The 54738-nt window shown below is 72.1% G+C and carries 56 protein-coding genes, 3 tRNA genes and 1 pseudogene (1 of these 60 only partly in view); 21 read left to right on the top strand and 39 right to left on the bottom strand.

All coding sequences use genetic code 11. The features are described from left to right. The 6 genes from ACLWS4_RS34105 to ACLWS4_RS34080 form a co-directional block, all read right to left on the bottom strand. Positions 1-477, bottom strand: the beginning of a protein-coding gene (locus tag ACLWS4_RS34105; protein ID WP_181970626.1) for a sensor histidine kinase. 753 nt of this gene lie to the left of the window's left edge; 477 of the gene's 1230 nt are visible here — the first part of the coding sequence; its start codon is at positions 475-477; its stop codon lies beyond the left edge, outside the window. A gap of 97 nt (positions 478-574) precedes the next feature. Then, positions 575-1411 (bottom strand): ABC transporter permease, encoded by an 837-nt coding sequence (locus tag ACLWS4_RS34100; RefSeq protein ID WP_380743517.1) that lies wholly within the window; start codon positions 1409-1411, stop codon positions 575-577. Further along, the gene (locus tag ACLWS4_RS34095; RefSeq protein ID WP_416876146.1) at positions 1408-2415 is read right to left on the bottom strand and encodes an ABC transporter ATP-binding protein; all 1008 of its coding nucleotides are present in this window, start codon (positions 2413-2415) and stop codon (positions 1408-1410) included. Before ACLWS4_RS34095 ends, ACLWS4_RS34100 begins: the two co-directional genes overlap by 4 nt. 188 nt (positions 2416-2603) lie before the next feature. Continuing rightward, positions 2604-2676, bottom strand: a tRNA-Gly gene (locus ACLWS4_RS34090). A 39-nt stretch (positions 2677-2715) separates the two neighbouring features. Further along, positions 2716-2788 (bottom strand) — tRNA-Gly (locus ACLWS4_RS34085). Between the two features lie 143 nt (positions 2789-2931). Beyond that, positions 2932-3249 (bottom strand): histone-like nucleoid-structuring protein Lsr2, encoded by a 318-nt coding sequence (locus tag ACLWS4_RS34080; RefSeq protein WP_030056585.1) that lies wholly within the window; start codon positions 3247-3249, stop codon positions 2932-2934. A gap of 465 nt (positions 3250-3714) precedes the next feature. Here ACLWS4_RS34080 and purS point away from each other — a divergent pair, with 465 nt between their 5' ends. The 4 genes from purS to ACLWS4_RS34060 all read left to right on the top strand — a co-directional run bounded on the left by purS (position 3715) and on the right by ACLWS4_RS34060 (position 7830). Beyond that, complete coding sequence (gene purS / locus ACLWS4_RS34075) at positions 3715-3969, top strand: phosphoribosylformylglycinamidine synthase subunit PurS (RefSeq protein ID WP_049654013.1); 255 nt, start codon at positions 3715-3717, stop codon at positions 3967-3969. After that, positions 3966-4643, top strand: a complete 678-nt coding sequence (purQ, locus tag ACLWS4_RS34070) for a phosphoribosylformylglycinamidine synthase subunit PurQ (protein WP_380667109.1) — start codon at positions 3966-3968, stop codon at positions 4641-4643. Before purS ends, purQ begins: the two co-directional genes overlap by 4 nt. Then, positions 4643-6898, top strand: coding sequence for a phosphoribosylformylglycinamidine synthase subunit PurL (gene purL / locus ACLWS4_RS34065; protein ID WP_074001867.1), 2256 nt, complete (start codon positions 4643-4645; stop codon positions 6896-6898). Before purQ ends, purL begins: the two co-directional genes overlap by 1 nt. 65 nt (positions 6899-6963) lie before the next feature. Next, a complete protein-coding gene (locus tag ACLWS4_RS34060; protein WP_416876145.1) occupies positions 6964-7830 on the top strand; it encodes a sterol carrier family protein in 867 nt (288 codons plus the stop codon). A gap of 32 nt (positions 7831-7862) precedes the next feature. Here ACLWS4_RS34060 and ACLWS4_RS34055 read toward each other — a convergent pair whose 3' ends face one another. Further along, positions 7863-8660: a DUF3152 domain-containing protein gene (locus tag ACLWS4_RS34055; RefSeq protein WP_416876144.1), complete on the bottom strand. Its 798-nt coding sequence runs from the start codon at positions 8658-8660 to the stop codon at positions 7863-7865. A 218-nt stretch (positions 8661-8878) separates the two neighbouring features. Between ACLWS4_RS34055 and ACLWS4_RS34050 the strand changes: the two genes are divergently transcribed. Beyond that, positions 8879-9298 carry a DUF3151 domain-containing protein gene (locus ACLWS4_RS34050; RefSeq protein ID WP_049659647.1) on the top strand — a complete coding sequence of 140 codons (420 nt, stop codon included), beginning with the start codon at positions 8879-8881 and terminating at the stop codon, positions 9296-9298. A 159-nt stretch (positions 9299-9457) separates the two neighbouring features. On the opposite strand, the gene fbaA is transcribed toward ACLWS4_RS34050, so the two are convergent. Continuing rightward, positions 9458-10480, bottom strand: coding sequence for a class II fructose-bisphosphate aldolase (gene fbaA, locus ACLWS4_RS34045; protein ID WP_049659648.1), 1023 nt, complete (start codon positions 10478-10480; stop codon positions 9458-9460). A gap of 362 nt (positions 10481-10842) precedes the next feature. On the opposite strand from fbaA, the gene ACLWS4_RS34040 reads away from it, so the two are divergent. Then, the gene (locus ACLWS4_RS34040) at positions 10843-11565 is read left to right on the top strand and encodes a DedA family protein (RefSeq protein WP_049659650.1); all 723 of its coding nucleotides are present in this window, start codon (positions 10843-10845) and stop codon (positions 11563-11565) included. A gap of 105 nt (positions 11566-11670) precedes the next feature. Here the strand turns inward: ACLWS4_RS34040 and pyrE are convergent, their stop codons facing one another. The 6 genes from pyrE to ACLWS4_RS34010 form a co-directional block, all read right to left on the bottom strand. Next, complete coding sequence (pyrE, locus tag ACLWS4_RS34035; protein WP_049659651.1) at positions 11671-12207, bottom strand: orotate phosphoribosyltransferase; 537 nt, start codon at positions 12205-12207, stop codon at positions 11671-11673. Between the two features lie 65 nt (positions 12208-12272). Beyond that, positions 12273-13304 (bottom strand): hypothetical protein, encoded by a 1032-nt coding sequence (locus tag ACLWS4_RS34030; RefSeq protein ID WP_416876143.1) that lies wholly within the window; start codon positions 13302-13304, stop codon positions 12273-12275. Between the two features lie 901 nt (positions 13305-14205). Continuing rightward, on the bottom strand, positions 14206-15852 hold the full coding sequence (locus ACLWS4_RS34025) for a polyamine aminopropyltransferase (protein ID WP_234348276.1): 1647 nt from the start codon (positions 15850-15852) through the stop codon (positions 14206-14208). A gap of 155 nt (positions 15853-16007) precedes the next feature. Next, positions 16008-16538: a DUF2617 family protein gene (locus ACLWS4_RS34020; RefSeq protein ID WP_049650409.1), complete on the bottom strand. Its 531-nt coding sequence runs from the start codon at positions 16536-16538 to the stop codon at positions 16008-16010. A gap of 513 nt (positions 16539-17051) precedes the next feature. After that, on the bottom strand, positions 17052-18212 hold the full coding sequence (locus ACLWS4_RS34015) for a pyridoxal phosphate-dependent aminotransferase (RefSeq protein WP_416876142.1): 1161 nt from the start codon (positions 18210-18212) through the stop codon (positions 17052-17054). A 129-nt stretch (positions 18213-18341) separates the two neighbouring features. Next, positions 18342-18899 carry a YbjN domain-containing protein gene (locus ACLWS4_RS34010; RefSeq protein ID WP_049650411.1) on the bottom strand — a complete coding sequence of 186 codons (558 nt, stop codon included), beginning with the start codon at positions 18897-18899 and terminating at the stop codon, positions 18342-18344. Positions 18900-19338: 439 nt separating this feature from the next. Between ACLWS4_RS34010 and ACLWS4_RS34005 the strand changes: the two genes are divergently transcribed. Further along, positions 19339-19620 carry a helix-turn-helix domain-containing protein gene (locus tag ACLWS4_RS34005; RefSeq protein WP_074001862.1) on the top strand — a complete coding sequence of 94 codons (282 nt, stop codon included), beginning with the start codon at positions 19339-19341 and terminating at the stop codon, positions 19618-19620. A gap of 120 nt (positions 19621-19740) precedes the next feature. On the opposite strand, the gene clpB is transcribed toward ACLWS4_RS34005, so the two are convergent. Continuing rightward, complete coding sequence (clpB, locus tag ACLWS4_RS34000) at positions 19741-22347, bottom strand: ATP-dependent chaperone ClpB (RefSeq protein ID WP_416876141.1); 2607 nt, start codon at positions 22345-22347, stop codon at positions 19741-19743. A gap of 97 nt (positions 22348-22444) precedes the next feature. Further along, entirely contained in the window at positions 22445-23386 is a 942-nt protein-coding gene (locus ACLWS4_RS33995; protein WP_074001861.1) for a LysR family transcriptional regulator, read from the bottom strand. Positions 23387-23457: 71 nt separating this feature from the next. Between ACLWS4_RS33995 and ACLWS4_RS33990 the strand changes: the two genes are divergently transcribed. The 6 genes from ACLWS4_RS33990 to ACLWS4_RS33965 all read left to right on the top strand — a co-directional run bounded on the left by ACLWS4_RS33990 (position 23458) and on the right by ACLWS4_RS33965 (position 30138). After that, positions 23458-24567, top strand: coding sequence for a TDT family transporter (locus ACLWS4_RS33990; protein ID WP_049650415.1), 1110 nt, complete (start codon positions 23458-23460; stop codon positions 24565-24567). A gap of 721 nt (positions 24568-25288) precedes the next feature. Next, complete coding sequence (locus ACLWS4_RS33985; RefSeq protein WP_049650416.1) at positions 25289-26278, top strand: LuxR C-terminal-related transcriptional regulator; 990 nt, start codon at positions 25289-25291, stop codon at positions 26276-26278. Further along, the gene (locus ACLWS4_RS33980; protein WP_416876140.1) at positions 26268-27242 is read left to right on the top strand and encodes a LuxR C-terminal-related transcriptional regulator; all 975 of its coding nucleotides are present in this window, start codon (positions 26268-26270) and stop codon (positions 27240-27242) included. Before ACLWS4_RS33985 ends, ACLWS4_RS33980 begins: the two co-directional genes overlap by 11 nt. Then, positions 27235-28212 (top strand): helix-turn-helix domain-containing protein, encoded by a 978-nt coding sequence (locus tag ACLWS4_RS33975; RefSeq protein ID WP_416876139.1) that lies wholly within the window; start codon positions 27235-27237, stop codon positions 28210-28212. The genes ACLWS4_RS33980 and ACLWS4_RS33975 overlap by 8 nt, the downstream gene beginning before the upstream one ends. Further along, on the top strand, positions 28209-29174 hold the full coding sequence (locus tag ACLWS4_RS33970) for a LuxR family transcriptional regulator (protein ID WP_416876138.1): 966 nt from the start codon (positions 28209-28211) through the stop codon (positions 29172-29174). Before ACLWS4_RS33975 ends, ACLWS4_RS33970 begins: the two co-directional genes overlap by 4 nt. After that, positions 29167-30138, top strand: a complete 972-nt coding sequence (locus ACLWS4_RS33965) for a LuxR C-terminal-related transcriptional regulator (RefSeq protein WP_416876137.1) — start codon at positions 29167-29169, stop codon at positions 30136-30138. The genes ACLWS4_RS33970 and ACLWS4_RS33965 overlap by 8 nt, the downstream gene beginning before the upstream one ends. Positions 30139-30145: 7 nt before the next feature. Here the strand turns inward: ACLWS4_RS33965 and ACLWS4_RS33960 are convergent, their stop codons facing one another. After that, a complete protein-coding gene (locus tag ACLWS4_RS33960) occupies positions 30146-30763 on the bottom strand; it encodes a hypothetical protein (RefSeq protein ID WP_143204511.1) in 618 nt (205 codons plus the stop codon). A gap of 331 nt (positions 30764-31094) precedes the next feature. On the opposite strand from ACLWS4_RS33960, the gene ACLWS4_RS33955 reads away from it, so the two are divergent. Further along, positions 31095-31265 (top strand): hypothetical protein, encoded by a 171-nt coding sequence (locus ACLWS4_RS33955; protein WP_181970623.1) that lies wholly within the window; start codon positions 31095-31097, stop codon positions 31263-31265. A gap of 91 nt (positions 31266-31356) precedes the next feature. Here ACLWS4_RS33955 and ACLWS4_RS33950 read toward each other — a convergent pair whose 3' ends face one another. The 5 genes from ACLWS4_RS33950 to dnaK all read right to left on the bottom strand — a co-directional run bounded on the left by ACLWS4_RS33950 (position 31357) and on the right by dnaK (position 36831). Next, positions 31357-32364, bottom strand: a complete 1008-nt coding sequence (locus ACLWS4_RS33950) for a helix-turn-helix transcriptional regulator (protein ID WP_117488668.1) — start codon at positions 32362-32364, stop codon at positions 31357-31359. Between the two features lie 163 nt (positions 32365-32527). After that, positions 32528-33058: a heat shock protein transcriptional repressor HspR gene (locus tag ACLWS4_RS33945; RefSeq protein WP_380741244.1), complete on the bottom strand. Its 531-nt coding sequence runs from the start codon at positions 33056-33058 to the stop codon at positions 32528-32530. Positions 33059-33065: 7 nt separating this feature from the next. Further along, the gene (gene dnaJ / locus ACLWS4_RS33940; RefSeq protein WP_049650429.1) at positions 33066-34229 is read right to left on the bottom strand and encodes a molecular chaperone DnaJ; all 1164 of its coding nucleotides are present in this window, start codon (positions 34227-34229) and stop codon (positions 33066-33068) included. A 146-nt stretch (positions 34230-34375) separates the two neighbouring features. Continuing rightward, the gene (gene grpE, locus ACLWS4_RS33935) at positions 34376-34993 is read right to left on the bottom strand and encodes a nucleotide exchange factor GrpE (protein WP_049650422.1); all 618 of its coding nucleotides are present in this window, start codon (positions 34991-34993) and stop codon (positions 34376-34378) included. Further along, the gene (dnaK, locus tag ACLWS4_RS33930) at positions 34990-36831 is read right to left on the bottom strand and encodes a molecular chaperone DnaK (RefSeq protein ID WP_074001854.1); all 1842 of its coding nucleotides are present in this window, start codon (positions 36829-36831) and stop codon (positions 34990-34992) included. Before dnaK ends, grpE begins: the two co-directional genes overlap by 4 nt. 308 nt (positions 36832-37139) lie before the next feature. On the opposite strand from dnaK, the gene ACLWS4_RS33925 reads away from it, so the two are divergent. The 4 genes and pseudogenes from ACLWS4_RS33925 to ACLWS4_RS33910 all read left to right on the top strand — a co-directional run bounded on the left by ACLWS4_RS33925 (position 37140) and on the right by ACLWS4_RS33910 (position 43047). Next, positions 37140-39365 carry a (Fe-S)-binding protein gene (locus ACLWS4_RS33925; RefSeq protein WP_375875070.1) on the top strand — a complete coding sequence of 742 codons (2226 nt, stop codon included), beginning with the start codon at positions 37140-37142 and terminating at the stop codon, positions 39363-39365. Between the two features lie 342 nt (positions 39366-39707). Next, positions 39708-40781: pseudogene (locus tag ACLWS4_RS33920) on the top strand (sugar phosphate nucleotidyltransferase); the annotation flags it as partial. A 186-nt stretch (positions 40782-40967) separates the two neighbouring features. Further along, positions 40968-42032, top strand: coding sequence for a Yip1 family protein (locus ACLWS4_RS33915; RefSeq protein WP_074001852.1), 1065 nt, complete (start codon positions 40968-40970; stop codon positions 42030-42032). 124 nt (positions 42033-42156) lie between these two features. Further along, entirely contained in the window at positions 42157-43047 is an 891-nt protein-coding gene (locus ACLWS4_RS33910) for a metal-dependent hydrolase (protein ID WP_416876136.1), read from the top strand. 95 nt (positions 43048-43142) lie between these two features. On the opposite strand, the gene dcd is transcribed toward ACLWS4_RS33910, so the two are convergent. Beyond that, entirely contained in the window at positions 43143-43718 is a 576-nt protein-coding gene (dcd, locus tag ACLWS4_RS33905; RefSeq protein ID WP_049651628.1) for a dCTP deaminase, read from the bottom strand. Between the two features lie 71 nt (positions 43719-43789). Beyond that, positions 43790-44011 carry a hypothetical protein gene (locus tag ACLWS4_RS33900; protein WP_074001850.1) on the bottom strand — a complete coding sequence of 74 codons (222 nt, stop codon included), beginning with the start codon at positions 44009-44011 and terminating at the stop codon, positions 43790-43792. A gap of 276 nt (positions 44012-44287) precedes the next feature. Here ACLWS4_RS33900 and ACLWS4_RS33895 point away from each other — a divergent pair. Next, positions 44288-44361: transfer RNA gene (locus ACLWS4_RS33895), tRNA-Gly, on the top strand. An 80-nt stretch (positions 44362-44441) separates the two neighbouring features. On the opposite strand, the gene ACLWS4_RS33890 is transcribed toward ACLWS4_RS33895, so the two are convergent. The 15 genes from ACLWS4_RS33890 to ACLWS4_RS33820 all read right to left on the bottom strand — a co-directional run bounded on the left by ACLWS4_RS33890 (position 44442) and on the right by ACLWS4_RS33820 (position 52488). Then, on the bottom strand, positions 44442-45569 hold the full coding sequence (locus ACLWS4_RS33890) for a tyrosine-type recombinase/integrase (RefSeq protein WP_416876135.1): 1128 nt from the start codon (positions 45567-45569) through the stop codon (positions 44442-44444). Beyond that, the gene (locus ACLWS4_RS33885; RefSeq protein ID WP_416876134.1) at positions 45570-45782 is read right to left on the bottom strand and encodes an excisionase family DNA-binding protein; all 213 of its coding nucleotides are present in this window, start codon (positions 45780-45782) and stop codon (positions 45570-45572) included. Further along, positions 45767-47182 (bottom strand): replication initiator protein RepSA, encoded by a 1416-nt coding sequence (gene repSA / locus ACLWS4_RS33880; RefSeq protein WP_416876133.1) that lies wholly within the window; start codon positions 47180-47182, stop codon positions 45767-45769. The genes ACLWS4_RS33885 and repSA overlap by 16 nt, the downstream gene beginning before the upstream one ends. Positions 47183-47246: 64 nt before the next feature. Continuing rightward, positions 47247-47414 (bottom strand): hypothetical protein, encoded by a 168-nt coding sequence (locus tag ACLWS4_RS33875; protein ID WP_416876132.1) that lies wholly within the window; start codon positions 47412-47414, stop codon positions 47247-47249. Positions 47415-47417: 3 nt separating this feature from the next. After that, entirely contained in the window at positions 47418-47603 is a 186-nt protein-coding gene (locus ACLWS4_RS33870) for a hypothetical protein (protein WP_416876131.1), read from the bottom strand. Positions 47604-47704: 101 nt separating this feature from the next. Further along, positions 47705-48253 carry a GGDEF domain-containing protein gene (locus ACLWS4_RS33865; RefSeq protein WP_416876130.1) on the bottom strand — a complete coding sequence of 183 codons (549 nt, stop codon included), beginning with the start codon at positions 48251-48253 and terminating at the stop codon, positions 47705-47707. A gap of 85 nt (positions 48254-48338) precedes the next feature. Next, positions 48339-48869 carry a hypothetical protein gene (locus tag ACLWS4_RS33860; protein ID WP_416876129.1) on the bottom strand — a complete coding sequence of 177 codons (531 nt, stop codon included), beginning with the start codon at positions 48867-48869 and terminating at the stop codon, positions 48339-48341. Positions 48870-48892: 23 nt separating this feature from the next. Next, the gene (locus ACLWS4_RS33855) at positions 48893-49087 is read right to left on the bottom strand and encodes a hypothetical protein (protein WP_416876128.1); all 195 of its coding nucleotides are present in this window, start codon (positions 49085-49087) and stop codon (positions 48893-48895) included. 12 nt (positions 49088-49099) lie between these two features. Then, complete coding sequence (locus ACLWS4_RS33850) at positions 49100-49804, bottom strand: DUF2637 domain-containing protein (RefSeq protein WP_416876127.1); 705 nt, start codon at positions 49802-49804, stop codon at positions 49100-49102. Positions 49805-49815: 11 nt separating this feature from the next. Next, a complete protein-coding gene (locus ACLWS4_RS33845; protein ID WP_416876126.1) occupies positions 49816-50028 on the bottom strand; it encodes a hypothetical protein in 213 nt (70 codons plus the stop codon). A 65-nt stretch (positions 50029-50093) separates the two neighbouring features. Continuing rightward, entirely contained in the window at positions 50094-50258 is a 165-nt protein-coding gene (locus tag ACLWS4_RS33840; RefSeq protein ID WP_416876125.1) for a hypothetical protein, read from the bottom strand. Further along, positions 50255-50437: a hypothetical protein gene (locus ACLWS4_RS33835; RefSeq protein WP_416876124.1), complete on the bottom strand. Its 183-nt coding sequence runs from the start codon at positions 50435-50437 to the stop codon at positions 50255-50257. The genes ACLWS4_RS33840 and ACLWS4_RS33835 overlap by 4 nt, the downstream gene beginning before the upstream one ends. Positions 50438-50442: 5 nt before the next feature. Beyond that, positions 50443-50652: a hypothetical protein gene (locus ACLWS4_RS33830; protein ID WP_416876123.1), complete on the bottom strand. Its 210-nt coding sequence runs from the start codon at positions 50650-50652 to the stop codon at positions 50443-50445. Between the two features lie 82 nt (positions 50653-50734). Next, complete coding sequence (locus ACLWS4_RS33825; protein WP_416876122.1) at positions 50735-52129, bottom strand: FtsK/SpoIIIE domain-containing protein; 1395 nt, start codon at positions 52127-52129, stop codon at positions 50735-50737. Positions 52130-52134: 5 nt separating this feature from the next. Then, positions 52135-52488 carry a hypothetical protein gene (locus ACLWS4_RS33820; RefSeq protein WP_416876121.1) on the bottom strand — a complete coding sequence of 118 codons (354 nt, stop codon included), beginning with the start codon at positions 52486-52488 and terminating at the stop codon, positions 52135-52137. A gap of 223 nt (positions 52489-52711) precedes the next feature. Here ACLWS4_RS33820 and ACLWS4_RS33815 point away from each other — a divergent pair, with 223 nt between their 5' ends. Both ACLWS4_RS33815 and ACLWS4_RS33810 read left to right on the top strand, forming a co-directional pair. Beyond that, complete coding sequence (locus ACLWS4_RS33815) at positions 52712-53548, top strand: sigma-70 family RNA polymerase sigma factor (protein WP_416876120.1); 837 nt, start codon at positions 52712-52714, stop codon at positions 53546-53548. A gap of 1 nt (position 53549) precedes the next feature. Continuing rightward, positions 53550-54386, top strand: a complete 837-nt coding sequence (locus ACLWS4_RS33810) for a protein phosphatase 2C domain-containing protein (RefSeq protein WP_416876119.1) — start codon at positions 53550-53552, stop codon at positions 54384-54386. The last annotated feature ends 352 nt before the right edge of the window (positions 54387-54738 follow it).

Below are 54738 nucleotides of genomic sequence, written 5' to 3'. Positions count from 1 at the left end.
CGGGAAGACGGCCGCCAGCATGCCCACCCCGGTGACGGCGGCCCAGCGCGGGGTCAGCGCCACGCACACCGGCCCGAAGGAGGCGATCAGCAGGACGCTGGCGACGAACGGGGTGAAGGGCGCGCCTCCCGGGCTCCGCGTCCCGCCGTCGGCGGGCCCGAACAGCAGGACCGTCCAGGAGCCGGCCACCGCGAGGCCGGCCGAGAGGGCGGTCCAGAGCCGGTGGTCGGCGGGGCGGCCCAGGTAGTGGTCGAGCGCGGTGCGGTAGGCCCGCAGCAGCACCAGGGTGACGGCGAGTCCGATCAGCAGGGAGATCCGGATCACCGGGATGTTCTCGGCCTGGTCGGCGACGCTCCCGACGGTGAGCAGGATGCCGGGCAGGATGAACAGCGCCATCAGGTAGAGCGACCAGCGCAGGTACAGCTCGGTGCGCTGGGGATTGCTCAGGCTCGTCCAGCTGCGAAGCGGCGACCGCATTCTCATTTCTTCCGCCCCCAGTTCGACCACGATCATGCTTGCTGCCTTCATATCAGAGGTCGGACCGGGGGCGTTCCTTCGGATTACTGCCGGATGCTCAGCGGCGCGGCTCCCAGCGGAAGTAGCGCACCGCGCCCCAGACCGCGAGGGCGAGCCAGATGCCCCCGGTGACCAGGTGCGAGCCGGCGGCGCCCCAGGAGCCGGCGAAACCGGTCGCGGCGGCCGAGCCGTCGGTGCCGAACCAGCCGACGCGGATCAGCTGGAAGGCCGGGGTGGTCGGCAGCAGGCGGCAGATGTTCGCCAGCTGCTCGGGCATGACGTCCAGCGGGACGAACAGGCCGGAGCCGAACTGCATGACCAGCATGACCGGCAGGGTGGTGATGCCGGCGCTCTCCACGGTCCTGGTGAAGGCGCTGGACAGCGCGGCCAGGGCGATCATGGTGGCCAGCGCCAGCAGCAGGCCGACCAGCATCAGCAGCGGGTTGACCGGCACGGTCAGGTGCAGGGCGACGCTGCCGCCGATCCCGATCAGGGCGGCCATCAGCAGGCCGAGGGTGAGCGAGGGGACGGCGGTGCCGAGCAGGATCTCGATGTCCCGGGCCTCGCCGGTGCGCAGCCGCTTGAGGACCAGCTCGCCGCGCCGTCCGACGTACGCGGCGGTCAGGTTGTAGTACACGACGAAGGCCAGGACCATCCCGACCGAGCCGTAGACCAGCAGCGAGTCGACGTCCAGGCCGGGGTTGGACTCGGCCTGCTGCGCCAGCGTGCTCCGGAGGACGACGACCAGGAACAGCGGCAGCACCAGGGCGGTGAACAGGGCGGTGCGGTTGCGCAGCAGCAGGGTGGCCTCGGCCCGGCCGAGGGCGAGCAGCCGGCGGACGGCGGTGCTCTGCGGACCGGCGGTGGTGGCGGCGGTGGCGGTGGCGGTGGTCATCGGGCGGATCCGATCAGGCGGCGGCGGGCGGGGCGGGTGGCGGCGGGCGCCTGCGGGGGGTGCTGGTGGGCGGCCTCGGAGGCGATCGCGAGGAAGGCCTCCTCCAGCGAGGCGCTGCGGGCGTCCAGCGCGCCGAGCGCGATGCCGTGGTGCCGGGCCCAGCCGAGCAGGTCGGTGAGGGTGTCCTGGAGCCCGACGGTCTGCACGGTGACCTTGCGGCCGTCGACGGACAGCTCGGCGCCGGGCAGCAGGGGCAGCGCGGTCCCGGTGAACTCGGGCAGTTCGAAGGAGATCCGGGAGGGCCGGCCGGCGATCACCTCGGCGACGGTGCCGGAGGTGACGACCTGGCCGCCGTGCATGATGGCCAGCCGGTCGGCCAGCTCCTCGGCCTCCTCCAGGTAGTGCGTGGTGAGCAGCACCGTGGTGCCCTGGGCGCGCAGCTCGCGGACCAGCCGCCAGACGGCGGCGCGGGCCTCCGGGTCGAGGCCGGTGCTGGGCTCGTCCAGGAAGAGCACCTCGGGGCGGCCGAGCAGGGCCATCGCGAGGTCCAGCCGGCGCTTCTCGCCGCCGGACAGCTGCTTGACCCGGACGTTCGCCCGGTGGCCGAGGCCGACCAGCTCCAGCGCCTCCGCGACCGGGCGGGCGCCGCTGGTCATCCCGGCCCAGGTGCGGCCGGTCTCGGCGGCGGTGAGCTCGCCGGAGAAGCCGCCCTCCTGGAGCATGATGCCGATCCGCGGGCGGACGGCGCCGCGCTCCGTGAAGGGGTCCCGGCCGAGCACCCGGACGGTGCCGCCGGTGGGCGCGGCCAGGCCCTCGATGACCTCCATGGTGGAGGTCTTGCCGGCCCCGTTGGTGCCGAGCAGGGCGAACAGCTCGCCGCGGCGGACGGTCAGGTCGACGCCGCGCACGGCGTGGTACCCGGTGTTGCCGCCGCCGTAGTGGCGGTGCAGGTCGGTGACCTCGATCACGTCGTCGCTGGGGCGGGAGGGCCGGCTCGTTTCCATGCCCCAAGCCTCCCGTCGGCCGGGCCGTGCGGGCAGTGCGAGCCGTCATGACATCGCGGTGGGGACGCACGGGTCGGCGATGACAAATGTCATGGCCGATATCGCCGGCCGCCGGGTGCGGGGGTGCCGGGACGCCCCGGGAGGGAATGCCGAAGGGCCCCCTCGATTGAGGGGGCCCTTCGTATCTGAGCGGACGACGAGATTCGAACTCGCGACCCTCACCTTGGCAAGGTGATGCTCTACCAACTGAGCCACGTCCGCAGGTCAAACTATTGAGTTGTGCTGTGCTCGCGCACTGCGAGCGGACGACGAGATTCGAACTCGCGACCCTCACCTTGGCAAGGTGATGCTCTACCAACTGAGCCACGTCCGCATGGTGCCTGGTGGGGCACCCGCCGCCTCTTCGGATCTCTCCGTTGCGGCGACGAGGAATACTCTACAGCATCGTTCGGGGTGGTCGCCCCACCCTTTCGGACCGGGCGGGCGGGGCGACCGGGGAGCGGGCTCCCCGCGGGGTCAGTTCGCCTCGGCGAACGCCTCGTACACGTGCTTGGGGATGCGGCCGCGGGCCGGCAGTTCCATCCCGCGGGACAGGGCCCAGGCGCGGACGGCGGCCGGGTCCGGGGTGAGGGCGGTGCGCCGGAAGGACTTTCCGGTGCGGCTCTGCCGGCGGCCGGCGGCGACGAACGGAGCGAGGGCCTCCCGCAGCTTTTCCGCGTTGTCCACGGACAGGTCGATCTCGTACGACTTTCCGTCGACGCCGAAGTGGACGGTTTCGGCGGCGGCGCCGCCGTCCAGGTCGTCGGAGAGCGTGACAACTACACGCTGAGCCATGGGTGTCAATCCTCTCGGGCAATTCGGCCGCCGGTCCGAGGGGGTACCGGGGCCTGATGTGCACCAACTCGCGCAAGCGCGTACGGGCGGGCCGGGCGGCTCGCCTGATACGCAGCACTTGCCGCGACAGGTGGCCCTATTCTGCACCCGAAGGGGGCCGAAATCGAAGAGTCCGGCATTCTTTTCCGGATATTCACGTCTCTTCGGCGGGTTCCTTGATACCGATGTGCGGGTCGGGCGGTTCTGTCCCCAAGTGCCGTATTCGGGTGTTCTCCGGAGGGCGTCGTTCCGAGTGCCGAATCCGGGGAAACCGGCCGGCCCGGGCAGGTGATCGGGGCGCTGGATCCCTTGCTGCGTAAGGGTCTGGGGTCTACGCGCGTCGCTATGCCCGGCCAGCAATCCTGCCCGAAACCACCGGTAGTCTGGAGTTCCCCCGCCTCACCGAAGACACCACCGGGAGTGCCAGTGGCACGCGTCGTAGTCGACGTCATGCTCAAGCCGGAGATCCTCGACCCCCAGGGACAGGCGGTGCAGCGTGCACTGCCCCGTCTCGGATTCACCGGGATCGCCGACGTCCGCCAGGGCAAGCGTTTCGAGCTGGATGTGGAGGGCCCGGTCGACGACGCGGCGCTCGCCCGTATCCGCGAAGCCGCCGAGACCTTTCTCGCCAACACCGTGATCGAGGACTTCACCGTCCGGGTCGAGGAGGAGGGCAAGTGACCACCCGCGTCGGCGTCGTCACTTTCCCCGGCTCCCTCGACGACCGCGACGCCCGGCGGGCGGTCCGTCTCGCCGGCGCCGAGCCGGTCGCCCTCTGGCACCGTGACAAGGATCTCCACCAGGTCGACGCCGTCGTCCTGCCGGGCGGATTCAGCTACGGCGACTATCTGCGCTGCGGTGCCATCTCCCGGTTCTCGCCGGTGATGGAGACCGTCATCGAGCAGGCGAAGCTCGGAATGCCGGTGCTCGGTATCTGCAACGGCTTCCAGGTGCTCTGCGAATCGCACCTGCTGCCCGGTGCGCTCACCCGGAACGACTCGCTGCACTTCATCTGCCGCGACCAGAAGCTGCGCATCGAGAACGCCGGCACCGCCTGGACCGGGGATTACTCCGCCGGCCAGGAAATCGTCGTCCCGCTGAAGAACGGCGAGGGCCGCTTCGTCGCCGAGGAGCGGGTGCTCGACGAGCTGGAGGCGGAGGGCCGGGTCGTCGCCCGTTACCTGGACGTCAACCCGAACGGTTCGTACCGCGACATCGCCGGCATCACCAACGCCGCCGGCAATGTCGTCGGCCTGATGCCGCACCCGGAGCACGCCGTGGAGCCGCTCACCGGTCCGACCACCGAGGGCCTGGGCTTCTTCACTTCCGTCCTGAAGCAGCTGGTGAACGCCTGATGAGCCTCGACACCGTCAAGAACGCCGAGCAGACCCCGGACGCCGCCCAGCCCTGGGCCGACCTCGGCCTCAAGGAGGACGAGTACGCGCGCATCCGCGAGATCCTCGGCCGCCGTCCCACCGGCGCCGAGCTCGCCATGTACTCGGTCATGTGGTCGGAGCACTGTTCGTACAAGAGCAGCAAGGTCCACCTGAAGCAGTTCGGCGAGAAGAAGCCGGATTCGGACGCGATGCTCGTCGGCATCGGCGAGAACGCCGGTGTCGTCGACGTCGGCCAGGGCTACGCGGTCACCTTCAAGGTCGAGTCGCACAACCACCCGTCGTACATCGAGCCCTACCAGGGCGCGGCCACCGGCATCGGCGGCATCGTGCGCGACATCCTGGCGATGGGCGCCCGCCCGGTCGCCGTGATGGACCCGCTGCGCTTCGGTGCGGCCGACCACCCGGACACCCGGCGCGTGCTGCCCGGGATCGTCGCGGGCATCGGCGGCTACGGCAACTGCCTGGGCCTGCCGAACATCGGCGGCGAGGTCGTCTTCGACTCCTGCTACCAGGGCAACCCGCTGGTCAACGCGCTGTGCGTGGGCGTCATGAAGCACGAGGACATCCACCTCGCGCAGGCCTCCGGCGCCGGCAACAAGGTCGTGCTGTACGGCGCCCGCACCGGTGGCGACGGCATCGGCGGCGTCTCGGTGCTCGCCTCCGAGACCTTCGACGACACCAAGCCGGCCAAGCGCCCGGCGGTCCAGGTCGGCGACCCGTTCCAGGAGAAGCTTCTGATCGAGTGCACCCTGGAGATCTTCCGGGAGAAGCTCGTCAAGGGCATCCAGGACCTCGGCGGCGCCGGCCTGTCCTGCGCCACCAGCGAGCTGGCCTCGGCCGGCTCCGGCGGCATGCGGATCGAGCTCGACACCGTGCACCTGCGCGACCACACGCTCTCGCCGGAGGAGATCCTCATGAGCGAGTCGCAGGAGCGCATGTGCGCGATCGTCGAGCCCGACAAGATCGACCGCTTCCTGGAGATCTGCGAGAAGTGGGACGTCATCGCCAACGTCATCGGTGAGGTGACCGACGGCGAGCGCCTGGAGATCTACTGGCACGGCGAGCTCGTGGTGGACGTCCCGCCGCGCACCGTCGCCCACGAGGGCCCGACCTACCAGCGCCCGTACGCCCGCCCCAGCTGGCAGGACGCGCTGCAGGCCGACGCCCCGACCGCCGAGCGGCTGGCCCGCCCGACCACCGGCGAGGGCCTCAAGGCCGACCTGCTGAAGGTCGCGAGCCACCCGAACCAGGCCTCCAAGTCCTGGATCACCGACCAGTACGACCGCTACGTGCTCGGCAACACCGTGCTCTCGGTCGGCGAGGACTCGGGCATGATCCGGATCGACGAGGAGACCAACCTCGGCGTCTCGGTCGCCACCGACGGCAACGGCCGCTTCGCCAAGCTGGACCCGTACACCGGCGCCCAGCTGGCCCTGGCCGAGGCGTACCGCAACGTCGCGGCCGGCGGTGCCAAGCCGCTCGCCGTCTCCGACTGCCTCAACTTCGGCTCCCCCGAGGACCCGGACGTGATGTGGCAGTTCGCCGAGGCCACCCGCGGCCTGGCCGACGCCTGCCTGGTGCTCGGCACCCCGGTCACCGGTGGCAACGTCTCGCTGTACAACCAGACCGGCGAGGTCGCCATCCACCCGACCCCGGTGGTCGCGGTGCTCGGCGTCATCGACGACGTCACCCGGCGCACCCCGCTGGCCTTCGCCGAGGAGGGGCAGCTGCTCTACCTGCTCGGCGACACGGCGGACGAGCTCGGCGGCTCGGCCTGGTCGCAGGCCGTCCACGACCACCTCGGCGGCCTGCCGCCCGCGGTGGACCTGGAGCGCGAGCGGCTGCTCGGCGACATCCTGATCGCCGCCTCGCGCGACGGCATGATCGACGCCGCGCACGACCTGTCCGACGGCGGCCTCGGCCAGGCGCTCGTGGAGAGCTGCCTCAAGGGCGGCCACGGTGCGCGGATCGTCCTGCCCGAGGGCCAGGACCCGTTCGTCCTGCTGTTCTCGGAGTCGGCCGGCCGCGCCGTCGTGGCGGTGCCGCGCAGCGAGGAGCTCCGCTTCAACGACATGTGCACCGCGCGCGGCCTGCCGGCCACCCGGATCGGTGTCGTGGACGGCGACAGCCTGGACGTCCAGGGCCAGTTCAGCGTCTCGCTGGCGGAGCTGAAGGACGCCCACACCGGCGTCATCGAGGCCCTGCTGGCCTGATCGGCCTGTTCGAGGGGCGGGCGGTTCCTGGTGAACCGTCCGCCCCTCGTCATATGTTGAGCCCCATGCCTGCCAAGCCCCGTACGTACCAGCCGCAGAAGGTCCGCGCCGCGCTGGCCGCCCAGACCAGGGCGCTGCGTGCCGCCGTGGACGCGCTCGGCACGGAGCAGCTGGACCTGCCGACCCGGCTGGGGCGGTGGCGGGTCCGCGAACTGCTCGCCCACCTGGCCGTCCAACTCGACTACGTCCCGGCGCACCTGGACGACCGGCCGCAGGGGCGGGCACCGCTGGACCTGTCGGGCTGGGCGGCCGGGGTCGCCACCGTCGCGCCGCTGCTGGACGAGCAGGCCCGGGAGCGGGGCGCGGCGGAGTTCGCCGGGGACGCGGCCTCGGTGGCGGCCGCCTTCGGCCGGGCCGCGGACGCGCTGCTCGCCCTGCTGGAGCGGCCCGAAGCCGCCGACCCGGCGCGGCGGTTCGAGATCCGGCTGGGTTCGATGACGCTCTCCGACATGCTGGTGACCAGGCTGGTGGAGACGGTCGTGCACGCCGACGACCTGGCCGCCGCGCTCGGGCCCGACGCCTTCCCCGGCTCCCCGGTCTCCCTGACCTCCTCGGCCTCCCGGGCCCTCCCAGCGTTCCCGCACGACCGGCAGGCCGTCGCGGCCGTCACCCGGCTGCTGGCCGACGCCTTCGCCGACCGTGCCCCGGGCGGCGCGGTCGAGCTGCGGATCCCGCCGTACGCGGTGGTGCAGGCCGTCGAGGGCCCCCGGCACACCCGGGGCACCCCGCCCAACGTGGTGGAGACCGACCCGCTGACCTGGATCCGGCTGGCCACCGGCCGGACGGACTGGGCGGCGGCGGTGGACGCGGCCGAGGTGTCCGCCTCGGGGGAGCGCAGCGACCTGCGGGCGTACCTGCCGGTGCTCGGCTGACCGGCTCCCCGGTGCGGCTCCGGTCCCGCGGGCTACGGGACGGACGGCCCGCTGAGGTAGGTGCCCTCCGCCGAGTACGGCCAGGCGTTGGGCGCGCAGCCCTTGAGACCGTAGATCTGCTGCATCATCGCGGGCGCGGGCTTGCCCTCGCCCGGGCAGCCCTCGTGCCCGTGGCCGATCCGGTGGCCCACCTCGTGGTTGACGATCAGTGCCCGGTACTCCTCCAGCGGGCCGCTGAACTGCGGTGAACCGGTGTTCCAGCGCTTGGAGTTGACGAGCACCTGGTTGCCGACGTTGCAGTTGACCTCGCCGTGGGTGTCCAGTCCGGAGGCGCCGCAGATCCGGTCCACGGTGGCCGGTGAGGCGATCTTCACGGTGAAGTCGTACGGGCCGTCGGCGACCAGCTGGAAGCCGTTCTTGCGGTCGTTGGTCCAGCCGCGCTTGTCACCGAGGATGCCGTGGACCTGCGCGGCGGCGGACGGGGCGTCGATGCCGATGCCGTCCTCGACCTCGACCCGGTAGCGGCGCACGGTGCCGCGCCCGACCGGTTTGGCGGTGGCGGGGGCGACGGTGAAGGTGCCCGCGCCCTTGGCGGGGCCGGGGTCCGGCGCGGCGGGGGCGGGCGGCGGGGTCGGTGTCGGGGCCGGCGGGGGCGGCGGGGTGTCGGCCGGTGCGGGAGCCGGCGCCGGTGCCGCCGTGGCGGCCTGCTCGGCCGGCGGGGCGACCCTCGCCTGGGTGGTCGGGGTGGTGACCGGGGTGGCCGAGGGGCGGTTCAGCATGACCGCCGCGGCGCCCAGCACCAGAACGGAGAGCACCAGTGCCGTGAGCATGCCAGGACCGGGTCTGCGCCGCTGCCGGCGGCGTCGGCGACCGCCCTTCCGGGGCGGTGCGGTGCGCCTGCCGACGGATCGGGCTGCAGACATGATCTTCACACTGGCATGGCGAACGGGTGAATGTCCACCTTCCCGTGGGCGGCGCCGGTGCCCGTGGCGGCCGCCCGTCCGGGACGGCGGTTGACCCCTGCGTCTCGGGTGGCAGACTTCAGGGCATGGCGATTCACAGGAATCTTCTCGACGGTCCCGAACCGACCCTGCTCCCGGAGGAGGAGCGGCCCTACCGGATGCTGGCGGAGGAATCGGCCTCCCCGACCCAGGTGGCGGCCGAGTTCCCGGTCTTCTGCCTCGCCTGGGCGATGCTGGCCGACGACGCCTACGCGGCGGGCCGGTACGTCGAGTCGTACGCCTACGCCCGTACCGGCTACCACCGTGGTCTGGACGCGCTGCGGCGCAACGGCTGGAAGGGCCACGGCCCGGTGCCGTGGGAGCACCGCGGCAACCGCGGCTTCCTGCGCTGCCTGGCGGCGCTCGCCCGGGCGGCCGGCGCGATCAAGGAGACCGAGGAGGAGGCCCGCTGCTGGCAGTTCCTGAAGGACAGCAGCGCGGAGGCGTACGCGGAGCTCAAGCAGTAGAGCGGTCGAGCGGCAGCGCCGTAGAGATCGGTAGAGCCGTAGAGAGCGGCAGAGCCGTAGAGCGGTAGACACCCCCGACGTACGGGTGCCCCCGGCGGAGTCCGCCGGGGGCACCCGTTTCTCACGCTCGGGGCGCGGGTCCTACGCGGGGCGCGGGCCTCACTTCAGGCGCTTGCCCGCCGAACGCAGCTGCTCGGCGGCCTCGCGCACGCGGGCGGCCATGCCGGCCTCGGCCAGCTTGCCCCAGGTGCGCGGGTCGTAGGTGTTCTTCTTGCCGACCTCGCCGTCGACCTTCAGCACGCCGTCGTAGTTGGCGAACATGTGGCCGGCCACCGGGCGGGTGAAGGCGTACTGGGTGTCGGTGTCCAGGTTCATCTTCACGACGCCGTTCTCCAGCGCGGTGGCGATCTCCTCGGCGGTCGAGCCCGAGCCGCCGTGGAAGACGAAGTCGAACGGGTCGGTCTTGCCGTACTGCTTGCCGATCGCGTCCTGCAGCTCGCGCAGCAGCTCCGGCTTCAGCACGACGTTGCCCGGCTTGTACACGCCGTGCACGTTGCCGAAGGAGGCGGCCAGCAGGTAGCGGCCCTGCTCGCCCAGGCCCAGCGCCTCGGCGGTGCGCACGGCGTCGTTGACGGTGGTGTACAGCTCGTCGTTGATCTCGTGGGTGACGCCGTCCTCCTCGCCGCCGGTCGGGGTGATCTCGACCTCGAGGATGATCTTGGCGGCGGCGGCCTGGGCCAGCAGCTCCTGGGCGATGGCCAGGTTGTCGGCGAGGGTCTCGGCCGAGCCGTCCCACATGTGCGACTGGAACAGCGGGTTCTCGCCCTTGGCCACGCGCTCGGCGGAGACCGCCAGCAGCGGGCGGACGTAGCCGTCCAGCTTGTCCTTCGGGCAGTGGTCGGTGTGCAGCGCGACGGTGACGTCGTACTTGGCGGCGACGATGTGGGCGAACTCGGCGAGCGCGACCGCGCCGGTCACCATGTCCTTGCTGTGCTGGCCGCCCAGGAACTCCGCGCCACCGGTCGAGATCTGGATGATGCCGTCGCTCTCGGCCTCGGCGAAACCACGCAGCGCGGCGTGCAGGGTCTGCGACGACGTGACGTTGATGGCCGGGTAGGCGAACTTGCCCGCCTTGGCCCGGTCGAGCATCTCGTTGTAGACCTCGGGAGTTGCGATGGGCATGCGATCCGCTCCTGTCGGGTTGCGGCGTACGGACGGTGCTGTCCGACGCTGTGTACGCCTTCGTGACGACTCCGTGCCGGCCCGCCGACGCGCGGCGTTGCGGTGGTGGCTCTCCGGCACGTTCGCGGCGACCTGCGCGGTACGGCCATGAGGGTGGTGTGCCACCGCGGACCGGACGCCTGTGCCATCTTCCCAGACTCGTGCCCGCGGGTCAGCAGGAGCCCGCCATGCGGAACGTCGCACGGTACGGGCGCACGGCGGCACCCGGGCGGCCCCGGCGGGGGCCGGAACCGGTCCCGGCCGGGCGCCGTCGGCACGGTACGCCCGCGTCGCCGGCAAGGTGCGCCCGCTATCCTGCGCCCGTGGACTACAACCAGCTGGCCGTCAACCTGCTCGACGCCAAATCCCTGATCTCGTCCCTCGGCGCCATCGGGCTGATCGCGATCATCTTCGCGGAGACCGGCCTGCTGGTCGGCTTCTTCTTCCCGGGTGACTCGCTGCTGATCCTCGCGGGCGTCGCCGCCTCGAACGCAGCCTCCTCGGTGCTCGGCGACGGCGCCAAGCTGCCGATCGCCGTCCTGCTGATCGGCTGCCCGATCGCGGCGATCGCCGGCGCCCAGCTCGGGCACCTGATCGGTGCCAAGGTCGGGCCGAAGATGTTCGACAAGCCCGATTCGAAGATCTTCCGCCGCGACTACGTGGTGAAGGCGGAGGAGTACTTCAACAAGTTCGGCTCCGGCAAGGCCGTCGTGCTGGCCCGCTTCATGCCGATCATCCGCACCTTCCTGAACCCGGTCGCCGGCACCCTGGAGATGCCCGCCCGGACCTTCTTCGTCTGGAACGTGATCGGTGGCGTGCTGTGGACCGAGTCCATGCTGCTGATCGGCTACTTCTTCGGTGACGCGCTCGCCCCGGTGATCGACAAGTACCTGATCCCGGCGGTGCTGCTGATCGTCCTGCTGTCCATCTCGCCGATCCTGATCGAGGTCATGCGCGAGCGGAAGAAGAAGCGGGCCGGCGTCGGTGCCGAGGTCGACGAGGAGAGCCAGGTCCAGGCCGGCGGCGGCCGGCACCGGCGGGGCTGAGCGCCCGCCGCTCCGGACACGGCGAGGGCCGGTGCTGTTTCACGTGAAACAGCACCGGCCCTCGGTCGTTCGTCGTCCCGGCCTTGTCGTCCCGGCGGGTCGGGGTCAGAGACCCAGGTCGTCCAGGGTGTACGCGGTCACGTACTCCAGGCCCTGGGCCTCGACGGCGGCCGCGCCGCCGCGCTCCACGATCACCGCGACGCCGACCACCTCGGCACCCGCCTCGCGCAGCGCCTCCACGGCGGTCAGCACCGAGCCGCCGGTGGTGGAGGTGTCCTCGACGGCCAGCACCCGGCGGCCCTTGACCTCCGGGCCCTCGATCCGGCGCTGCAGGCCGTGCGCCTTGCCGGTCTTGCGGACCACGAAGGCGTCCAGCTGCTGCCCGCGCGCGGCGGCGGCGTGCAGCATCGAGGCGGCCACCGGGTCGGCGCCCAGGGTCAGACCGCCGACGGCGTCGTACTCCAGGTGCGAGGTCGCGTCCAGCATCACCCGGCCGACCAGCGGGGCGGCCACGCCGTCCAGCGTGATCCGGCGCAGGTCGACGTAGTAGTCGGCCTCCTTGCCGGAGGAGAGGGTGACCTTGCCGTGCACGACGGCCTTGTCCTTGATCTGTGCCAGCAGGGCGTCGCGGTCGTTGCTCATGAGCGTTCAGTCTAGGCCCTGGCAGTCCCCGCGGCTCTCCGGGCTCGCGCCCGGCCGACGCCAGGTCAGCGGCGGCGCAGCGCCCTGACCAGCACCACGGCACCGCCCAGCAGGGCCACCGAGCCGCCGATCACCCACGGCACCGCGTTGCGGCCGCCGGCGCCCGGCACCACGATCCCGCCGGCCTCCCCGCCCCAGCGGGACGCCGCCCGGGCCCGCGCGCTGCGGGCGGGCAGCGCCGGGGCGTACGGGCCGCGCGGCGGGGCGTGGTCCACCTCCTCGGCGGACCGGCCGACGATGCTGCGGCGCACCGGGCCGGAGAGCACCGGCTCGTCCTCGTACGCGAAGAGCGGCTCGGCGGGCAGCTCCTCGGCGACGCCGTCCTGCTCGGCGGAGCCGTCCGCGTCCTCGCCCTCGCCCTCGCCATCGACGTCGTCCTCGTCGTCGTCGGCGGAGCCGGTGGGCAGACCGAAGCGCTCGGCGTCGGCGTCCGAGAAGGCGATCAGGTCGGAGAGGTCGTCGTCCAGGTCGTCGCCGGGCTGGTCCTGGCGCTCCTCGATGAAGACCACACCCGCGCCGGTCGAGGTCTCCGCGGCCTGGTCCTCCTGCTCGTCCAGGTCCTCCGAGCCCTCCTGGTCCTGCGGCTGCTCGCCCTCCGGGGCGACCAGCGCGGCGGCGAACCTGTCCAGCAGACGGCGGCCGGTGGCGTCGAGGGTCTCCTCGTCGAACTCGGTCAGCCGGCCGGTGGCGCTCAGGTCGCCGGTGAAGCGGATCGCCGCGGTGCCCTCCTCGGCGCCGTCCACGACGCTGACCCGGACGGTCGCGGTCGCCTCACCGCTGCCCCGGGCCTCCTCGCCCTCGGCGAGCACGGTCAGCACGCCCTCCCGGCCCTCGATCAGCGACAGCACGCCCTTGTACGTGATCGTGGAGCCGCCGATCCGCAGCTTCAGCCGGCCGCCGATCTCCTCGGCCGCACCGGACCCGGCCGCGGCCGGCTCGGTGCTCAGCCCCGGCACGCTCCGCGCCAGCAGCGCCGGATCCTGCAAGGCCTGCCGCACCAGCTCGGCGGACATCGGGACGACAACCTCATGCTCCATGCCACGGAGCCTACCGACTGGTCCCCGCCCGGTCCCTACCCACCACCACCAGATTTTCCCCATCCCACCCGTTCCCTTGGCCGTCGCACCATCGTCCCGGCCCCGAGCCTGGGCCGCCCCGCCCCCAGGCCCGGCACCCTCCGGCCCCGCAGGCCCGAGGCTGCGTACGCCCACCGACCCCGCGCCCTCCGGTGCTGCCCCACCCACCCGGCCCCAGGCCCGGGGCCGCCCACAGCCCTGCGCACCGGGCCCGCGCCCATCCACCGGCCCCAGGCCCGGGGCCGCCCCGCTCACGGGCCCCGCATCCTCCGGCCCCGCCTCGCCCACTTGGCCCTGCAGGGCCCGGGGCCGCCCACGGTCCTGCCCATTGGGCCCGCGCCTATCCAGCGGCCCCCGGGCCCGGGGCTGCCCTCCCCATCGGCCCCGCACCGCGACGGGACCCGCTCCGTCGCCCGTCGTCCGGCGGCCGTCCGCCCCCGCAAGGTGGGCCGGGGCCATGGGCCTTCTCCTGCCTGGGCCCGCTCCCCGGCTGCCGAGCGGCCCCGCCCGTGCGGGGGCTTGCCGGTCGAGGAGCCCGTTCTTCTGGGCCTCCCCGCGTGGGAAGTCGGCTGGATCGACTTCTCGCGCAGCGGCGATGGGGGCGGCGAGTCGATCACCGTTCCGCCTGCGCGCGGACCCCGGGTAGCGGAGGGGGCTTCTGCCCGCCTCGGCCCGCTTCGCGGATGCCGGGCGGCCCCCGCCGTGTCCGGCGGGGGCCGCCGTCCCCCGGCCGCTCTTCCCGGGGCGTCGGGTGCAGCCGGCGGCGGCTCCGCAGGGCCGTGGGAGCGGCGGCGTGGGTGCGGGTGCGGGGGTTCCCGGCTGTCGGCCTCAACGATGGCCGGGCCGCGGCTCAGCGGCGACCTCAGCGGGGGCCGAGGAGGGTGAGGGCGGCCGGGGGGTGGGCGGGGCGGAGGGCGGTGAGGCGGGTGGTGGTGGCGTGGAGGGTGTCGGGCGTGAGGGCGCGGGGGGCCGGGGCGTCGGGGGCGAGGGTGAGCGGGGGGCGGGTGGCGGCGGCGAGGAGGAAGTTCTGGGCGCCGTCGGGCGGGCCGGGGCGGCAGGCGGCGGTGGCGCTGCCCGGGACGGCGTACGGGGCGGTCTGCAGGCCCGTCGTCCGCAGGCCGGACTCGATCTGCCAGAGGCCGTCCAGGTCGCTCCCGGCGCGGACGGCGATCCGGCCGCCGGGGGAGAGCAGCCGGGTGGCGAGGCCGTAGAACTCCTGGGAGTGGAACTTGACCGGTCCGCCGTCGGCCGGTGCCGGGAGGTCGGCGAGCACCACGTCGTACGGTCCGTCCCCGCCGGGGGCGCCCGCGCCGCGCAGCCAGGCCATCGGGTCGGCGGCGGTGGTGCGGACCCGGGGGTCGTCCAGGGAGCGCCCGCCGAGGGCGGCGAGCCCGGGGTCGGTGCGGGCGAGCCGGGGGAGGGCGGGGTCGGCGTCGACCAGCCGGACGGTGCGGACGCCCCGGTGCCGCAGCACTTCCCGCAGGGCGAGTCCGTCGCCGCCGCCGAGCAGCAGGACCCGGGCGTCCGGGCCGGCCGCCATGGCGGGGTGGACGAGGCCCTCGCTGCCCCGGTACTCGTCGGGTCCGCAGACCGCGAGCCGGCCGTCGAGGTAGAGCCGGAGCGGGCCTTCGGCGGGGCCGGTGAGCACGATCTCCTGGTACCGGCTGCGGGTCGCGTAGCGGACCTGGTCGCCGTAGAGGGCGTGCCGGGCGGCGCGTTCGACGGCGTCGGAGCCGGCCGCGGCCGCCGCGAGCACGGCGAGCACCAGCAGGCAGCCGCCCCAGAGCAGCCGTCGTATCCGGGGGGCGGGTTCCTCGCGGAACAGCCAGAGCACCACGGCGGCCCCGGCGACGGCGTTGACGGCGCCGGTGAGCAGTGCTCCGTCGCCGGGCCCGAGGCCGGGCAGGATCAGGAACGGGAAGGCGAGGCCGCCGATCAGGGCGCCCACGTAGTCGGCGGCGAACAGGTCGGCGACGGCCCGTCCGGCGTCCTCGCGCCGGATCCGTTGGATGAGGGTCATCAGCAGGGGGATCTCGGCGCCGATGAGGATGCCGATCAGGCAGGTGAGGCCGACCATGGCGGCCTGGTAGCGGCCGATCCAGGCCCAGCAGGAGTAGAGGGCGAGGACGGAGAGTCCGCCGGTGAGCGCGAGCGCGCACTCGACCAGGGCGAAGGCGGTGGCGGGCCGGCTGGTGAGCCGTTTGGCGAGGAGGGAGCCGAGGCCCATCGCGAAGACCATGACGGAGAGCACGACGGAGGTTTGGGTGACCGTGTCCCCGAGCAGGTAGTCGCCGAGCGCCACGAGTTCGAGCTCGTAGACGAGTCCGCAGGCCGCGCAGACGAACGCGGCCAGCAGGACGGTCAGGCGGGCGAACCGTGGTCGGGAGCGCAGCCGGGGCCGACGGCGGGCGGGCAGGAGTGGGGCGTGGGCTCGCCCGGGCCGGGGTGGGGTGCCGTCGTCGAGGTCCACTCGCGGGCGTGCGGGCGGACCGGCCGGATGGTTGATCACGAACAAACGCTAGGGGACGTGCGGGACGGATGGCTGCGCCCATCCGACGGACAGTGAGCGACGTCGAATTGACGAATCGTTCCTGCGTACGATTCGTAGGCCCGGGTTGGGCGGCCTACGGCCGGACCGGTGTTCCGCTCCGGACTTGGGGGCGGTCATGCCCCGGACACCACCAGCGAGGAGCGGGTGCACACCAGCTGCCCCTCCTGCGGGTAGGCGTGCCAGGTGCGCCACAGGAGCCGGTCCGGGCCGCCCTGGGTGACCAGCGCGGTGAAGGCGCTCGGGTCGCCCGGGAAGACCCCGGCGAGGCCCCGGGGGTGCCCCTCGACCAGGGCCAGCAGCTCCTGGGCGCGGGCCGCGAAGTCGTGCGGCGGCAGCGCCTCGATGCGGGCGGCGAACTCGTACTCCCAGCCGCCGATCTGCTTGGCCACCCGGGCCGGCAGCGGGGTGCGGCGGCCGGGCAGGCAGGCGACGGTCTCCAGACATCGGCCGGGGCCCGCGTCGATCACCACCTGGTGGGAGGCGCCCAGCAGGCGCAGCTGGAGGGTGCCGGACGCGCCCGGGCGGCCGCCTCCGTCGAGTCTCAGGTCGCGGACGGCGAGAGCGGGCAGCGGGTCGCCGCCGAGGCACCAGGCGAGGTCACCGGCGCGGGTGTCCGTGTAGGAGGTCTGCAGTGTGGTGAGCATGCTCGGCTCCGCGTTTCAGCTCCGTGCGCGCCCGCCGAGCAGCACCGAGTAGGCCTAGGCGATGGCGAGGCTGTTCGTGGCTGTGCGGCCCTGGGCGCGGCCGACCGTGGAAGGAAGGATTCCGGCTGGAGATTCAGCAGCAGAGAAGCACGAATACGTCGGGCCCGCCGGTGATTTACCCAACTTTGTCAAGCATTCACCGTTTCGAGCACACCTGCTTCCCGGCTCTGATCGAGCCCGTGTACGAGTCTGCACAGCGCGCGCCCCTATCACCGGATTGCGCGCCGTGCGCGCCGGGTGTGCGCTGTTCGGGCGCATCACGCACCGCCGCCCTCCAGGCGCGGGGCGTGGAGGGCGGCGGGAGAGTGCCCGGAGGGTCGGCCAGCGTGCCTCAGTGGCGGCAAACAAGCAAGCCGATCAAGGAAGTTGATGATCCATCAGAACTGGTGTCGGGCTGCGGGCAGTCCTGTTCGAAGGGTGCGGAGAAGGGCGTGAAAGGGGGCGTGCGGCCCCTCACAGGCGCCGCAGGCGGGCGACGGCCTCCTGAAGGACCTCGTCCTTTTTGCAGAAAGTGAAGCGGACCAGGCTACGGCCGGCCTCCACGTCGTCGTAGAACACCGCGTTCGGGATGGCGACGACGCCGCAACGGCCGGGCAGGGCACGGCAGAACTCGATGCCGTCCTTCTCGCCGAGCGGGGTGATGTCGGTGGTGACGAAGTACGTGCCCTCGGGCGTGAAGGCCCGGAAGCCGGCCGCGGCGAGACCGTCGACCAGCAGGTCGCGCTTGCGCAGCAGGTCGGCGCGGAGGGTGTCGAAGTACGTGTCCGGCAGCCGCAGGGCCTCGGCGACGGCGTACTGGAAGGGGCCCGCGCTGACGTAGGTGAGGTACTGCTTCGCGGTGCGCACGGCCGCCACCAGGTCCGGGCTCGCGGTGACCCAGCCGACCTTCCAACCGGTGAAGGAGAAGGTCTTGCCGGCCGAGGAGATGCTGACGGTGCGTCCGCGCATGCCGGGCAGGGCGGCGATCGGGTGGTGGGCGGCGCCGAACACCAGGTGCTCGTAGACCTCGTCGGTGGCGACCAGCAGGTCGTGCTCGACGGCGAGTTCGGCGATGGCGGCGAGCTCCTCGGCGGTGAGGACGGTGCCGGTCGGGTTGTGCGGGGTGTTGATCAGCAGCAGCCGGGTGCGCGGGGTGATCAGCGAGCGCAGCTCGTCCAGGTCGGGGCGGAAGGACGGGGCCCGCAGGGTGAGCGGCACCCGGGTGGCGCCGGCCATCGCGATGCAGGCGGCGTACGAGTCGTAGAACGGCTCGAAGGCGATCACCTCGTCGCCCGGCTCCAGGAGGGCCAGCAGGGTGGCGGCGATGGCCTCGGTGGCGCCGGCGGTGACCAGCACCTCGCTGTCCGGGTCGTACGCGAGGCCGTGGAAGCGCTGCTGGTGCTCGGCGATTGCGGTGCGCAGCTCGGGGACGCCGGGGCCGGGCGGGTACTGGTTGCCGCGGCCCTCGCGCAGGGCCCGTACGGCCGCCTCGCGGACCTCCTCGGGCCCGTCGGTGTCCGGGAAGCCCTGGCCGAGGTTGATCGAGCCGGTGGCCGTGGCCAGGGCGGACATCTCGGCGAAGACCGTCGTGCCCATCCCGGCCAGTCGGCGGTTCAGCAGTGGCCTGGTACCCATCGGTGGCTCCTCACGGCTCGTTGTCAGGCCATCCTGGGTCAGCCGGGAGCCGGGGACAAGAACGGCCCGCCACCGCCGTGGGGGCGGGTGGCGGGCCGAACGGGCGGTGCGGGGGGTACCGGGGAGGGATCAGGCCTCGTCGGTGCCCTCGGCGCCCTCGCCGTCCTCGCCCTCGATCTCGTTCTGGAGGCCGAGGCGCTCGACGATCCACTGCTCGAAGCCGACCGCGGCCTGGGTCCAGTTGGCGGTGGTGGTGACGAAGTAGTCCAGGTTGACGCCGGCGCCGACGATCATCTGGGCCTCGCCGATCAGGCGGACCACGCCGTCCTCGTGGGTGTGGGTGTAGACCTTGGGCCAGAGGGTCTCGCGGTTCCACTCGTCGATCAGGTCGAGGATCTCGCCCTTCTTCTCCAGCGGGTACGCGCGGTCGTAGAAGGCGCGCACCGCGAAGAGCTCCTTCTGCTCGCCGCGGAACATGTAGTAGACGCGGAAGCCCTCCCAGGGGGCGGTGAGGTCGCCCTCCTCGTCCACGACGTGCTTGAGCTGCATCTGGTCCAGCAGCTGGGTGACCAGGCCCTGGTCCGGGACGATGATCGGCGGCGGGCCGGCCGGCCGCCCGCCCTGGCCGCCGGGCTGGCCGCCCTGGGGGACGCCGAAGGACGGGATGGACGACGGGTCGATGCTCATGGGGGTCCTCATTCCTCAGTGCACGTGGTGGCCGGCAATGAGAGGCCGCCCTTTCCACCTCCCATCCTGCCTCATTCGGGGCTCCGCTCACAGGGGCAGCCGAGGGGCGAGTCGATCTTCGTCCGGCGTTCTTCACGGCGTTCTTCGCGGTGTCGTTCCAGGTGTCCTTCCCGGGTTCTTCCCGGGCTTCCCCCGGGTGTTCCCCGGCGGTTCCGGCAGGGGTGGAGCGGGCGGCCGTCACGGAGGGTGCGCGGGGCGGGGCGGAGGCCGTCCGGAGAGCGCGCGTGAGCCACGTCACGCGCCCGGCGCGCCGGTTCGGCTGCCGCGCGGGCCGGATGCGGTTAGCGTGCGACGGAAATCGCTTCGGTCAAATCCCGGCCCAGCCGGGTGAGTTGAGCTGTCCTGAGGCGGACTGTCCGGAATTGAGGGGGGAACAGGAGTGGGTGGAGCGGCGACGGGGGACGGCGCATCGCTCGGGGCGCTGCTGCGGAGCATCCGGCTGGACCGGGGGATGACGCAGGAGCAGCTGGGCGAGGCGACCGGGCTGAGCGTGCGGTCGATCCGGGACCTGGAACGGGAGGTGTCCTGCCCGCGGGTGTCCACGCTGCGGCTGCTGACCCAGACCTGGAACCTGCCGGACGCCCAGGTGGCCGAACTGCACCGGCTGGCGCGCAGCCGGCGGGACCGGACGCGGCGGCTGCTGCGGCAGGCGGCGGAGTGACGGCGTCCGGCCCGGGGCGCGAGACGGGCCGGGGGCGCGAACCGGGCCGGGGACGCGGAACGGGCCGTCCCCCGCCGCCGGAGCGGAGGGAACGGCCCGTGCGCCGGACGCCCGGCGGTGCTACTTCTCCAGCGGCCCCCGGCCGCGGACGGTGAGGCGGTCGCCCTCCTCGTCCCGCTCGACCACGACGGTGTCCCCGTCGTGCACCGCGCCGGACAGGATCGCCCGGGCCAGCTGGTCGCCGATCGCGGACTGCACCAGCCGGCGCAGCGGGCGGGCGCCGTACGCCGGGTCGTAGCCGGTGAGCGCCAGCCAGTCGCGGGCGGCCTCGGAGACGTCCAGGGTGAGCCGCCGCTCCCGCAGCCGCTCGCCCAGGAGGGCGACCTGGAGGTCGACGATCCGGCTCAGCTCGCCGGTGCCCAGCGGCTCGAAGACCACGATGTCGTCCAGCCGGTTGAGGAACTCCGGCTTGAACGCGGACCGGACGGTGCCCAGCACCAGCTCCCGCTTCTCGGCCTCCGGGGTGGCCGGGTCGACGAGGTACTGCGAGCCCAGGTTGGAGGTGAGGATCAGGATGGCGTTGCGGAAGTCCACCGTGCGGCCCTGGCCGTCGGTGAGCCGCCCGTCGTCCAGCACCTGGAGCAGGACGTCGAAGACCTCCGGGTGCGCCTTCTCCACCTCGTCCAGCAGCACCACGCTGTACGGGCGGCGGCGGACCGCCTCGGTGAGCTGGCCGCCCTCCTCGTAGCCGACGTACCCGGGCGGGGCGCCGACCAGGCGGGAGACCGAGTGCTTCTCGCCGTACTCGCTCATGTCGATCCGGACCATGGCCCGGGCGTCGTCGAACAGGAAGTCGGCCAGGGCCTTGGCGAGTTCGGTCTTGCCGACGCCGGTCGGGCCGAGGAAGAGGAAGGAGCCGGTCGGGCGGTCCGGGTCGGCGATGCCGGAGCGGGTGCGCCGCACCGCGTCCGAGACGGCCTGCACGGCCTCCTTCTGGCCGATCAGGCGACGGCCCAACTCCTCCTCCATGCGCAGGAGTTTGGCGCTCTCGCCCTCCAGCAGCCGGCCGGCCGGGATGCCCGTCCAGGAGGCGACCACGTCGGCCACGTCGTCCGGGCCGACCTCCTCCTTGACCATCGACGCGGAGGCGTCCTGGTCGGCGGCCCGCTCCTGGGCGTCGGTGAGCTCCTTCTCGGCGGCCGGGATCTCGGCGTACATCAGCTTGGACGCCCGCTCGAAGTCCCCGTCGCGCTGGGCGCGTTCGAGCGCGCCGTGCAGGTCGTCCAGCCGCCCCTTGAGCTCGCCGACCCGGTTGAGGCTCTTCTTCTCCTGCTCCCAGCGCGCCGTGAGCACGCTCAACTGCTCGTTCCGGTCGGCGAGGTCGCGCCGCAGCCGGGCCAGCCGGTCGACCGAGGCAGGGTCCGACTCCTTCTCCAGGGCCAGCTCCTCCATCCGCAACCGGTCGACCGAGCGCTGGAGTTCGTCGATCTCGACCGGGGAGGAGTCGATCTCCATCCGCAGCCGGGAGGCCGCCTCGTCGACCAGGTCGATCGCCTTGTCGGGCAGGAAGCGGGAGGTGATGTAGCGGTTGGACAGGGTGGCCGCGGCGACCAGGGCGGCGTCCGAGATCTGCACCTTGTGGTGCGCCTCGTACCGGCCCTTGAGGCCGCGCAGGATGGCGATCGAGTCCTCCACGCTGGGCTCGCCGACCAGCACCTGCTGGAAGCGGCGCTCCAGGGCCGGGTCCTTCTCGATCCGCTCGCGGTACTCGTCCAGCGTGGTGGCGCCGACCATCCGCAGCTCGCCGCGGGCCAGCATCGGCTTGAGCATGTTGCCCGCGTCCATCGCGGAGTCCCCGCCGGCGCCCGCGCCGACCATGGTGTGCAGCTCGTCGATGAAGGTGACGACCTGGCCGTCGGAGGCCTTGATGTCGTTCAGGACGGCCTTCAGCCGCTCCTCGAACTCGCCGCGGAACTTGGCGCCCGCGACCATCGCGCTGAGGTCCAGCGCGACCAGCCGCTTGCCGCGCAGCGACTCCGGCACGTCGCCGGCCACGATGCGCTGGGCCAGGCCCTCGACCACGGCGGTCTTGCCGACGCCGGGCTCGCCGATCAGCACCGGGTTGTTCTTGGTCCGGCGGGAGAGCACCTGGACCACCCGGCGGATCTCGTGGTCGCGGCCGATCACCGGGTCGAGCTTGCCGTCCCGGGCGGCCTGGGTGAGGTCGGTGCCGTACTTCTCCAGCGCCTTGTAGGTGCCCTCCGGGTCCGGCGAGGTGACCCGGCCGCTGCCCCGGACGTCCTTGAACGCGGCGAGCAGCGCCTTCGGCGTGGCGCCCTGCTGCACCAGCAGCTCGGCCACCTGCCCGCCCTCGGCGGCCAGGCCGACCATCAGGTGCTCGGTGGAGACGTACTGGTCGTCGAGGTCGCTCGCACGCTTGCCGGCCTCGGTGAGCACCGCGATGGTGTCCCGGGCGAGCTGCGGCGCGGAGACCGTCGAGCCCATCGCGCTGGGCAGCGCGGCCGCCTGGCGGCGGGCCTCGGCGTCGACCCGGGCGACGTCGGCGCCGACCGCCTCCAGCAGGGGCCGGGCGATGCCCTCGGGCTGCTCCAGCAGGGCGATCAGGATGTGCACCGGCCTGACGTCCGGGTTGCCGGCCGTGCCCGCCTGCCGGATCGCGGCGGACAGGGCGTCCTGCGTCTTGGTGGTGAACTTGCTGGCGTCCACTGCTGGGGGGTCCTCCCTGGTCGTCCTTCACTACTGCTACGTACAGCATGCACTAAGTTGAGTCTATTCCGCTCAACCTTTCCCGGACAGGGCTTCTTCAGGCTGGGGGAAGCCGACGTGCCGCCGGACGCCCGACGGGCCGCCGGGTCAGCCCCAGCAGCTCCCGGGCCGGCCCGCTCGGCCGCTGCCCGGCCGGCCAGACCGCGCGCAGCGGCCGCCGCAGGTCCAGTTCCTCCACCAGCGGCACCTCGACCAGCCGCCGGGTGGCCAGCTCCTCCACCACGGCCAGCTCGCTCAGGCAGACCGGCCCTGCCCCGGTCATCGCCGCCGCCTTCAGCGCGGTCGACGAGGCCAGCTCCATCCGGGGCCGCGCCGCGCCCCCGTAGGGCTTCAGGGCCGCCTCCAGCACCTCCCGGGTGCCCGAGCCGGGCTCGCGCAGCACCAGCGGGACGGCCGCCAGCTCGGCCCCGGTCAGCGGGGCGCGGCGGCGCGCCCACGGGTGGCCGGGCGCCACCACGACCACCAGCCGGTCCGCCGCCACCACCGCGCCGGCCAGCCCGGGCGGGGTGGACGGGCCCTCGACGAAGCCGAGGTCGGCGTCCCCGGCCAGGACGTGCCCGGCGACCTCCGCCGAGTTCGCCGTCCGCAGCGTCACCGCGGTGCCCGGGCTGGCCTCGGACAGGCCCAGCAGCCAGCCGGGCATCAGGTACTCGGCGACGGTCAGGCTGGCCACCACCCGCAGCTTGGCGTCCCGCCGCTCGCGCAGCGCGTCGATCCCGGCGTCCAGCGCCTGCGCCGCCTCCACCACCTGCCGGGCCCACTCGACCACCAGCCGGCCCGCCTCGGTCGGCCGGCTGCCCCGGGGCGAGCGGTCCAGCAGCGCGACGCCGATCTGCCGCTCCATGCCCTTGATCCGGGCGCTGGCGGTCGGCTGGCTGACGCCCAGCTCGGCCGCCGCCCGTCCGACGCTGCCCAGCCGGGCCACCGCGAGCAGCAGTTCCAGGGCGCCGAGTTCGGGGACGTGCGAGGAGAGGGGCATAGATCCAGGCTATGCCCCCATAGAAGCCCCGGCGCTACCGGCCGCCGGGCCCTCCGGGCGACGGTGGGAGCATGTCCACTCTGGCCGGTATCCGACCCCTCGCCCGCCCCGCCGCCCGCCGCCGGCCCGACCTCGCCCAGCTCGGCCCCAACTGGTACGCCGCCGTGATGGGCACCGCGATCCTGGCGAACGGCGCCGCCGTCCTGCCGGTGCGGCCGCCCGGGCTGACCGGCTTCGGCGAGGTGCTGTGGGCGCTCGCGCTGGCCGCCCTGCTGGTGCTGGCCGGGGCCCGGCTGGTCCACCTCACCCGGCACCGCGAGGCGGCCCGCGCCCAGCTGCTGGACAACCCGGCGACCGCGGTCTTCTACGGCTGCCCGCCGATGGCGCTGCTCTCGGTCGGACTGGGCACCATGCTGCTCGGCTCCCGGGTCATCGGCACCGGCCCGGCGGTCGCCCTGGACGCGGTGCTGTGGAGCCTCGGCACCGTGTACGCGCTGGCCGTGGCCGGCGGCATCCCGTACCTGATGATCACCCGGCACCGGGTCTCCGCCCTGGAGGCCAACCCGACCTGGCTGCTGCCGGTGGTCGCCCCGCTGGTCGCCTCCGCCTGCGGCCCGGCGCTCGTCCCGCACCTGCCGGCCGGAACGGCCCAGCAGGCCATGCTGTACGGCTGCTGGGCGCTGTTCGGCGTCGGCCTGCTGGCCACCCTGGTGCTGCTGCCGGTGGTGTTCACCGGGCTGTTCCACAGCAGGCTGCCCGCCCTGGCGCTCACCCCCACGCTGTTCCTGGTGCTCGGCCCGCTCGGCCAGTCCGTCACCGCGGTCCACCAGCTCGCCGACGCCGCCCGCCCGGTACTGCCCGCGCTGGCCCCCGCCATGACCGACCTCGCCGAGCTGTACGGCGTGGCGGTGATCGGCGTCGCGATGCTCTGGCTGGCCGTCGCGCTCGCCGCCAACCTGCGGGCCCGGCGGGCCGGGATGCCGTTCGCGATGACCTGGTGGGCGTACACCTTCCCGGTCGGCACCTGCGTCACCGGCGCCTCCGCGCTCGCCCGGCACACCGGCTTCGCGGGCTTCAGCGCGCTGGCCGTCGGCCTGTACCTGCTGCTCGCGTCCGCCTGGGTGCTCGCCGCGGGCGGCACCGCGGCCGGGCTCGCGCGGGGGCGGCTGCTGGCCCGCTGAGGGGCCCGCTGAGGTGCCCGTCGCCCGGGGCGGCCGTCCGCGCGGTGCGGGCGGCCGGGCCCGTTCCCGCGCGCGGACGGTACGGCTCAGGAGCACGCCGCGGATGCAGGAACGTGCACGGCCGGGACGACCGCGCCCGGCGGCCCGGCGGAAGTGCCGGTCGGCGCCGACTCCCCTTCCAGGCCCGGGTTCCCACCGGAATCCGCCCCACCGCCCGAACCGCCCGCGGCCGCCCCCCGGATGCAGATAGCTGCAATTGCGCGAACATGCACTCGGGCGGCACTTGTTCACCGGCCGTCACGCTGTGAGGGTGGAGGCACGCCAAGTCGTCCAGGCAACCGCAGCCTGATGGTGGCGACTCGCTCTTCGAAACTGACCGCAGGTGCGACAACCCGCACCGGTGGAACGGGGGGGAAGGGCGCCGGCCGGGACCATGTGTGGTGATGGCCTCCCGGCCGGACCCGTCGAGGCGTTGCTGCTCCGCCTCGACGGGAGCGCCTTGGCATTGGCGTACCGATGGCGGCCCCCGGACGACCCGGCGTGCGACGGCACCCGGGCCCGGGGGTCCGCCGTCCCACCCGGTACCGTGACCGCCTGATCCATGATCACGCCGTACCGCCCACCGGCACCGTGAGCCCGCCCGGCCCACCGGTGCCGCGGCCCGCGCGGCGAGGAACAGGGGCAGCAGCAGGGGAGAGGCGTCCGGCAGGGAGAGTGCGACGTGACGGCGGAACCGGCGGTCACACCGCAGCAGGGACCGGTGGGCGAGGAGCCCGACGAGGCCGCCCGGCAGCTCTACCTGGCCATCATCGCCGAGGGCGGCCGCGTCCCCACCGGCGAGGTCGCGGACGCCGACCGGGGCGCGCTCCAACAGCTCATCGACATCGGCCTGTTGATGGTCAACCGGATGGACCGCTGCTACACCGCCGTCAGCCCGCGCTCGGTCAGCGACCGCCTCGGCGCCGAACTGCGCAGCGAGGCCACCCGGCTGCTGGTCCGCGCGGAGAACCTCCCGGGCGCCCTCGACGGCCTCACCCGGGCCTACGACGCGATGCCCCGGCCGACCGACCGGGCCGGCGGCGCCGTCCACGTCGAGGGGCACGTCCACATCCGCCAGCGGATCTCCCAACTGGTCTCCGACTGCCGCTCCGAGGTCCTCACCGCGCAACCCGGCCACCGGCCCGCCGACACCCTCCAGGTCGCCCTCCTCCAGGACGTCCAACTGCTCCGGCGCGGCTGCTCGCTGCGCACCATCTACCAGCCGGTCGCCCTCGCCGACCCGCCCGCCCTCGCCTACGCCGAGGAGGTCACCCGGCACGGCTCGCTCATCCGGGTGCTCGACGAGCCCTTCCAGCGGCTGATCGTCTTCGACCGGACCGTCGCCGTGATCTCCGCCAACGACGACAACAGCACCGCCGCCTTCATCACCGACCCGGCCACCATCACCTACCTGGTCGGCACCTTCGAACGCGACTGGGCCCGCGCCGACACCGCCGGCGCCGCCGCCCCCGGCCAGACACCCGCCCGCACCATCCCCGACCGGGTCGGCCGGCTGCTCGCCCGCGGCCTCACCCAGCGCGCCGTCGCCACCCGGCTGGGCCTGAGCGAACGCACCGTCGCCGCCCACATCTCCCGGCTGCGCGACCGCTACGGCGCCCAGACCCTCTTCCAACTCGGCTGGCTGATGCGAGGCTCCCGCGATGACCGATGAGCCGGGCCCGGCCGAGCGGGCGCTCTACCTCACCGCCGTCCGGGGCGGCGGCCGACTGCGCCCCGAGGACCTCGCCCCCGCCGACCGCCCCACCCTGGCCGCCCTCGTCGCCCGCGGCCTGCTCACCCCCACCGCCACCGGCTGGACCGCCGCCAGCCCGCGCGCCCTCGGCGACCGGATCGGCCTCGAACTGCGCACCCGCGCCCTCCGCCTGCTACGGCACGCCGAGCGGCTCCCGGACACCCTCGGGCCACTGGCCCGCGCCTACGACGCCGCCCGCCACCCGGGTGTCGACCTCCCGGCTGTCCACTCCGGTGCCGGCGATCCCGGTGCCGGCGATCCCGCGGCCGGCACCGTCGACGACGCCGCCGAGGTCCGCCGGCGGGTCGGCGAACTCGTCTCGGAATGCCGGGAGGAGGTCCTCGCCGCCCAGCCCGGACCGCGTCCCCTCGAAGCCCTCCGGATGGCCCTCGCCCAGGACCTCTCGCTGCTCCGCCGCGGCTGCTCGCTGCGCACCGTCTACCAGCCGGTCACCCTCGCCGACCCCGCCGCACGGAGCCAGGTCGCGCTGCGCACCGGGCACGGCGCCCAGGTCCGCGTCCTCGCCGAACCGTACGAGCGGGTACTGGTCTTCGACCGCGCGGTGGCCGTCATCCCCGCCGACGAGGACCGCAACCGGGCCGCCTTCCTCACCGACCCCACCACCGTCGCCTACCTGGTCGCCCAGTTCGAACGCGACTGGGCCCGCGCCACCCCCGCCGATCGCCACCTCGACCCGCCGTCCGTCACCACCGTCCGGATCGGCCGGCTGCTCGCCCGCGGCCTCACCCAACGGGCCGTCGCCACCCGGCTCGGCGTGAGCGAACGCACCGTCGCCGCCCACATCTCCCGGCTGCGCGACCGCTACGGCGCCCACAGCCTCTTCCACCTCGGTTGGCAGCTCCGCGGAGAACACCATGACTGACACCCCCGCCACCCCGCTCTCCGCCGCCCTCCCGGACGCCGCCGCCCGCGCCCTCTACCTCGCCGTCCTGCGCGAAGGCGGCCGGGTCCGGTCGGCCGAGGTCGGCGAGGAAGACGGGCCTGCGCTCCGACGGCTGGTGGAACTCGGGCTGCTGGTGCCGCAGTTGCAGGACGCGGCGTACAGCGCGGTCGACCCGCGGGCGGCCACGGAGCGGATCGGCACCGAGATCCGCCGACAGAGCGCCCGCCTGCTCGTGGAGGCCGAGCAACTGCCCGAGCTGATGGGCGAACTGACCCGCGCCTACGACGCGACCCCGAAACGGCGGAGCGGCACGGCCGGGGTCCGCTACCTCACGGCGAAGGAGGACATCCGGCACGAACTGGAACTGCTGGCCCAGGAGTTCCCCGACGAGACGATGACCGCCCAGCCCGGCGGCCCCCGTCCCGCCGAACTGCTACCCGACTCCCTCGACCGCGCCCGCCGCGTCCACGAGCGCGGTGGCACCGTGCGCTCGCTCTACGAGGCCTCGGCCAGACTGGACCCGCCGACCGTCCGCTTCGCCGCCGAGGTCGCCCTGCTCGGCTGCACCACCCGGATCCTCGACGTCCCGTTCACACGCTTCCTGGTCTTCGACCGCACCGTGGCCGTCATCCCGGCCGCTCCCGATCACACCAGCGCCGCCGTGGTCGACGACCCGGCGATGGTGTCCTTCGTGGTGGACACCTTCGAGCAGCTCTGGCAGCGCGCCGAGGGAGTCAACTGGGCTGCCCTGGCCGCCGGTTCCGCCGACTCGCCCAGCCATCAGCAGATCGCCCGACTGCTCGCCCAGGGCCTCACCCAGCGCGCGATCGCCACCCGCCTGGGCCTGGGCGAGCGGACCGTGGCCGGCCACATCGCCCGGCTGCGGGAGCAGTACGACGCCGAGACGCTGTTTCAGCTGGGCTGGCAGATGCGGGGGGAGCGGCTGTGACCGATACCGGATTCGCCCTGCTCGACGACACCGCCCGCGCCCTCTACCTGGCCATCCTGCGCGAGGGCGGCCGGATCCGGATCGCGGACGTGGCGGAGGAGGACGCGCAGACCGTCCAGACCCTGATGGACCTGGGGCTGCTGAAGCCGTACGTCCTGGACGGCTCGCTCAGCGCGGTGGACCCGCGCTCGGTCACGGCCCGGATCGGCGCCGACCTGCGGGCGGCCGGCACGCGTCTGCTGACGCGGGCCGAGGAACTCCCGGACGTGTTCGGCGACCTCACCGTCGCCTATGACGCGGCGTCCCGCCGCCGCGACCGCTCCGGGAGCACCCGGGTCGTCGAGGGCATGGAGAACATCCGGCACCAGGTCTCCCAACTCTCCGAGGAGCTTCGCCACGAGGCACTCTGCGCCCACCCCGGCGGCGCCCGGCCGGTGGACGCCGCCGACGACACCGTGAACCACGCCCGCCGCTTCCTGGAGACAGGTGGTTCGATCCGCACCCTCTACCAGTCCGCGGCCCGTCTCGACGCCTCTACCGTCCGACTGGCTGCCCGGCTGACCGGGATCGGCTGCCACATCAGGGTCGCGGCGTTCTCGTTCCCCAAGATGCTGATCTTCGACCGCACCGTGGCGGTGGTCGCCGCCGCACCGGGGGTAACCAGCGCGGCCGTCATCGACGACCCGGCCGTGGTCGACTTCCTGGTGCGGACCTTCGAACTGCACTGGCAGGACGCCGAGGGCGTCAACTGGGCCTCCCTGGCATCCGGTTCCAGCGAGCCGTCCGTGCCCGAGCAGGTCGGCCGGCTGCTCGCCCGCGGCCTCACCCAGCGGGCGATCGCCACCCGCCTGGGCCTGGGCGAGCGGACGGTCGCGGCCCACATCGCCCGGCTGCGGGATCAGTACGACGCCGAGACGCTGTTCCAACTGGGCTGGCAGATGCGGGGGGCTCGCGATGTCTGACGCCGACCTGCCAGACGCCGCCGCCCGGGAGCTCTACCGGGAGATCCTCCGGGACGGCGGCCGCCTCCACGTCGCCGACATCCGTCCCGAGGACGAGCCGACGGTCAGACAACTCGCCGACCTGGGACTCCTGCTCCTCCATGCCACGGACGGCTTCTACACCTCGATCAACCCCCGGGCCGTGGGCGAACGCCTGGGTACCGAACTGCGGGAGGAGAGTTCCCGCCTGCTCGCCAAGGCCGCTCTCATTCCGGATCTGCTGGAGGACCTCACCCAGGCCTACGACGCGGCACCACGTCGGACGGAACCGGCGGGCGGGGTGCGGAGGGTGGCGGGCATGGTGGAGATCCGGCACCTGGTCGCCCGGCTCATCAAGGACTATCCGCACGAGTGCCTGACCGCCCAGCCGGGCCGGTTCCAGCCGCCCGCGCAGCGGGGGGACGGTCTGGCCCATACGCTCCGCTACATCGAGCGCGGTGGCTCGGTGCGTACGATCTACCAGCCGCAGGCCCGACTGGACGGGGACCAGGTCGAGTTCGCGGCGGAGTCCACGAGGATCGGCTCGCGGATCCGCGTCCTCGACGCCGCCTTCAGCCGGACGCTCATCTTCGACCGAACCGTCGCCGTGATCCCGGCGACCCCTGACAACAAGGTCGCCGCCGTGGTGGAGGATCCCGCGGTGGTCGCGTACGTGGTCGACGTCTTCGAGCAGCGTTGGCAGCAGGCCCACGTCGTGGACTGGGCCGCACTGGCCGCCGGTTCGGTGGCGCCCGCCGCCCACGAGCAGGTCGGGCGGCTGCTCGCCCGCGGCCTCACGCAGCGGGCGATCGCCAGCCGGTTGGGGCTGAGCGAACGCACCGTCGCCGGTCACATCGCCCGGCTGCGTGAGCTGTACGACGCGGAGACGCTGTTCCAGTTGGGCTGGCAGATGCGGGGAGCCCGGGCGGGGGAGCCCGGTGGGTAGCCGCTGCTCAGCCGGTGGCGGCGCCGGTCGGCCAGTAGCCGGGGACGGCGGGCTGCTGCCGGGGGACGTTGAACTGCTCGCCGGGGGCGGTCCAGAAGCCCTCGCGCAGGGAGAGCGCCATGCCGGCCCAGTCGAGCGCGGTCTCGACCGTGTGGTTGAGGGCCTCCTGCGACCAGGTGTCGTCGAAGACCAGCGGGAGGACGGGGGCGACCTGCTCGATAGTGGCGATCAGCGGGTTGTGGGTGATGGCCTCGTCGACCAGGAGGACGATCGGCTTGCGCAGCGCGGACGCCCAGCCGAGCTCCAGGCTCACACCGGCCGAGAGCGGGGCGCCGACGTAGGCGAACACGAGGTCCGCGGACTGGAGGGCGCGGAAGTCGGAGGGGACGCGGGGCTCCGGCGCGCGGCCGGAGATGGTCCAGGCGTCGCTGTGGTGCGCGCTGTACACGGCGGCACCGCTGCGGAGGAGGGTGGTGCGGAGCGTCGTCAGCCGCGTCCGGCTGGCGAGGGTCACCACGCTGTCGGCCGGCCCGGTCAGTCGCATCAGCGGGGCGGCCAGGAACACACGTGCACGCCGACCCTCAGGGGCCTGGCTGTCGTGGTGACGCAGGTAGGGCTCGGTCATGTCGACTCCGGGGAAGTGGCCTTCCGGCGCGATCGGGGCACTGCTTGAGCGGATGCGTGTGATCAGGCTGGACGGCTTACAACGGATGGGCGGTGATGGCGTATTTGATTGAACATTGCCAGGATTGGGGGCTCTGTCGGACCATCGAGAGCGAACTGATCGTCCATCGCTAACAGCCGTCGCGTCCAGGGTTCACCGGTGTCATGTGGATGCCTGGCAGGGAGATGACGCGGAGGTAGGGCTTGGCATGTCTGTACGACTTGAGGCAGCATGTGGACGATAGTGCTTCTCTTGTCGGTTGATGCCGTACGCATGAGGAAGGGGTAGGTGCATGTCTCGTCTGCGCCGATTTGTCCGCAAGACCGCATTGATGTCGGTTGCCGGCGTGGCCTTGTTGGCTCTTGCGTATTCCGCGGCTTCGGACGTGGGCACTCCGGCGGGCGCGGTCACGGTCTCCATGCAGCGTGGTGTGGTCAGCGACTTGGATGTCGGCTGGTCCTAATCCCGATACGGACTGCGGAGCTTCCCGGGATTGTCGGTGCACTGAGTCCTGTTGGCCCGGCGAGGCCGACATCCCTCGTGTGTTCCTGCTGTCAGGAGTGCTCTGATGCGCGGGCGAGGGCATATCCGAGCTGGAACAGTGACTCCACGTTGTAGTCTTCGCGCATTTCGGCTATGTGCCGGGCGAGAGTTCGTTCACTGATGCCCAGGCGGCGTGCGATGACCCGGTGGTTGATCCCGGCGAGCAGCAGGTCGATGATGGTCTGGCGGAGCCGCGACACTACTTGCTGGGGAACAGCGCGGTTGCCGTCGAATTCGAGAGCCCTGTTCCAGCTTGGTTCGAATACTTCCTCTGCCAGATAATTGGCGATCACCGGTTCGAAGATGAATGCTGCCAGCGTCATGTCGTCGGCCACCGGTATGACAGCTGCCCGCCGGTTGATGACGATGAGTCGCGTGTACGGCTCGTCCAGCGTGCGGAACTGCCCACCGGCCTTCGCAAGTCTGGCCACGTAGTCCCTGGTGGGTTGGTGGTAGCGCGTGCTGGCGTGGTAGATGGTGCGCATGGCCGTGCCACTGTTCAGTGCATCGAGGTCGCGTTCGATCATCGAGGCCAGCAGTTCGGGCGGGCGTGGTCCGCCCGGTTGCAGGGCAAGAGCTTCTTCGACCCCCGCCGCCATGAGTTGGTCGATTCTCTGGTTTATCAGAACCTTGCCCTGGACGTATTCGATCGCGCCACTGCTCTTTTCCGGCGCATGGAATTCCTGGGAAAGCTCCTGGAGTTCAACCGGAAGGGAAACCGCCCGGGACAGGAGGTCGAGGGCCTGGCGCTGCCAAGTACCGCTCAGTCGTGCCGAGAGTTGTGCTGGATCGACGGCGACCAAGTCGCTGCGTTCGTCGGCATCGGGCATCAGCAGCCCGATCTCCAGGAGTTCGGTGAGCGTGTTGGGCTGGTGGCACCTGGATTCCGAGGAAACCCGCCCGCCGGCCCTGACGATCTCCAGGTAGAGGGCCCGGGCCTCGGGTGACAGAGCGGGAGTCCCACCCGCGGTGGGACCGAGTTGAGCCCGTCCACTCATCTTCGGCTCCTTGCCGTCCATCCGGGGCTGTTCAGGATCTGTCGGCCCTGAAGTCTAGGCTGCGAATCCTGCGGCACGTCGACCGTGCGACCGTTCGGTCAGTTTGTCAGGGTGTCACTCTCTCACCACACGGCAGCCGCCGGCACCCCCCGAGAGGAGGGGCCGGCGGCAGGTGGGTGCCCGGTCAGCGCTTGGGGCGCCAGACGACGAGGGCGCTGGACTGCGGGGTGGGGGGCTGGTACGGGACGAGGTCGCGGCGGTAGGAGGCGTGGACGGCGGCCTCGCGCTGCTGGAGGGCGGTGGCGGCGCCTTCCAGGGAGTCGACCAGTTCCGTGACGCGGGACTGGAGGGCGGTGACCTGGTTCTCCAGCTCGATGATCCGCTTGATGCCCGCCAGGTTGATGCCCTCGTCCTGGGAGAGCCGCTGGACCTCGCGCAGCTGCTGGATGTCGCGTGCGGAGTAGCGGCGGCCGCGGCCGGCGGTGCGGTCGGGGCAGACCAGGCCGAGGCGGTCGTACTGGCGCAGGGTCTGCGGGTGCAGGCCGGACAGTTCGGCGGCCACGGAGATGACGTACACCGGGGTGTCCTCGGTGAGGACGTACGCCGGCGGGGCGGTGGCGGCGCGGCGGGTGCGGCGGGGGCCGGCGCCGGGCAGGCCTTCGCCGAGGCCGGGGCCGATCGGGGTGTCGGGGTCGATCGGGTTCATCGGGGACATCTGGTCGTCACGCTCCCTTCGCCGCCCGGAAGAGGGCGGCGCGCGGATCGTCGGAGGCGGTGGCCTCGCGGTACTGCTCGAGGGCGTTCAGCGCGTCGCCGGTGACGTGCTGCGGCACCACGACCTCGACGGTGACGAGGAGGTCGCCGCGGGTGCCGTCCTTGCGGGTGGCGCCCTTGCCGCGGGCGCGCATGGTGAGGCCGTTGGCGCTGCCCGGGGGCAGCTTGAGCTTCACGGCGGGGCCGTTCAGCGTGGGCACCTCGATGGTGGCGCCGAGCGTGGCCTCGGGGAAGGTGACCGGCACGGTGACGGTGAGGTTGTCGCCCTTGCGGCCGAAGACGGGGTGGGGGTCGACGTGCACGGTGACGTAGAGGTCGCCGGGCTGTCCGCCGCGCTCGCCCTGTGCGCCCTTGCCCTTGAGCCGGATGCGCTGGTCGGCCTGGACGCCGGCCGGGATGCGGACCTGCATGGTGCGGGCCGAGCTGGCCCGGCCGCTGCCGTGGCAGTCGGTGCACGGGTCGTCGACGATCATGCCCCGGCCGCGGCAGTCCTTGCACGGCTCGGAGAGCGCGAAGGCGCCCTGGCCGCGGCTGACGGTGCCCGCGCCGACGCAGGTCGGGCAGACCCGCGGGGTGGTGCCGGTCTTGGCGCCGGTGCCGTTGCAGCTGCGGCAGGGGGCCTGGCTGGTCATCCGCAGCGGGACGGTCGCGCCGTCCACCGCCTCCTCGAAGGAGAGCGTCACCTCGGTCTCGACGTCGGCGCCGCGCCGGGGCTGGGCCTGCCGGGTGCCGCCGCGGTTGAAGAGGCCGCCGAAGACGTCGCCGATGCCGCCCCCGCTGCCGGCGCCGCCCTGGCTGCCGCTGAAGAGGTCGCCGAAGTCGAAGCTGTAGCTGCCGGTGCCGCCGGGGCCGCCGCCGGCCCGGAAGCCGCCGTTGGCGAAGAGGCTGCGGGCCTCGTCGTACTCCTTGCGGCGCTTCTCGTCGGAGAGGACGTCGTACGCCTCGGAGATGTCCTTGAACCGCTCCTCGGCCTTGGCGTCACCCTTGTTGGCGTCGGGGTGGAACTCGCGCGCGAGCTTGCGGTAGGTCTTCTTGATCTCGGTGGCGGTGGCGTCCTTGGGCACGCCGAGGACCTTGTAGTAGTCCTTCTCGACAAAGTCCTTGCCACTCATGGCGTACGCCACCTCCCGATGTCCATCGTCACTGAGCTGTCAACAGCGGCTGCGAGCACGACTGCTGACAGCGCGCTGCGGAGCCGGCCGCCGTACTGGCCGGCGTACGACTCCGCAGCGCACTGGTTGTCACCCGTCACAGGTTGTCAGCTGTCCGAGCCACCGTCGGACTTGTCCGCGTCGGCGGACTTGGCCTCGGCGTCCGTGGACGCCTGGCTGCCGGGCTGGGGCTCGGCGACGGCCACCATCGCCGGGCGGATGATCCGCTCGCCGATGCGGTAGCCGGGCTGGAGGACCTGGACACAGGTGTCCTCGGTGACGTCCGAGGAGTAGCTGTGCATCAGCGCCTCGTGCATGGTCGGGTCGAAGGGCTCGCCCTCCTTGCCGAACTGCTGCAGGCCCAGCTTGGCGACGACCGTCTCCAGCGACTCGGCGACGGACTTGAAGCCGCCGGTGACCTCGCCGTGCTCGCGGGCGCGGCCGATGTCGTCCAGGACCGGGATCAGCGACTCCAGGATGTTGGAGACGGCGATCTCGCGGACGGTCAGCCGGTCGCGCTCGACCCGCTTGCGGTAGTTCTGGTACTCGGCCTGGAGGCGCTGCAGGTCACCGGTGCGCTCGGCGAGCTCGCGCTTGGCGGCGGCGAGACCCTCCGAACCGGACTCCCCGCTGCCGGCCGCGGCGGCCTCCTCGGCAGCCTTGATCACGGCCTCTTCGGCGGCGGAGTCGTCGCCGGGCTTGCCGCCCTGCGGCTTGTCCGTCATGCCGCACCGCCCTTGGGCTTCTCGTCGTCCACGATCTCGGCGTCGACGACGTCGTCGTCCTTGGCCTGGGCGGAGTCACCGGAGGGGGCGGCACCGGCGGTGGCGTCGGCGTTGGCGTACAGCGCCTGGCCGAGCTTCTGCGCGGTGGTGGAGACCTTCTCCGAGGCCTCGCGGATCTTCGCGATGTCCTCGCCCTTCAGGGCCTCCTTGAGCTCGCCGATGGCGGTCTCGACCTCGGTCTTGACGTCGCCCGGCAGCTTGTCGGCGTTGTCGGCGATGAACTTCTCGGTCGAGTAGACGAGCTGCTCGGCGGAGTTGCGCGTCTCGACGGCCTCGCGGCGCTTGTGGTCGTCCTCGGCGTACTGCTCGGCCTCGCGGCGCATGCGGTCGACCTCGTCCTTCGGCAGCGAGGAGCCGCCGGTGACGGTCATCTTCTGCTCCTTGCCGGTGCCGAGGTCCTTGGCGCCGACGTGCATGATGCCGTTGGCGTCGATGTCGAAGGTGACCTCGATCTGCGGCAGGCCGCGCGGCGCCGGCGGCAGGCCGGTCAGCTCGAACATGCCGAGCTTCTTGTTGTACGCCGCGATCTCGCGCTCGCCCTGGTAGACCTGGATCTGCACGGACGGCTGGTTGTCCTCGGCCGTGGTGAAGATCTCGGAGCGCTTGGTCGGGATCGTGGTGTTGCGCTCGATCAGCTTGGTCATGATGCCGCCCTTGGTCTCGATGCCGAGGGACAGCGGGGTGACGTCGAGCAGCAGGACGTCCTTGACCTCGCCCTTCAGGACACCGGCCTGGAGCGCGGCGCCGATGGCGACGACCTCGTCCGGGTTGACGCCCTTGTTGGCGTCCTGGCCGCCGGTCAGCTCCTTGACGAGTTCGGCGACGGCCGGCATGCGGGTCGAGCCGCCGACGAGGACGACGTGGTCGATCTCGGACAGCGAGATGCCGGCGTCCTTGATGACGTTGTGGAACGGGACCTTGCAGCGCTCCAGCAGGTCCGCGGTCAGCTGCTGGAACTGGGCGCGGGTGAGCTTCTCGTCCAGGTGCAGCGGGCCCTCGGCGGAGGCCGTGATGTACGGCAGGTTGATCGAGGTCTCGGAGGACGAGGACAGCTCGATCTTGGCCTTCTCGGCGGCCTCGCGCAGACGCTGGAGGGCCATCTTGTCCTTGGACAGGTCGACGCCGTGGCCGCCCTGGAAGACCTTGACCAGGTGGTCGACGACGCGCTGGTCCCAGTCGTCGCCACCGAGGTGGTTGTCACCGTTGGTGGCCTTCACCTCGACGACCCCGTCGCCGATCTCCAGCAGGGAGACGTCGAAGGTGCCGCCGCCGAGGTCGAAGACCAGGATGGTCTGGTCGTCCTTGTCCAGGCCGTACGCCAGGGCGGCCGCGGTCGGCTCGTTGACGATGCGCAGGACGTTCAGGCCCGCGATCTCGCCGGCCTCCTTGGTGGCCTGGCGCTCCGAGTCGTTGAAGTACGCCGGGACGGTGATGACGGCGTCGGTGACCGTCTCGCCCAGGTACGCCTCGGCGTCCCGCTTCAGCTTCTGCAGCACGAAGGCCGAGATCTGCTGGGGGTTGAAGTCCTTGCCATCGATGTTGATCTTCCACCCGGTGCCCATGTGGCGCTTGACCGAGCGGATGGTGCGGTCGACGTTGGTGACCGCCTGGCGCTTGGCCACCTCGCCGACGAGGACCTCGCCGTTCTTGGCGAAGGCGACGACGGACGGCGTGGTCCGAGCGCCCTCGGCGTTCGTGATGACGGTGGGCTCGCCACCCTCCAGAACGCTGACGACCGAGTTCGTCGTACCGAGGTCGATGCCGACCGCGCGTGCCATCGTAGATACCTCCACGGAAGAGTTGAGCTTTACAGGCTCAAGGATGCACGACCCGGTGGACGGAGTCAACAGCTATGAGCGCCGCTCGCTCAACTTTGCTGAGCGGCGGGGCGGAGTGGGCGCGCCACGCCGGGGCGGGGGTGCGGCCACGTGACTGCCGCCATAGCTTGGGAATCTTCTGGACGACGGTCGGTCACCGGTAATGTCCGGGCCGTCGGCCCGGCAAGTTACCGACCAGTACACTCAGTTCCCAAGACCGTGTAACGCAGAGCCTGCTCAACCGCAAAGCCGCAGGAGACGGAGAGCCGATGCAGCTAGCAGCGATCGTCATCTCGCTGGTCACATTCGTGATCGGCACCGCGCTCGCCGCCCGTGCGGCGCTGTACATCTACAAGGTGGTCCGCACCGGTGCGCCGGACTCCACCCGCTTCGGGCAGCCCGCCCAGCGGGTGAAGACCGTCGCGACCGAGTTCGTCGGCCACACCAGGATGAACCGCTGGGGGATCGTCGGCATCGCCCACTGGTTCGTGGCGGTCGGCTTCTTCAGCCTGGTGCTGACCATCGTCAACGCCTTCGGCCAGCTCTTCGACGCCGACTTCGCGCTGCCGATCATCGGCCACTGGATGATCTGGCAGCTCTTCGTCGAGCTGGTCGGCACCCTGACCACGCTGGGCATCGCCGTCCTGATCGTGATCCGGCTGATGAGCCTGCCGTCCCGGTCCGGCCGCAAGTCCCGGTTCGCCGGCTCGATCGCCTGGCAGGCCTTCTACGTCGAGTACACGATCCTCGGCATCGGCCTGTGCATCCTGATGCTGCGCGGCCTGGAGGGCGCCCTCAACGGCGTCGACTCGTACGGGCCGGAGCACCTGGTCTCGTACCCGCTGGTCTCCGCGCTGGGCGGCCTGTCGCACGGCACGCTGGAGAACCTGATCTACCTGTTCGCGATGCTGAAGATCTGCATCTCGTTCGCGTGGGCGACCACCATCGGCCTCAACCCCTCGATGGGCGTGGCCTGGCACCGCTTCCTCGGCTTCTTCAACATCTACTTCAAGCGCGAGGAGGACGGCGGCACCGCGCTCGGCGCCCTCCGTCCGATGACCTCGGGCGGCCAGCCGATCGACTTCGAGGACCCGGCCGAGGACGCCGTCTTCGGCGTCTCCCAGGTCGAGCACTTCTCCTGGAAGGGCATCCTCGACTTCTCCACCTGCACCGAGTGCGGCCGCTGCCAGTCGCAGTGCCCGGCCTGGAACACCGGCAAGCCGCTCTCGCCGAAGCTGCTGATCATGAGCCTGCGCGAGCACGCCTACGGCAAGGCGCCGTACCTGCTGGCCGGCGGCGGCAAGGACATGGAGGGCGAGGAGCGGGCCACCTCCGAGCAGCTCAAGGACGTCCCGGCGGCCGCCCTGGCCGAGGCCGAGCGCCCGCTGATCGGCACCGCCGAGGAGAACGGCGTCATCGACCCGGACGTGCTGTGGTCCTGCACCACCTGCGGCGCCTGCGTCGAGCAGTGCCCGGTGGACATCGAGCACATCGACCACATCGTCGACATGCGCCGCTACCAGGTGATGATCGAGTCCTCGTTCCCGACCGAGGCCGGGACGATGCTCAAGAACCTGGAGAACAAGGGCAACCCGTGGGGCATGGCCACCAAGGCCCGCCTGGACTGGGTCAAGGAGCTCAAGAAGGAGACCGGCATCGAGGTGCCGGTGATCGGTGAGGACATCGACCCCGCCGAGGTCGAGTACCTCTACTGGGTCGGCTGCGCCGGCGCCCTGGAGGACCGCGCCAAGAAGACCACCAAGGCCTTCGCCGAGCTGCTGCACACCGCGGGCGTGAAGTTCGCGATCCTCGGCAAGGAGGAGTCCTGCACCGGTGACTCCGCCCGCCGCCTGGGCAACGAGTTCCTGTTCCAGATGCTCGGCGCGCAGAACGTGGAGACCCTGAACGCGGCCCTGGAGGACGCCCCGGTCAAGCGGATCGTGGCCACCTGCCCGCACTGCTTCAACACCATCGCCAACGAGTACCCGCAGCTGGGCGGCCACTTCGAGGTCATCCACCACACCCAGCTGCTGCAGCACCTCATCGACGAGGGCAAGCTGATCCCGGTCAACCCGGTCGAGGGCCTGATCACCTACCACGACCCCTGCTACCTGGGTCGCCACAACAAGGTCTACAGCCCGCCGCGCGAGATCATGGACAAGGTCCCCGGTCTGCGCCAGCAGGAGATGCACCGGCACAAGGAGCGCGGCTTCTGCTGCGGCGCCGGCGGTGCCCGGATGTGGATGGAGGAGCGCATCGGCAAGCGGATCAACACCGAGCGCGTGGACGAGGCGCTGTCGCTCGACCCGGACATCGTCTCCACCGCCTGCCCGTTCTGCCTGGTGATGCTCTCCGACTCGGTCAACGGCAAGAAGAACGAGGGCGCGGCCAAGGAGCACCTGAAGGTGGTCGACGTGGCCCAGCTGCTGCTCGACTCGGTGAAGGCCCTCCCGCCGACCGGGGACGAGGAGCAGCCCGCGACGGTGGACGCCTGACCGGCGCCGACGAGCCCGCTGTTCGACAGTTCTGCTACAACTGCCCGGCCCGGTGGACGCCGCGAACGCGCCCGCCGGGCCGGGCTTTCGGTCGCTCCGGACGGCCCGCCCCGGTACGGCGGGCGTACGGGGGGTGACGGCAATCGCACAGGCGCCGGACGGGCATTCGGTCGGAAGCAAATACAGTAGGCCCGGACCGGCTTCGTGCCGGTCGACCCGTTCCGGACGGAAGCCCCGGGCGGGTGGCGACCCGCGCCGGCCGGACGGCCGGGTCCAGACCGACGACGAGGTGTCGGCCCGCCGGGCCGGGCCGCAGAGACCACAAGGGGAACAGCGCAGACCATGACCGAGGCGATCATGCTGGTCGGTGGTAAGGGCACGCGACTGCGTCCGCTGACCACCCACACCCCCAAGCCGATGCTGCCGGTGGCAGGCGTCCCGTTCATCGCGCACCAGTTGGCCCGCGCGGCCGCCGCCGGCGTCACCCGCGTCGTGCTGGCCACCTCGTACCTGGCCGAGGTGTTCGAGGACCACTTCCAGGACGGCACCCCGTACGGCATCGAGCTCGTCTACCTGACCGAGCGCGAGCCGCTGGGCACCGGCGGGGCGATCCGCAACGCCGCCTCCGGCCTGACCTGCGGCCCGGACGAACCGGTCCTGGTCTTCAACGGCGACATCCTCTCCGGCGTCGACATCGCCGCCCTGCGCGACGGCCACGTGGCCGCCGGGGCCGACGTCACCCTGCACCTGACCCGGGTCGAGGACCCGCGGGCCTTCGGCCTCGTCCCGACCGACGAGGACGGGCGGGTGCTGGAGTTCCTGGAGAAGCCGGAGACCCCGGAGCAGATCGTCACCGACCAGATCAACGCCGGCTGCTACGTCTTCACCCGGTCCGTGATCGACCGCATCCCGACCGGCCGCGAGGTGTCCGTCGAGCGCGAGACCTTCCCCGAACTGCTGGCCACCGGCGCGCTGCTGCGCGGCGTCGTCGACACCTCGTACTGGCTGGACCTGGGCACCCCGGCGGCCTTCGTCCGCGGCTCGGCCGACCTGGTGCTCGGCAAGGTCGACTCCCCGGCCGTCCCCGGCCCGACCGGCGACGCCCTGCTGCTGCCCGGCGCCACCGTCCACCCGGGCGCGGTGCTCAGCGGCGGCACCGTGGTCGCCGAGGACGCGGTGGTCGAGGCCGGCGCGATCGTCGAGGGCAGCGTGATCCTGCCCGGCGCGGTGATCGGCCCGGACACCCTGGTCAAGGACTCGATCGTGGGCGCCTTCGCCACCGTCGGCGACCGCTCGGCGCTGGACGGCGCGGTGATCGGCGACGGCGCGATCGTGGAGTCGGACAACGAGCTGCCGAACGGCATCCGGATCGCCTGCGGCACCCTGCTGCCGGTCGGCGCCGTCCGCACCTCGGCCGGCCCGGGCGGCTGCCCGGCCGGCACCAGCGCGGCCGCGGCGGTGCACGGGCCGTCGGTCGGCGCACAGCGGTAGCCACCCCGCGCCCCGCGGGTTTTCGGCCCCGTTCGTCTCAGCCTCGCTGCAAACCGGCCCCGGCTTCGTCCGGGGCCGCCGCGGGCCGGGCCGGACGGGTACCTTCGGACCGTGGCTGGTAATCGATACGACAACGGTCAGGGCGCGGACCGTCCGCGCGGCGGGTGGTCGGCCCCTCCGCCGCCGTCCGCGCCCGGGGGGCACGGGGGGACGGACGGGCCGGAGTACTTCACGGCCCCGCACGCGGCGACGCCCGGCGGGCCCGGCGGCGCGCCCGGCGGTCCGGGCACGCCCGGTGGTCCCGGCACGCCCGGCGGTCCCGGGCAGACGGCGGGGGACGGGTACGACCCGTACGCGGCGGACCGGCCCGGCAGCACCCGGGCCTTCCCCGTCGGCGACCCGTACGCGGCCGGCGGTCCGTACCAGGGACAGCCGCCGTACCAGGGGCACCCCGGCCAGGAGCACGGCTACTACGACGACGGCCACGGGCAGCAGCCGCCCTACGGCCCCGAGCAGGGCTACGGCCCCGACCAGGGCTACGGCGCCGAGCAGGGCTACGACCAGCAGCCGTACGGCCAGGACAACGTCGCCGTCTACCGGGCCGGCGGCCAGTCCGCCCCGCACGTCGCCGGGCCCCGACCGCACTGGCGCGAACTGTTCACCGGCCTGTTCCGCAGCCCGACCGCGGTCTTCGACCGCACCCGCGACCACCAGGTCTGGCTGCCCGCCCTCACCGTCTCGCTGCTGTACGGCGCGCTCGCGGTGCTCGGCATCGGGCTCACCCACGACGACATCGTCAACTCGACCTTCACCGTGGCGCTGACCGGCATCCTCGCCGCCGCCATCGGCTTCACCGTGGCCGGCGCGCTCTTCGGCGGGGTCACCTACGCGATGGCCCGCCAGCTGGGCGGCGACGGCCCGTGGAAGGCGACCGTCGGCCTGGCCGCGCTGATCGGCTGGCTCACCGACGCGCCCCGGTTGCTGCTCGACCTGGTGCTGCCCTCCGGCAGCGCCGTCGTCCAGGTCGTCGGCTGGGCCACCTGGATGCTCTGCGCGTACCTGCTGACCAGCATGGTCCGGCGGCTGCACGACCTGCCCTGGGGCAAGGCCGCGGCCGCCTCGGCGATACAGCTGGTGGCGCTGCTGGTGCTGATCAAGCTGCCGACGCTGGGCTGAGCCGCACCGGGCGGAGCGACGCCGGGCCGAGGGCTCCGACGGGCGAAGGGCAGAATGGGGGCGGGCCGCGGCCGAGCGCCGGGCCCGCCCCACCCTCGTCGTCCCACCTTCACCGGAGCCAGGAATGACCCTCCCCACCACCCACGTCAGCTTCCCGGCCGGGGCGGTGACCGGCGAGTCCCCGGTGCTCGCGGTGCACCCGCTGGCCGACGGCCGGTACGCCGTCGTCACCGCGGCGACCCCGTTCCACCCGCTCGACCACACCTGGCCCGACCAGCCGGCCGACCTCGGCACCCTGACCGTCGACGGCACCGAGCTGGCCGTGGTCGACTGCCTGACCGGCGCCGTCGGCCCGGAGGGCGGGGAGCCGCTGGTCGGCGCCGACATCCCGGTCCGGCGCGGTGACGAGGAGTGGTCCTGGCTGGTCCTGCACGTCGTCGACGGCGACCCGGGGGACCTCGTCGGCCGCACCGCCACGCTCGCCGTCGACGCCGACCGCCGGGGCGCCCTCAGCGCCTCGCACAGCGGCTGCCACCTGCTCGCCCTCGCCCTGAACGCCGCGCTCGCCCCGCGCTGGCGCAAGGACCCGGGCCGCTCGGACGCCTTCGGCCACCCGGACTTCGACAGCCTCGCCATGGCGAGCTCGGTGATGGACACCGCGGCCAGCACCGACACCTACCGGCTCGGCAAGTCGCTGAAGAAGAAGGGCTTCACGGTGGACGCCACCGAGGAGTTCCCGGCCCTCGCCGACGCCCTGCCGGCCCTCACCGAGGCCGTCAACGCCCGGCTGGCCGCCTGGGTCGCCGCCGACGCCCCGGTCCGCATCGAGGTGCCCGGCCCCGAGCTCACCGCCCGCCGCCAGTGGCACTGCGAGCTGCCCGAGGGCGGCGCGCAGATCTTCTGCGGCGGCACCCACCTGCACCACCTCGGCGAGCTGGCCGAGCTGCGCACCGAGCTGCGGCTGTCCGAGGACGGCACCGAGCTGGTCGCCGTCACCAGCCCGAAGCGGGCCTGAGAAACGCCGCGGGCGGCCTGATCCCTCGGGTGAGGGGTCAGGCCGCCCGTCGTGCGTGCGCTCCGTGGGGCCCGCGGGTCCTGCGGGTCCTGTGCTCAGACGTCGCTGCGGTGGAAGTTCAGGTACGAGCGGGACGGCGTCGGGCCGCGCTGGCCCTGGTAGCGCGAGCCGTAGCGCTCCGAGCCGTACGGGTGCTCCGAGGGCGAGGAGAGCCGGAACAGGCACAGCTGCCCGATCTTCATGCCCGGGTAGAGCTTGATCGGCAGCGTCGCGACGTTCGACAGCTCCAGGGTCACGTGGCCGCTGAAACCGGGGTCGATGAAGCCGGCCGTGGAGTGGGTGAGCAGGCCCAGCCGGCCCAGGCTCGACTTGCCCTCCAGCCGGGACGCGACGTCGTCGGGCAGCGTGATGACCTCGTACGTCGAGGCCAGCACGAACTCGCCGGGGTGCAGGATGAACGCCTCGTCGCCCTCCGGCTCGACCAGCCGGGTCAGGTCCGGCTGCTCCTCGGAGGGGTCGATGTGCGGGTACTTGTGGTTCTCGAACACGCGGAAGAAGCGGTCGAGGCGCACGTCGATACTCGACGGCTGGATCATCGCCGGGTCGAACGGGTCGACGACGACCCGACCCAGGTCGATTTCGGTCCGGATGTCCTTGTCAGAGAGCAGCACGCTTCGAGGTTACGTGCACGACAGGGCCCCGGACGAATCCGCCCGGGGCCCGTTCCGTCCCTCCGCGACCGTCAGGCCAGGAACTCCGCGGCCTCCAACCGCATCGCCCGCGCCAGTTGCGGCTCCGACAGCTCCCGCACGTCGGCCAGCACCGAACTCCGCATCCGTCCGCACTGCGGGCAGCGGATCAACCGTCCGGGCCCGAGCCGGCCAGGACCGAGGTTCTGCATCGGGAACGTGGTGGTGCTGAACAGGTGCCCCTCGGCACAACGAACGACGGCGCGCTGCTCCATCGATCCCCTTCCCATCCCTAACCCAGTACTCACCCGTACGCACTCGCCCCGACGGCCGAGCCCCGGGACAGCGTCACATTAGGGGATGTTCCGGACATTCCTCACCATGGCTCGCCGCCTCGGCCCCCACCCACCGGAGCACTCGCGCGCGGCCCACACAGTACGCCTCCGCACCCGCCCCACCCGGCTCCGCCACGTCCACCGACCCCCTGTGCAACCACCGGTGCGAATGGGGTACAGTGACACTGGATCGAGCGGTCTCTGACGGCTCATCAGGCGGGCGTAGTTTAATGGTAGAACATGAGCTTCCCAAGCTTAGAGCGCGAGTTCGATTCTCGTCGCCCGCTCCAGCAGTAAAAGCCCAGCTCAGGGACATGATCCCCGAGCTGGGCCTTTTGCGTTTCTGGGCTTCCGTGCCCCCCGCGTGCCTCTACGAGTTGCCGGGCGGTGTCGTGCCCCGACCGAGAGCATCGTTGATCGCGGTGTCCATGCCGTCCGCGATCTTCTTGTCCCGCTCGCTGGTCGCGTGTTGGTAGATCAGTGCGGCCCGGACGGAGGCGTGCCCCATGCGGGCCATCAGCTCCTTGAGGCTGGCCCCGGTGGCGGCGGCGAGGTTGTTGCCGGTGTGCCGGAGGTCGTAGAAGCGGAAGCCCGGCATGCCCGCCTTGGCGCGTGCCTTTCGCCAGATTCGCCCGAAGGTGGTCCGGCGGAACGGGGCGCCCTTCTCGCCGACGAACAGCAGCCCTTCATCCCCCTTCTCGGCGAACAGCTCCAGGTGCAGCCGGACATCTGGCAGGACGGCGGCCGGGATGGTCACGATCCGCTTGCCCGCTTCGGACTTCGTATCGCCGAGCGCCCGTCGGCCGGTGTTGAGTTCAGGGGCGGCCAGCCGGACGCGGACCGTCCCGGCCACGAGGTCGATGTCCTTGCGTCGCAGTTCGGCCAGCTCCTCTGGGCGGAGCGTCGTGAAGGCGGCGAGCAGGACCATGGCGCGCCAGCGCAGCCCCACGAACTCGGCCAGCTCATAGACCTTCTCGATGCTGGCGACCCCGCGTTCCTCGGCCGACTCCTTGCCCGCGCCCTTGATCCGGCACGGGTTCCGGCGGATCAGCTCGTCATCGGTCGCGGTGGCCATCACGGACTTGAGCAGGCGGTATGCCTTCGCGGCCGTGGTGTGCTTGCCGGTGGCCCGGAGTTCGGCCCGCCAGGCGCGGACGAGCGGCGGCGTGATCTCGTCCAGGTCAAGGTCGCCGAAGGTCGGCTGGAGGTGCAGCCGCAGTAGCCGGCGGTACAGCTCAAGGGTGGTCTCCATCAGGCCCCGCTCGGTGATCCACGCGTCGGCGTACTTGCCGAAGTTGACCGCTCCGGCGTCGGGGTCGCGCCAGTCCTTCTTGCGGATGCTGGTCTGCATCTCGGCCAGCCAGTCATCCGCGTCGGTCTTGGTCTCGAAGGTCTCGGGCGCCGGCCGAAGCATGCCGGTCGGGTCGAGGTACCGGGCCTGGAAGCGGCCGGAAGGGAGCTTGCGGATCCGGCCGAACTGCCGTCGCTTGCTTGCCACTTAGGCCACCGCCCGCAGTCGACGGGACCGGGGCTGCACGGTGTTGGCGGTCACGTACTCGGACAGGGCCGCTTCCGTGATGCGCACGTGACGGCCGACCTTGACGAAGGCGATCCGGCGCTCGGCGACCAGGCGCCGGGGGAACCGCTCCCCGCTGGTCTCCCAGGTGCCGAGAAGTTCGGCGACCTCCTTGATCGTCAGCAAGTGGCCCATGCTGATTCCCCCTCTTCTCGCGCGAGTTGTGCGCGCATCTCCTGTCGGTCGGTGGTGTGGCGTTCGTGCAGGTCCCGGGCGATGGTGGCGGCGAGCATGGACTCGCCCGGGGAGTTCCCGGCGCCGGCGAAGGCCCAGTGGGTGACGACCACGGTCTCGGCGTCGGGCAGGTCGTCCAGGTCGGGGAGGCCGGCGGCGAGGAGCCGTTCCCTCAGCTCGGCGCGGGCCTGGTCGGCGCGGTAGTCGGCGCGAACCTGGCGGAGGGCGCCGAGCGTGGTCGAGTAGGTCGGGGACTTGCTGGAGAAGTGGCCCCGGAAGCCGAGCATGTGCGACCAGTGCGCCAGCAGGCGGCCGGGGTAGTGCTGATCGAGGTCCCAGCAGGCTTCGATCAGGCGGCGGGTGTGGGTGGGCAGATCATGCCGGTCGAGTTCGTGGCGCTCCAGGATGCGGCGGTCCACGGTCTCGGTGGTCTCGGCGGACTTGGTGGCGTACTTGGCGATGTAGGAGGCGACGGCCCGCTCCGTGATCTCCCCGCCGGCGAAGGCGCCGATCGGCCGCACGTCCACCTGCGTGCCCCACTCCAGGACGCGGGCGGGCTGGTCGCCCCCGGCGGCGACAGGGAGACCGGCGCGGCGGGCGGCGGCGCGGATCGCGGCGTCCAGCAGGGCGACCGTGGCCCACGCTGGTGGGGGCGTGTCGGGTCCGCCGGGGCCGTCGATGCGGATGACGGCGTGGAAGTGGACGGCGCCCCGGCGCTGGTACTCGGCGACCTTGCCGAACGAGATCTTCGCCTGCTCCTTGAACTCGTACTGGTACAGCCCGGTCATCTTCGCCATGGCCCGGAACAGGTAGATCGTGAAGCGGCGCCACAGGTCGGGGGCGTGATTGTTCCAAAGCACCGCGTGCCCGTACTCGTAGTGCTCCGGGTCGAGCGGCGTGCCGAGCAGCGGCGAGCCGGCAGGGTGAATGTGGCCGCAGCGGCAGGTGCCCTTGTCGGGCCGGTTGTGGACCGGGCCGAAGCTGGGGGCGGTGAGCGTGGCGAAGACGCGGGGGTGGGAGCGGACCGTGGTCGGGACGTTCTTGGTGGTGTCTCCGGCGAGTCCGGCGCGGATCAGGTGGAAGGTGTCCGCCGAGTAGGTCCGGGCGCAGGAGGGGCAGCGGGAGGCCCGGCGGTTGCCGCAGGCGACCTTGAGGCGCCCACCGGGTTCGTGGTCGGTGGAGTAGCGGTGCCAGACGGCGCCTGTCGGGGCGTGGGTGAGGGTGCGGAAGCCCTTGAGGTGCATCGGGTTGGAACAGCCACCGGTACGGCGGAGCTGGTCGTGGAGGCGGGGAAGGTCCCCCCGGGTGGCGAGTCGGGCGAGGTCGGCGAGGGCCAGCCGGTCCGGGAGTTGGTGAAGCACGGGGTATCTCCTGCGGGAGAGAGCCCCGGAGCCGGGCGGTCGAGCGGCTCCGGGGCGGAGCGGCTCAGGACTGGTCGGCGGGCTTCTGGTGGCGGTCGGTCCACTCCTCGGCGCAGACCTTGTGGACGGGCTTGCCACGGTCGGAGCGCAGGTTGGTGGGCTTGTCGCAGATGCCGCAGGGGGCGGGCTTCGGGGCCCAGTGTTTGGAGTCGCGCCAGTCGAGGAGGGCCATTGGTCAGGCCGCCTTGGCGGTGGTGGCCAGCGGGCGGGCGACGGCGCCGGTGCCCTCGCAGGTGGGGCAGTTCACCGGGACGGTGGCGCGGGAGCCGTCGCGCAGGCGGACGCCGGTGGCGATGGTGACGGCGGCGAAGCCGGAGCAGTTCGGGCAGATCCGGTTCGGGGCGTGGTTGTGCTGCGGCATGATGGAGCTCTCCTTCGTGGGCTTCGGTTCGGGAAGGGGTTGCGGCCTCGGGGCGGCGGGATGCTTGGCGGCGTGTTGCCGCCCCGGGGCCGGTCTTCGAATCAGCGGCGGCGGGAGGTACGGCCGTCGCGCTTGTGCGCGTACATGTCCCGGTCGGCGGAGGCGAGCGCGTCCGTGAGCGAGACGACCGGCAGCTCGGCGACGGGGCAGATGCCCACCGATGCGGAAGCCGGGAGCGTGAGGCCGGCGTACGGGACCGGCTGGTTGAGGGCCGCGCGCAGTTCGGGCAGGCGCGCAGGGGCGTCGACGGCGACGACGGCGAACTCGTCCCCGCCGAGGCGGGCAGCGATACCGGGACGGCCGCACCAGGCGGACAGACGGGCGGCGGTCGCGGCGAGCACAGCGTCGCCGGCGGCGTGGCCGTAGGTGTCGTTGGTGGCCTTGAAGTCGTCCAGGTCGACCAGCAGCACCGAGACGCGGTCCGGACCGCGCTGGGTCAGCCGATGGGCCCGGGCGGTGAAGCCGTCGCGGGTGTGGAGCCCGGTGAGCGGGTCACGGCGGGCGGTGGCGAGGCGCCGGTTCAGCCAGGTGCCGTGGGTGGTCCATCCGATCAGCGGTACACCGGCGGCAAGGATCGTGGGCACGTCCATGTGCGGTCCTTCGTGATGGGGGTGGTTGGGGTTGCGATCTCCGGGGCGGCGGGATGCTGGCGGCGTGTTGGCCGTCCCGGGAAGGTCAGAGGCCGAGGCGCTGGGCGCGGCCGGCGGCCTGGTCGAGCAGGTGGTGAATGTCGGCCCGGCGGGTGGTGGGGCGGTCGTTGTACTCGTCCGGGGAGCTCACGGGGCGGCCGGTGGCGTGCAGGATCTCCATGAGCTGGACCCGGGCGGTGGTGACGGTGGCCGGGGTGCCGTAGCCGTGGGCGAGGACGGCGGCCTGGGCGCCGAGGAGGCAGACGCGGCCGGCGGAGTCCCACATGGCGCCCTGGACCCAGCCGAAGGCGTCGATGTAGCGGGAGGTGAGCTGGAGGTGGCCGGCGGCGCTCACCGGCACCGGGCGGGCCGGGCGGTGGGTGAGCCGGTCGAGGAGCGTGAGCCGGGGCACCGGGTAGCCGGCGTTCCAGGGCTGGATCGTGGAGCCGAGCGGCGAGACGTACGGGACGGCGATGCGGGCCGGGGCGGGCAGCGAGGCCAAGTACGCCTCGATCTCGGCGACGAGACCGGAGCCGTCCACGGTGACCAGGGGCGGCAGGCGAACGATGGTCTTCATCATCAATTCTCCTTTCCTGCTTGCTACTTGTTGGTCTTGTTGACGACGGACACGCCGTCGCGGGTGGTGTTGTCGATCAGCGGGGCGGCGGAGGTGCCAGCGAGGTAGAAGCCGAGGAGGACGAAGGCGGCGACCACCCACCAGCGCAGCCGGAGGTGCCGGACGATGAGCCACGCGACGATCGCGAGGACGACGATGAACGGCAGCTGGATGTGCACCAGGCGGGCCTTTCAGACAAGTTCGGCGACGAGGGCCGAGGCGAGCGGGTCCTTGACGCCGAGGACGGCGCGGAGCGCGGCGGCGTCGATCGGGTTGCCGGTGCGGGCGCGGTGGTCGTCGGCGACCTTGCGGGCGTGGTCGAGGAGGAAGGCCGGGACGGCCGGCGCCGGAGCCGGTTCGGGAACTGTGGTCGGCGCCGATGTGGGAGCCGGCTCGATCGCCGGGACAGTCACGGGCGGTTCGACGGGTGTCGGCTCAGCGACCGGGACGTAGAGCGGCTGAGCATCCTCGGTCTCGGTGTCGTCCGATTCGAGTTCCGCGACCGGGGTTTCCTCGGCGGTCGCGGTCGCGGTCGCGGTGGTCGAGTGGGCGAGCAGGGTTCCGCCGAGGAAGGCGGCGGCGGGCCAGCCGGCGACCAGGACGCGGAGCCAGGCCGGGGCATCACCGAGGTCGAGGAGCCCGGCGGTGCCGACGTTGGCGCCGAGCGAAGCCGCCAGAGCGATGACGAACCAGCACCAGGCGAGCCGGCGGGCGGTGCCGGAGCGCATCCGGCGCCAGGCGGCGACGAGCAGGAGGTCGACGGAGACCGGGTAGGCCCAGGACTTCCATCCGGCCTGTCCGGCGGCTTCGGCGAGGTCGTGGAGGTGGGCGAAGGAGAGCGCGGCGGCGATCACCGCCTGTGCGAGTACGGCGTCCAGCTTGGGGAGTCGGCGCATTGCGTGCCCCGTCAGAGCTGGTTCTTGTCGATGGAGAAGAAGAGGACGACGCCGCCCGCCAACTCCGGCTGCTGCCGCGTCAGCACGCTGATCGCCTTCTCGTAGATGTCCGCGCGGGTCATCTGCGGTGTCGGCTTGATCGTGTTTGCGAAGGTCCCGATGGCGGACATGCCGCGCACGGTCTGCTGCATCGTAAGGATGCAGAAGTAGGTGTCCTGCTGCATTGGTGACTCCAGGGGATCGCGGGCCGGGCGGTGAGCGGTCGGCCGCCCGGTCCGGTTAGCTGTCGCTACTTGGTGGTCTTCTGTCGACGCGTCACGGTGAGGTCGAGGTGGCGCTGGCCGGGGTTCTCGGCGTGGCTCTCCTTGACGTCGTGCACGTGCCACATCCGGCAGAGGTCGGCGACGATGAACGGGACGTCGTTGGTGTCGCAGGTCATGCGGATTGCGATCACGGCGATGCCTCCGGAGCGGTGCCGGTACCGAGGCAGTCGAGGCACGTGGCTTCCTGCTCGGCGATCCGGCGGCGGCGGGTACCCCGGCCGGCGTAGACGGTCTCGGTGATCTGGCCGGTGCCCTTGCAGGGCTGGCAGGCCACGGGCTTCGGCGGCGCGGTGCGCTTGCGGGTGGCCACCGGGGTCACCGGCGGTTGCGCTGGGCGCGGTCGGCAGCGGCACGGGCCTCGCGGGCGAGCTGGGCGGCGTCGCGGTCGTCCGGGTTGGCCTCGGCGATGCGCTCCAGCAGGTCCGCCTTCTCGGCGAGCAGCGGGCCGTTGTCGTCGTTGTCGCGGGTGGCCTTGAGGTGGCCGAGGAAGGCGCCGATCTCGGCGATGGACGGCTTGCGGGACACGGGCGGATCTCCTCCTGAGCAAGGCATGGCGGGGTAGGGACTTGGCGCGAAGAGGCCGCGCCGGCCGTTGGGGGAGGGGCCGCTACTTGCCCAGCGAGATCGGCGCCAGGTTCGGCGGCGTCGAGGGCATCGGCGGGATCACCGGGCTGGCAGCCGGCGGGCGGAAGGCCGCCAAACGGGCCACGTCGGGCGTGAGGTGCGCGAACTCGGCACAGCGCTTGGCGACTTCGGCGAGTGAGCGGTGCGGAGTGCGGATCTCGGACCACTGGCCGGAGGTGTCGCCGGCGACGGCCATACCGGGCATGTCCGGGCTGATCTTGGTGGATGCGGCGACGGCGGCGTCGGAGACGTCCCCGAGGCCCATCTTCGCGGTCTCCAGGTCGTTGACCCGGTGAACGGTGCGGCTGGTGAGCTGGGAACGGAGCAGAGTCGCGCCCTTGCCCAGCTCCGAGCCGAACCGTTGACCGGCGATCTCCAGGAAGATGCCGGCGGCGCGGGCGAGTTGGGCGAGCCGGATGAGCGCGGTGACGATCTGGTTCCGGCGCTCCTCATCGGCCTTGCTGGCCGCCAGGAACAGCTCCGCGATCTCGTCCACCAGGACGACGATGGGCACCGGACGGATCTTCTCCGTCAGGCCCCAGATGTCGGCGGTCAGATCCTCGGCCGCCACCGACCCGGGAACGCCCTGGTGGTCGCGGATGAGGTCGTACCGGTCGTCCATCTCGACCAGCAGCGCGAGCAGCAACCCGAGCGCTTCGCCCTGGTCAGTGGCCAGAGCGGACAGCCTGGGCGCGAACGGGCGCTGTTCCACGCCGCGCTTGCAGTCGATTCCGACCAGGGCGACCGGTTGCGGAGCGAGGCCGTGGATCAGGTTGCGGGTGAACATCGACTTGCCGGACTGGTTGGCACCGAGGTTCAGCCCGTTCGGTGCCTGCCGGAAGTCCCGGTGGTGAACGGTGCCGTCGGCCCGCAGAGCGACCGGAATCCGCAGCAGCTCACGAGACTTGGTGCCGGCCCGGTGCGGCATGCGCACGTTCCGCAGCACGTTGAAGCCGACGATTTGGAGATCCACCACCCCGGGCTTGACCTCCGAGACGTGCACCGCGTGGACCTCCCAGGCGTGCCGTAGCCGCTCAGCCGCGTCGACCAGGTCCGTCGTCTGCTGGCCCCGGGCGAGACGGAGTCGAATCCGCAGGCCGGTCGAACTCGGCTGCACGCCACGGATTACCGGCATCGCGGGCTTGGCCGGCTGGTCGGTGCCGGATGAGGACATGGCACGCCAGAACGTGGGCTCCACAGTCAGCCCGCAGGCTTCCATGACGTTGTCGAAGTCGTGTCGGATGCGGTGGACGGTCAGCGGCAGGCCGATGGTCGCCCAGTAGGTCCGGGGCATCTTGGCCTTGGCGTAGAACGCGCCGATACCGACCGTGGCCGCCGGGACGCTCAGCTCCAGGAGCGTCGTGGTCAGGGTGTCCACGGCGATCAGGCGTTCGCGCCGGCGAGGACCGGGGCGGTGACCGTCACGGCGTCGGCTCGGAAGGCGATCCCGGAGCGCTTCTGGCCGTTGAACTCGTTCTCCCACGGCCGGGCGATCAGCCGGGTGAGGGTGACCAGCACGCCGGGCGCCAGCCCGTCCGGGATACCCGGCTGCGGCACGGTGAGGGACAGGATGTCCGCCTCGCCATTGGCGACGAACGTGACGTCCAGGGTGACCAGCGGCGCGCCGGTCTCGGCGTCCATCGCCATCTCGCCGGTGCGGCGGTCCTTGAGCTTCGGGCGGGGCGCTTGGGCGACCATCACCAGCGCGGCGGTCGTGTCGACGGGGATGAAGCGCATGAGCTGGGCTCCTTCATCTTCAGCGGCCCGTAGGGGCGGCTGGGAAAGGTGGCGGCGTGTTCGGCAGCTCCCCGCTAAGGGGGGGTTACCACCAGGGGTCGCGCCCTCCGCGTGTTAAGGGGGGCTTACCACTAGATTGGACCCGCCTGGCCGCAGTGTCAAGCCCCCCTTACCATTGGTGTCATGAGACTTGCTCCGCACGTCGGTTGGGAGGTGCCGCGCCATGATCGATGAGGTTCGGCGCGTAGCGGCCATCAAGGACCATCGCGTCCGGGTCAAGGCTTCCGTGGAGCTGATGGAAGAGCTGCAAGCCGCCGTGATCGAGACCTCCCGGATGCGGAAGGAGAGCATCGCCTGGCTCCGGCAGAGCGGCCTGTCCATGGCGGAGGTCGCGAAGCTCATGGGGGTCAGTCGCGCGCGCGTGGCCCAACTGAAGGACGCGGGGCCGCCGGCCGAGCGTGCGTTCCTCGGCACGGACCGGGTGAGCGTCGCAGTGCCGCAGCGGCCGGGAGAGCGCGAGTACGTAGCAGTCGAAGACAGCGCCACCGGGCAGCAGTTGATCAACCTTGCGCACCGGCTCCAGCTCGACGGCGAGCTTGAGTACATCCCCACCACGGGAGCCATCGACCTGAACCGAGATGGCTTGGTCGTTGTGTGCGGGCCGAAGACGTCTCCCGTCACCGCGGCTGCTCTGGCTGCCGACCCCCGGCTGTCGTTCGAGACACTCGAAGACGGCAGGTGGGCACTGATCGACCGGGAGAGCGGACAGGCGATCACTTCGCCGACCGATGACCCGGAGGGCCCCCGGCTTTCAGACGCGGCCTACCTCGGGCGGTTGCCGCGGCCGGACGGCGCCGGCTTCTTCCTGTTGGTCGCCGGTGTGCATGCAGTGGGATCGCTCGGGGTCGCGCACTACCTGTCGACCCACGTTGCCGAGCTGTACGGCGAGATCGGAGACCAACCGTTCTCCATGGTCATCGGCTGCGACTACGAAGCCGGCACCAAGCGCGTGCTCGCTAGCCGGGCGCTGACCGGTGTGCTTCGCCACGAGGCAGCCTGACGTGCTGGTCTCGGTCGCGACAGCCCCGAACCCGGGCCGGATCAACGAGGACTTCGTGGTCGCCAGCCCCGAGACCGTTGTTCTCCTCGACGGAGCTGGGCTGCCCAGCAGCATGAACACCGGCTGTACTCACGGCGTGCCGTGGTTCGTGCAAACCCTTGGTGTGAGCATCTTCAAGCACGCGACCGAACGGCCGGCGGCGCTGACCGAGTGCCTCGCGGACGCGATCGACTCCACGGCTCGACTGCACGCGAAGACGTGCGACTTGGGCAACCCGATGACGCCGACGTCCACGGTGGCCATCGCGAGAGCCCGCGGTGGTGCCTTCGAGTGGTTGGTATTGGCGGACTCGACCGTCGTGCTCAGCCTGCCCAAGGGGATCGACGCGATTTCGGATCACCGGGTATCGGCGGTCACTGACCGGCAGCGAGCCGACATGGCAGCAGAGTTGGAGCACCTAACCGAAGCCGAGAGGCGGATGGCTCTGGCTCACGCCCAGAGGCAGCTGATGAACACCGCGGCTGGCTACTGGGTTGCTGCCACTGAAGCCGGTGCTGCCGAACAGAGCCTGACCGGGGAGGTCCCGTTGCCCAGCGTCCGAGCCGCGGCAGTTCTGACAGATGGTGCAGCCCGGGCCGTTGACGACTTCGGGGTCATGGGCTGGCCCGACCTCATGAGCCGACTGGAGGTGAGTGGCCCGCACGGGGTCATCCACCACACGCGGGAGCTCGAACGCTCAGACCCGCAAAGGCGACGCTGGCCCCGCTCGAAGTGCCATGACGATGCGACGGTGGTGCTCATGCAGCGCGAGCCGGAAGGCTTGCTGGGCAAGCGGTGAGTGATCCTCAGGGCGTGAGCGCCAGTGCTGTGCAGGCCCAGGCGAGCGGCGTGGGGGATGGGGGTAGGTAGCTGGAGGGAGGGTGTGAGGGAGTGGGGTCAGAAGATGACTGTTACGAGTTTCGCTACTGGTTCAAGGGTGCGCACAGCGCGCCAGCGCGCGGCCTGCCGCACGCCGCCGCTCCTGTCTGCGCCCCACGTCGGCGGCGGCCAGCCGCGCACGTCGAGCGTGCGGCTGGGAGGGATACCGAGGTTAGAGCCTGCCGTGGCTGAGGGCGGGCGGCTCCACGGTTTTACCCACCTCCCAGGCTCGGGACCCGAGTCGAGCAAGAACGGGGGGCCACTCGGCCAAA

This window comes from Kitasatospora sp. SC0581, from assembly GCF_048159585.1.
Lineage (GTDB): Bacteria > Actinomycetota > Actinomycetes > Streptomycetales > Streptomycetaceae > Kitasatospora.
The sequence above is the reverse complement of the archived record's forward strand: the minus strand, read 5'-3'. Positions and strand labels throughout refer to the sequence as shown.

What these genes read in the sequence shown, in the direction of transcription:
- ACLWS4_RS34100 (WP_380743517.1), bottom strand. Translation starts at nt 1,411, where the DNA reads ATGACCACCGCCACCGCCACCGCCGCCACCACCGCCGGTCCGCAGAGC.
- ACLWS4_RS34095 (WP_416876146.1), bottom strand. Translation starts at nt 2,415, where the DNA reads ATGGAAACGAGCCGGCCCTCCCGCCCCAGCGACGACGTGATCGAGGTC.
- ACLWS4_RS34080 (WP_030056585.1), bottom strand. Translation starts at nt 3,249, where the DNA reads ATGGCTCAGCGTGTAGTTGTCACGCTCTCCGACGACCTGGACGGCGGC.
- purL (WP_074001867.1), top strand. Translation starts at nt 4,643, where the DNA reads ATGAGCCTCGACACCGTCAAGAACGCCGAGCAGACCCCGGACGCCGCC.
- ACLWS4_RS34060 (WP_416876145.1), top strand. Translation starts at nt 6,964, where the DNA reads ATGCCTGCCAAGCCCCGTACGTACCAGCCGCAGAAGGTCCGCGCCGCG.
- ACLWS4_RS34055 (WP_416876144.1), bottom strand. Translation starts at nt 8,660, where the DNA reads ATGCTCACGGCACTGGTGCTCTCCGTTCTGGTGCTGGGCGCCGCGGCG.
- ACLWS4_RS34050 (WP_049659647.1), top strand. Translation starts at nt 8,879, where the DNA reads ATGGCGATTCACAGGAATCTTCTCGACGGTCCCGAACCGACCCTGCTC.
- fbaA (WP_049659648.1), bottom strand. Translation starts at nt 10,480, where the DNA reads ATGCCCATCGCAACTCCCGAGGTCTACAACGAGATGCTCGACCGGGCC.
- pyrE (WP_049659651.1), bottom strand. Translation starts at nt 12,207, where the DNA reads ATGAGCAACGACCGCGACGCCCTGCTGGCACAGATCAAGGACAAGGCC.
- ACLWS4_RS34030 (WP_416876143.1), bottom strand. Translation starts at nt 13,304, where the DNA reads ATGGAGCATGAGGTTGTCGTCCCGATGTCCGCCGAGCTGGTGCGGCAG.
- ACLWS4_RS34020 (WP_049650409.1), bottom strand. Translation starts at nt 16,538, where the DNA reads ATGCTCACCACACTGCAGACCTCCTACACGGACACCCGCGCCGGTGAC.
- ACLWS4_RS34015 (WP_416876142.1), bottom strand. Translation starts at nt 18,212, where the DNA reads ATGGGTACCAGGCCACTGCTGAACCGCCGACTGGCCGGGATGGGCACG.
- ACLWS4_RS34010 (WP_049650411.1), bottom strand. Translation starts at nt 18,899, where the DNA reads ATGAGCATCGACCCGTCGTCCATCCCGTCCTTCGGCGTCCCCCAGGGC.
- ACLWS4_RS33995 (WP_074001861.1), bottom strand. Translation starts at nt 23,386, where the DNA reads ATGCCCCTCTCCTCGCACGTCCCCGAACTCGGCGCCCTGGAACTGCTG.
- ACLWS4_RS33990 (WP_049650415.1), top strand. Translation starts at nt 23,458, where the DNA reads ATGTCCACTCTGGCCGGTATCCGACCCCTCGCCCGCCCCGCCGCCCGC.
- ACLWS4_RS33980 (WP_416876140.1), top strand. Translation starts at nt 26,268, where the DNA reads ATGACCGATGAGCCGGGCCCGGCCGAGCGGGCGCTCTACCTCACCGCC.
- ACLWS4_RS33975 (WP_416876139.1), top strand. Translation starts at nt 27,235, where the DNA reads ATGACTGACACCCCCGCCACCCCGCTCTCCGCCGCCCTCCCGGACGCC.
- ACLWS4_RS33965 (WP_416876137.1), top strand. Translation starts at nt 29,167, where the DNA reads ATGTCTGACGCCGACCTGCCAGACGCCGCCGCCCGGGAGCTCTACCGG.
- ACLWS4_RS33960 (WP_143204511.1), bottom strand. Translation starts at nt 30,763, where the DNA reads ATGACCGAGCCCTACCTGCGTCACCACGACAGCCAGGCCCCTGAGGGT.
- ACLWS4_RS33955 (WP_181970623.1), top strand. Translation starts at nt 31,095, where the DNA reads ATGTCTCGTCTGCGCCGATTTGTCCGCAAGACCGCATTGATGTCGGTT.
- ACLWS4_RS33950 (WP_117488668.1), bottom strand. Translation starts at nt 32,364, where the DNA reads ATGGACGGCAAGGAGCCGAAGATGAGTGGACGGGCTCAACTCGGTCCC.
- ACLWS4_RS33945 (WP_380741244.1), bottom strand. Translation starts at nt 33,058, where the DNA reads ATGTCCCCGATGAACCCGATCGACCCCGACACCCCGATCGGCCCCGGC.
- dnaJ (WP_049650429.1), bottom strand. Translation starts at nt 34,229, where the DNA reads ATGAGTGGCAAGGACTTTGTCGAGAAGGACTACTACAAGGTCCTCGGC.
- grpE (WP_049650422.1), bottom strand. Translation starts at nt 34,993, where the DNA reads ATGACGGACAAGCCGCAGGGCGGCAAGCCCGGCGACGACTCCGCCGCC.
- dnaK (WP_074001854.1), bottom strand. Translation starts at nt 36,831, where the DNA reads ATGGCACGCGCGGTCGGCATCGACCTCGGTACGACGAACTCGGTCGTC.
- ACLWS4_RS33925 (WP_375875070.1), top strand. Translation starts at nt 37,140, where the DNA reads ATGCAGCTAGCAGCGATCGTCATCTCGCTGGTCACATTCGTGATCGGC.
- ACLWS4_RS33910 (WP_416876136.1), top strand. Translation starts at nt 42,157, where the DNA reads ATGACCCTCCCCACCACCCACGTCAGCTTCCCGGCCGGGGCGGTGACC.
- ACLWS4_RS33900 (WP_074001850.1), bottom strand. Translation starts at nt 44,011, where the DNA reads ATGGAGCAGCGCGCCGTCGTTCGTTGTGCCGAGGGGCACCTGTTCAGC.
- ACLWS4_RS33885 (WP_416876134.1), bottom strand. Translation starts at nt 45,782, where the DNA reads ATGGGCCACTTGCTGACGATCAAGGAGGTCGCCGAACTTCTCGGCACC.
- ACLWS4_RS33875 (WP_416876132.1), bottom strand. Translation starts at nt 47,414, where the DNA reads ATGGCCCTCCTCGACTGGCGCGACTCCAAACACTGGGCCCCGAAGCCC.
- ACLWS4_RS33870 (WP_416876131.1), bottom strand. Translation starts at nt 47,603, where the DNA reads ATGCCGCAGCACAACCACGCCCCGAACCGGATCTGCCCGAACTGCTCC.
- ACLWS4_RS33865 (WP_416876130.1), bottom strand. Translation starts at nt 48,253, where the DNA reads ATGGACGTGCCCACGATCCTTGCCGCCGGTGTACCGCTGATCGGATGG.
- ACLWS4_RS33860 (WP_416876129.1), bottom strand. Translation starts at nt 48,869, where the DNA reads ATGAAGACCATCGTTCGCCTGCCGCCCCTGGTCACCGTGGACGGCTCC.
- ACLWS4_RS33850 (WP_416876127.1), bottom strand. Translation starts at nt 49,804, where the DNA reads ATGCGCCGACTCCCCAAGCTGGACGCCGTACTCGCACAGGCGGTGATC.
- ACLWS4_RS33845 (WP_416876126.1), bottom strand. Translation starts at nt 50,028, where the DNA reads ATGCAGCAGGACACCTACTTCTGCATCCTTACGATGCAGCAGACCGTG.
- ACLWS4_RS33820 (WP_416876121.1), bottom strand. Translation starts at nt 52,488, where the DNA reads ATGCGCTTCATCCCCGTCGACACGACCGCCGCGCTGGTGATGGTCGCC.
- ACLWS4_RS33815 (WP_416876120.1), top strand. Translation starts at nt 52,712, where the DNA reads ATGATCGATGAGGTTCGGCGCGTAGCGGCCATCAAGGACCATCGCGTC.